The 57671-nt window shown below is 35.7% G+C and carries 50 protein-coding genes (1 of these 50 running past the window's edge); 34 read left to right on the top strand and 16 right to left on the bottom strand.

Going from position 1 to position 57671, the window contains the following annotated elements; genetic code table 11:
* Positions 1-568: the 5' portion of a glycosyltransferase gene (locus B3C16_RS04500; protein WP_291129238.1), read on the bottom strand. Its footprint begins 521 nt before the window's first position; the window shows 568 of its 1089 coding nt (coding positions 1-568); its start codon is at positions 566-568; its stop codon lies off the left edge, out of view.
* A gap of 145 nt (positions 569-713) precedes the next feature.
* Here B3C16_RS04500 and B3C16_RS04495 point away from each other — a divergent pair, with 145 nt between their 5' ends.
* Positions 714-1847, top strand: coding sequence for a glycosyltransferase (locus B3C16_RS04495; RefSeq protein WP_121314560.1), 1134 nt, complete (start codon positions 714-716; stop codon positions 1845-1847).
* Here the strand turns inward: B3C16_RS04495 and B3C16_RS04490 are convergent, their stop codons facing one another.
* The 4 genes from B3C16_RS04490 to B3C16_RS04475 all read right to left on the bottom strand — a co-directional run bounded on the left by B3C16_RS04490 (position 1848) and on the right by B3C16_RS04475 (position 6154).
* Complete coding sequence (locus tag B3C16_RS04490) at positions 1848-2480, bottom strand: acyltransferase (RefSeq protein ID WP_233549852.1); 633 nt, start codon at positions 2478-2480, stop codon at positions 1848-1850. It abuts the gene before it with no gap.
* A 101-nt stretch (positions 2481-2581) separates the two neighbouring features.
* Complete coding sequence (locus B3C16_RS04485; RefSeq protein ID WP_121314562.1) at positions 2582-4051, bottom strand: oligosaccharide flippase family protein; 1470 nt, start codon at positions 4049-4051, stop codon at positions 2582-2584.
* A 4-nt stretch (positions 4052-4055) separates the two neighbouring features.
* Positions 4056-5180 (bottom strand): DegT/DnrJ/EryC1/StrS family aminotransferase, encoded by a 1125-nt coding sequence (locus B3C16_RS04480; protein WP_291129234.1) that lies wholly within the window; start codon positions 5178-5180, stop codon positions 4056-4058.
* Positions 5177-6154 carry a GNAT family N-acetyltransferase gene (locus B3C16_RS04475; RefSeq protein ID WP_121314564.1) on the bottom strand — a complete coding sequence of 326 codons (978 nt, stop codon included), beginning with the start codon at positions 6152-6154 and terminating at the stop codon, positions 5177-5179. Before B3C16_RS04475 ends, B3C16_RS04480 begins: the two co-directional genes overlap by 4 nt.
* Positions 6155-6327: 173 nt before the next feature.
* On the opposite strand from B3C16_RS04475, the gene B3C16_RS04470 reads away from it, so the two are divergent.
* From B3C16_RS04470 to B3C16_RS04415, 12 genes are all read left to right on the top strand, one after another.
* Entirely contained in the window at positions 6328-8061 is a 1734-nt protein-coding gene (locus tag B3C16_RS04470; RefSeq protein ID WP_291129231.1) for a gliding motility-associated C-terminal domain-containing protein, read from the top strand.
* Between the two features lie 51 nt (positions 8062-8112).
* Complete coding sequence (locus tag B3C16_RS04465) at positions 8113-8901, top strand: TrmH family RNA methyltransferase (protein WP_291129229.1); 789 nt, start codon at positions 8113-8115, stop codon at positions 8899-8901.
* 82 nt (positions 8902-8983) lie between these two features.
* Positions 8984-10528: a serine hydrolase gene (locus B3C16_RS04460; RefSeq protein ID WP_121314567.1), complete on the top strand. Its 1545-nt coding sequence runs from the start codon at positions 8984-8986 to the stop codon at positions 10526-10528.
* A 129-nt stretch (positions 10529-10657) separates the two neighbouring features.
* Positions 10658-12877, top strand: a complete 2220-nt coding sequence (locus tag B3C16_RS04455) for a RelA/SpoT family protein (RefSeq protein ID WP_291129226.1) — start codon at positions 10658-10660, stop codon at positions 12875-12877.
* A 2-nt stretch (positions 12878-12879) separates the two neighbouring features.
* The gene (locus tag B3C16_RS04450; RefSeq protein WP_291129224.1) at positions 12880-13386 is read left to right on the top strand and encodes a hypothetical protein; all 507 of its coding nucleotides are present in this window, start codon (positions 12880-12882) and stop codon (positions 13384-13386) included.
* A 44-nt stretch (positions 13387-13430) separates the two neighbouring features.
* A complete protein-coding gene (locus B3C16_RS04445) occupies positions 13431-13883 on the top strand; it encodes a Fur family transcriptional regulator (protein ID WP_121314570.1) in 453 nt (150 codons plus the stop codon).
* 80 nt (positions 13884-13963) lie between these two features.
* A complete protein-coding gene (locus B3C16_RS04440) occupies positions 13964-15235 on the top strand; it encodes an adenylosuccinate synthase (protein WP_291129222.1) in 1272 nt (423 codons plus the stop codon).
* Between the two features lie 287 nt (positions 15236-15522).
* Positions 15523-15699 carry a hypothetical protein gene (locus tag B3C16_RS04435; RefSeq protein ID WP_291129221.1) on the top strand — a complete coding sequence of 59 codons (177 nt, stop codon included), beginning with the start codon at positions 15523-15525 and terminating at the stop codon, positions 15697-15699.
* 778 nt (positions 15700-16477) lie between these two features.
* Positions 16478-17005 (top strand): hypothetical protein, encoded by a 528-nt coding sequence (locus B3C16_RS04430; RefSeq protein ID WP_291129219.1) that lies wholly within the window; start codon positions 16478-16480, stop codon positions 17003-17005.
* A 59-nt stretch (positions 17006-17064) separates the two neighbouring features.
* Positions 17065-17565 (top strand): hypothetical protein, encoded by a 501-nt coding sequence (locus B3C16_RS04425; RefSeq protein WP_291129217.1) that lies wholly within the window; start codon positions 17065-17067, stop codon positions 17563-17565.
* A gap of 433 nt (positions 17566-17998) precedes the next feature.
* On the top strand, positions 17999-18688 hold the full coding sequence (locus tag B3C16_RS04420; RefSeq protein ID WP_291129215.1) for a hypothetical protein: 690 nt from the start codon (positions 17999-18001) through the stop codon (positions 18686-18688).
* 124 nt (positions 18689-18812) lie between these two features.
* Positions 18813-19163 carry a DUF2200 domain-containing protein gene (locus tag B3C16_RS04415; protein ID WP_291129213.1) on the top strand — a complete coding sequence of 117 codons (351 nt, stop codon included), beginning with the start codon at positions 18813-18815 and terminating at the stop codon, positions 19161-19163.
* Between the two features lie 74 nt (positions 19164-19237).
* Here the strand turns inward: B3C16_RS04415 and B3C16_RS04410 are convergent, their stop codons facing one another.
* Complete coding sequence (locus B3C16_RS04410) at positions 19238-21112, bottom strand: alpha-amylase family protein (protein WP_414655252.1); 1875 nt, start codon at positions 21110-21112, stop codon at positions 19238-19240.
* A 237-nt stretch (positions 21113-21349) separates the two neighbouring features.
* On the opposite strand from B3C16_RS04410, the gene B3C16_RS04405 reads away from it, so the two are divergent.
* The 9 genes from B3C16_RS04405 (at position 21350) to rlmH (ending at position 34158) form a co-directional block, all read left to right on the top strand.
* Entirely contained in the window at positions 21350-23284 is a 1935-nt protein-coding gene (locus B3C16_RS04405) for a tetratricopeptide repeat-containing sensor histidine kinase (RefSeq protein ID WP_291129211.1), read from the top strand.
* Between the two features lie 44 nt (positions 23285-23328).
* Entirely contained in the window at positions 23329-24090 is a 762-nt protein-coding gene (locus B3C16_RS04400) for a LytR/AlgR family response regulator transcription factor (RefSeq protein ID WP_291129209.1), read from the top strand.
* Positions 24091-24129: 39 nt separating this feature from the next.
* Entirely contained in the window at positions 24130-28053 is a 3924-nt protein-coding gene (locus B3C16_RS04395; protein WP_291129207.1) for a DUF7619 domain-containing protein, read from the top strand.
* A 213-nt stretch (positions 28054-28266) separates the two neighbouring features.
* Positions 28267-29949: an OstA-like protein gene (locus B3C16_RS04390; protein ID WP_291129206.1), complete on the top strand. Its 1683-nt coding sequence runs from the start codon at positions 28267-28269 to the stop codon at positions 29947-29949.
* Entirely contained in the window at positions 29949-30194 is a 246-nt protein-coding gene (locus tag B3C16_RS04385) for a hypothetical protein (protein WP_121314586.1), read from the top strand. Before B3C16_RS04390 ends, B3C16_RS04385 begins: the two co-directional genes overlap by 1 nt.
* An 11-nt stretch (positions 30195-30205) precedes the next feature.
* Positions 30206-31399: an aspartate aminotransferase family protein gene (locus B3C16_RS04380; protein WP_121314588.1), complete on the top strand. Its 1194-nt coding sequence runs from the start codon at positions 30206-30208 to the stop codon at positions 31397-31399.
* Between the two features lie 137 nt (positions 31400-31536).
* A complete protein-coding gene (locus tag B3C16_RS04375; protein ID WP_121314589.1) occupies positions 31537-32937 on the top strand; it encodes a tetratricopeptide repeat protein in 1401 nt (466 codons plus the stop codon).
* On the top strand, positions 32938-33678 hold the full coding sequence (locus B3C16_RS04370) for a shikimate dehydrogenase family protein (RefSeq protein WP_291129198.1): 741 nt from the start codon (positions 32938-32940) through the stop codon (positions 33676-33678).
* Between the two features lie 6 nt (positions 33679-33684).
* Positions 33685-34158, top strand: coding sequence for a 23S rRNA (pseudouridine(1915)-N(3))-methyltransferase RlmH (rlmH, locus tag B3C16_RS04365; RefSeq protein WP_291129195.1), 474 nt, complete (start codon positions 33685-33687; stop codon positions 34156-34158).
* Between the two features lie 11 nt (positions 34159-34169).
* Here rlmH and B3C16_RS04360 read toward each other — a convergent pair whose 3' ends face one another.
* The 3 genes from B3C16_RS04360 to folP form a co-directional block, all read right to left on the bottom strand.
* The gene (locus B3C16_RS04360) at positions 34170-34799 is read right to left on the bottom strand and encodes a hypothetical protein (RefSeq protein ID WP_291129192.1); all 630 of its coding nucleotides are present in this window, start codon (positions 34797-34799) and stop codon (positions 34170-34172) included.
* Positions 34800-34893: 94 nt separating this feature from the next.
* Positions 34894-37113: a T9SS type A sorting domain-containing protein gene (locus B3C16_RS04355; RefSeq protein WP_291129189.1), complete on the bottom strand. Its 2220-nt coding sequence runs from the start codon at positions 37111-37113 to the stop codon at positions 34894-34896.
* A gap of 142 nt (positions 37114-37255) precedes the next feature.
* Entirely contained in the window at positions 37256-38080 is an 825-nt protein-coding gene (folP, locus tag B3C16_RS04350; protein ID WP_291129186.1) for a dihydropteroate synthase, read from the bottom strand.
* Between the two features lie 91 nt (positions 38081-38171).
* Between folP and B3C16_RS04345 the strand changes: the two genes are divergently transcribed.
* The 8 genes from B3C16_RS04345 to B3C16_RS04310 all read left to right on the top strand — a co-directional run bounded on the left by B3C16_RS04345 (position 38172) and on the right by B3C16_RS04310 (position 43369).
* Entirely contained in the window at positions 38172-38714 is a 543-nt protein-coding gene (locus B3C16_RS04345; protein ID WP_121314598.1) for a DUF1599 domain-containing protein, read from the top strand.
* A gap of 41 nt (positions 38715-38755) precedes the next feature.
* Positions 38756-39844, top strand: a complete 1089-nt coding sequence (locus B3C16_RS04340; protein WP_291129183.1) for a MauE/DoxX family redox-associated membrane protein — start codon at positions 38756-38758, stop codon at positions 39842-39844.
* Positions 39845-39898: 54 nt separating this feature from the next.
* Entirely contained in the window at positions 39899-40216 is a 318-nt protein-coding gene (locus tag B3C16_RS04335) for a hypothetical protein (protein WP_147406879.1), read from the top strand.
* 61 nt (positions 40217-40277) lie between these two features.
* Entirely contained in the window at positions 40278-40781 is a 504-nt protein-coding gene (locus B3C16_RS04330) for a TlpA family protein disulfide reductase (RefSeq protein ID WP_291129180.1), read from the top strand.
* Positions 40781-41533: a triose-phosphate isomerase gene (gene tpiA / locus B3C16_RS04325; RefSeq protein ID WP_121314604.1), complete on the top strand. Its 753-nt coding sequence runs from the start codon at positions 40781-40783 to the stop codon at positions 41531-41533. Before B3C16_RS04330 ends, tpiA begins: the two co-directional genes overlap by 1 nt.
* Before the next feature lie 154 nt (positions 41534-41687).
* Positions 41688-42158 (top strand): hypothetical protein, encoded by a 471-nt coding sequence (locus tag B3C16_RS04320; RefSeq protein WP_147406880.1) that lies wholly within the window; start codon positions 41688-41690, stop codon positions 42156-42158.
* 64 nt (positions 42159-42222) lie between these two features.
* On the top strand, positions 42223-43056 hold the full coding sequence (gene prmA, locus B3C16_RS04315) for a 50S ribosomal protein L11 methyltransferase (RefSeq protein WP_121314608.1): 834 nt from the start codon (positions 42223-42225) through the stop codon (positions 43054-43056).
* 37 nt (positions 43057-43093) lie between these two features.
* A complete protein-coding gene (locus B3C16_RS04310; protein WP_121314610.1) occupies positions 43094-43369 on the top strand; it encodes an ATP-dependent Clp protease adaptor ClpS in 276 nt (91 codons plus the stop codon).
* Between the two features lie 49 nt (positions 43370-43418).
* On the opposite strand, the gene B3C16_RS04305 is transcribed toward B3C16_RS04310, so the two are convergent.
* The gene (locus B3C16_RS04305; RefSeq protein WP_291129171.1) at positions 43419-43847 is read right to left on the bottom strand and encodes a hypothetical protein; all 429 of its coding nucleotides are present in this window, start codon (positions 43845-43847) and stop codon (positions 43419-43421) included.
* A gap of 144 nt (positions 43848-43991) precedes the next feature.
* Between B3C16_RS04305 and B3C16_RS04300 the strand changes: the two genes are divergently transcribed.
* On the top strand, positions 43992-44369 hold the full coding sequence (locus B3C16_RS04300) for a PH domain-containing protein (protein ID WP_121314613.1): 378 nt from the start codon (positions 43992-43994) through the stop codon (positions 44367-44369).
* A gap of 8 nt (positions 44370-44377) precedes the next feature.
* Here the strand turns inward: B3C16_RS04300 and B3C16_RS04295 are convergent, their stop codons facing one another.
* From B3C16_RS04295 to B3C16_RS04280, 4 genes are all read right to left on the bottom strand, one after another.
* Positions 44378-45556, bottom strand: coding sequence for an AIR synthase related protein (locus tag B3C16_RS04295; protein WP_291129168.1), 1179 nt, complete (start codon positions 45554-45556; stop codon positions 44378-44380).
* Positions 45557-45633: 77 nt separating this feature from the next.
* On the bottom strand, positions 45634-46404 hold the full coding sequence (locus B3C16_RS04290; protein WP_121314617.1) for an OmpA family protein: 771 nt from the start codon (positions 46402-46404) through the stop codon (positions 45634-45636).
* A complete protein-coding gene (locus B3C16_RS04285) occupies positions 46404-47234 on the bottom strand; it encodes an OmpA family protein (protein ID WP_291129163.1) in 831 nt (276 codons plus the stop codon). Before B3C16_RS04285 ends, B3C16_RS04290 begins: the two co-directional genes overlap by 1 nt.
* A 1-nt stretch (position 47235) precedes the next feature.
* Positions 47236-48156: an OmpA family protein gene (locus B3C16_RS04280; protein ID WP_291129160.1), complete on the bottom strand. Its 921-nt coding sequence runs from the start codon at positions 48154-48156 to the stop codon at positions 47236-47238.
* Positions 48157-48268: 112 nt separating this feature from the next.
* On the opposite strand from B3C16_RS04280, the gene B3C16_RS04275 reads away from it, so the two are divergent.
* Complete coding sequence (locus tag B3C16_RS04275; protein WP_158592588.1) at positions 48269-48721, top strand: T9SS type A sorting domain-containing protein; 453 nt, start codon at positions 48269-48271, stop codon at positions 48719-48721.
* Positions 48722-48735: 14 nt separating this feature from the next.
* On the top strand, positions 48736-49839 hold the full coding sequence (locus tag B3C16_RS04270) for a hypothetical protein (protein WP_291129149.1): 1104 nt from the start codon (positions 48736-48738) through the stop codon (positions 49837-49839).
* Positions 49840-49898: 59 nt separating this feature from the next.
* On the opposite strand, the gene B3C16_RS04265 is transcribed toward B3C16_RS04270, so the two are convergent.
* Positions 49899-52088, bottom strand: a complete 2190-nt coding sequence (locus B3C16_RS04265; RefSeq protein WP_121314625.1) for a glutamine synthetase III — start codon at positions 52086-52088, stop codon at positions 49899-49901.
* A 205-nt stretch (positions 52089-52293) separates the two neighbouring features.
* On the opposite strand from B3C16_RS04265, the gene B3C16_RS04260 reads away from it, so the two are divergent.
* Entirely contained in the window at positions 52294-53235 is a 942-nt protein-coding gene (locus tag B3C16_RS04260; protein WP_291129145.1) for a TerC family protein, read from the top strand.
* 358 nt (positions 53236-53593) lie between these two features.
* Here B3C16_RS04260 and B3C16_RS04255 read toward each other — a convergent pair.
* A partial coding sequence (locus tag B3C16_RS04255; protein WP_291129142.1) for a T9SS type A sorting domain-containing protein occupies positions 53594-57671 on the bottom strand: 4078 nt, incomplete at its 5' end.

Genomic DNA, 57671 nt, shown 5'->3' with positions numbered 1-57671 from the left:
ATATAAAATAGCTTTGCGGAACATTGTTTGGTTTGTCAAAAACGGTTTCGGTAAAAACTACCGGATTGTAAATGGTTGTTGTATTGTTAAAGCCATATTTGGCGTTGACTTTTTCTTCGATTTCATTGGAAACAAATACCAATTGCGTCGCCTTTTGATAAAGATATTTGGCCCAAAAAACAGATTTCGGCAAATACATTTCAATATCTGAACTGTGAATCATGAAATAGGTTTTTCGATTGCCGTAAATCCATTTGGTGAAAATTTCACGCAATAACATTGGTCGAGACCGTATGTCGATTATGGTTTCGATTTGGTTTTCGTGCAAGTATTGGGCAATATATTTTCCCTTTTTAATCGCTCTAAAAACACCTTTTTCTTGGGCAAACAATTGTCCTAAATTGACCAATTTGCCTTGATATTCATAATCTACGAAATCCAAAATGATGATATGATGTACTTCATACCCTAAATTGTGCAACATCAATCCTAACAAACTGGCAAAACGCTCAGCGCCGCCAACACCAAGTGAAGCGGAAACTATAGCGATTTTATTGTTGTTTTTCATTTCTTACTTATATTGCAGAGATATTTTTTCAAAACGACATCAATTTTTGTCAGCGTAAATATAGGTAAACACGTTTAAAAATTGATATGGAGTTTACCTCTGACCTTAGAAACAATAACAAAAACAGAAGAAATATAGGAACATAATGAAGATTTTACTCATTGGAGAATACAGTCGGCTACACAATTCTTTAAAAGAAGGTTTGCTCGAGTTGGGAAACGAAGTTACTATCTTGGGATTCAAAGATGGCTTCAAGGATTTTCCCGTTGATTTTCCTTTGGTTAAAAAATGGGATTACGGTTTTTTGAAAAAAGTGAAATTGGGGGTTTTAAAACTGACCGGATTTGACATTTCTTCTTATTTAACGTATAAACAATTTCAGCAAAACCAACAGTATTTTCAAGGATTTGATGTGGTACAACTCATTAATGAAAACAGTTTTTTTTGCGACTTCCAATACGAGAAAAAGATTTTAAACTATCTTTTCAAAAACAATAAAAAGGTCTTTTTACTTTCTGCCGGAGATGATTATGAATATGTGAATTACAATTTTAACCATCCGGAAAACCCTTCGATCGTACAACCTTATTTGGACGGAAAAATTGCAGATAAAGCCTTTTCAAATGTTTTAAAATTCAGAAGAAAATCGTTTGAAAAACTACATGACTTTATTTATCAAAACATTCAAGGTGTGATTGCCACCGACATTGATTATCACATTCCATTACAAAATCATCCCAAATATTTAGGTTTGATTCCGAGTCCGATTAATTTAACAAAATTTCCTGAAAGCGAATTAAAAATCGGTGACAGAATTATTATTTTTCATGGGATTAACCGTGAAAGTTATTTCAAAAAAGGCAATGATTATTTTGAAAAAGCACTGGAAATAGTTCAGCAAAAATACAACGCCAAAATTGATGTTTTTGTAACCGAAAATGTGCCTTACAACGATTACATCAACCGCTACAATCAAGCGCATATCGTTTTAGATCAATTATACGGTCACGACCAAGGCAGCAACGCATTGGAAGCGATGGCAAAAGGCAAAGTGGTTTTTACCAACGCGAGTAAAACTTTTGAAAATCATTACAATCTAAAGGATAAAGTAGCTGTCAATGCACTTCCTGAGGTAGATTATTTGGTTACCCAATTGTCATTCTTAATTGAAAATCCGGAAGCGATAAAAAATATGGGGCAACGAGCTCGAAAATTTATTAAAAAAGAGCATGATTATCTGACTGTTGCCGGGAAATTTTTAGCCGTTTGGCACCGATAATTACACTTTCAACCATTGTTCTAATTGACTCATCTCACCTTGCCAATCTCTGGCTATATTACTTTTTAACAATTTTGCAGGAATACCGCCGATAAGTACATTTTGTCCAAAAGAAGTATAATCTTTAGTACACAAACTGTTTGAAGCAATTGTACAAAAATCAGGTGTATTGGTATTGGACAAAATGGTCACTCTGTTGCTAATATAATTGTAGTTCCCTAATTTTATTGGCGCAGTAAACGGATATTTTTCACCCGAAACAGTATCAATCATTTGGTGAACAGTCGTGTCGGAAAGTTGGGATTCGTAACCTATTCTCGCAAAGTCACCCAAAGTGATTTTATCAAAACAAATGATTTTTCCGCTATGGCCTAAAGACGACATATTGCCCATTGCTAAAATGGCATTTGGACCAACATGAACCAAATAATCTTTCCCGAATTGGACATGTCCATTAAAAATCATTTTGCCTTCTAAATTAAATTCCGCAATACCTTTGGAACGGGAAATAATTTCGTAAGGCTGACCAAAGCCAATCATTCCTGATTTTATGGGTGCATTGAGAATTATTTCGCCGGAAATGTTTTTGAGTTTTACACTACCGTAAAAGTAAATCGGAAGTTTTTTAGCCAAGGAAAAAGGAAACTTTTTAAAATTAAAATACAGCGTTTTTGTCCAATTGATGGAGCAATAAAATTGTATTTTCTGATATAAGTTTCTTAACATTCCCATATTTATTCTTTCTTTCCGGAAAATAAATCTTTAAAATTCAGCCTTTTATTCAATTGGACAAATGAAAATCCCAACGAAATCAGGATTAAAACTGACAGCAATATATACTTTAAAATAATCGATTCAATATTTAAAGATAAAAAAGTTCCCAAACAGATAAAAGTACAATACGAAAATAACCGGTAAAATTCCTTATCAAATTCAAAATCATATCGCTTTGCGGTAATTAATTTCAATCCGAAAAAATGAATAATATAATTAACCAAAAAAGTAATCCCTAATCCTTCCAATCCATAGAAATAAAATCCTAAAATATTGATTATTAAAAATAAGGAATTAAAAAAAACAGACGTTTTAATAAATATTCCGGAATCTCCTTTGGCAATCAAAACATAACCCATCGACCAAGAAACCGCTTTGACAATCATGCCCAAAATACCCCAACAAACCAAAGGCACAATCGGTAAAAACTCTTTAGAATAAAGCAATCGAATAACTGTTGGTGCAAATACCAAAAACACTACAACGATTGGAGTCAACAATAAAACAGCAATGATAGATTGTTCTGTAACTAACTTTTTTACCTTAAGGTTATCGTGACAAACTTTAGCTAATCTTGGATAATAATCGGTTGCCATCGCAGTAAAAATCACACCAACATAAGTATTCAAAATCGTAAAACCGGCGCTGTAAAACCCAACTTCGGAAACACTTTTATAATGGCTGATAAAAACCTGAAGTAAATAGGAAGACAAAGTAGTTAGTAAACCAATTAAACTAAGCGAAAAACCAAGTATAATGAGTTGTTTTCCTTCAACAAAAACTTCTTTATTGGTCAACTTGACATTCTCAATTTTGATTTTTGCCCTAAAATAAAAAGCAACCATCATCGCTATCAAAGAAGAAATGACAATCGATGGCACAATTCCGTTTATTTTAAACCAATAGTACAAAGGAAGTGAAACCAGCAATCCCAATAAATTACCCAATAAATTGGCTTTTGCCAAATATTGAATCTTGCTTAATCCCTGAAGAACAACTAAACTTCCGTTGGTTAATTGCTTAAATAACAAGGTAGAAGCAATTAAAACAAAGGCTAAAGTATATTGATCATTTCCAAAAGTCAGTCGGCTTAAAAATGGAGATAAAACAGCTACCGAAATCGCTCCCAAAATACCTGTAATCCAAATCAGTCTTTTAAGAATTGACACTTCTTTGGCTAATGATTCGGGATTATTCTCAGCGGCTGAGATGGCTTTAACACCACTGGTTTCTATACCTGCGTTGGTGAAACTTCCAATTAAATTGATTGCCGAATTGAATAATCCGATAAGCCCAATTCCAGCCGGACCGATTAGTATTGCAATAATTTTGGAACGGACTAAAGAAATTACAATACTAAAAACCTGTACACTTCCAAAAATAGAGGTTGATTTGATGATTTGTCGGTATGAAGATTGGGCATCCGTCATGAAATCAATACTGATTTAAAATTTGAATCACACTCGTTACTTCTTCCTCAGTCATCACCGGACTCAAAGGCAAACTCAATACTTCGCGATGAATTTTTTCTGTGATGGGAAATGAAAGCGAATTCCATTGTGCTAACGCTTTTTGTTGGTGTGACGGAATCGGATAATGAATTAGTGTTTCTATATTTTTTTGTTTCAAATAATCTTGTAAATCTTCTCTGTTTTGGGTTCGAATCACAAACAAATGAAAAACATGATTATTACTTCCATTCCAATAGGGCAAAGTGATTTTATCGTTTTTGATTTCGGCTACATAGCGTTTGACAATAGCCTTTCTTTTCTGATTTTCAGTGTCTAAATGAGGTAATTTAACATTTAAAAAAGCGGCTTGCAATTCGTCTAAACGAGAATTAATTCCTATAAATTCGTTGTAATATTTTTGTTCCGAACCATAATTCCGCAAAGCGAAAATTACTTTGGCCAAATCGGCATCATTGGTTGTAATTCCACCGGCATCGCCTAAAGAACCAAGATTCTTCGCGGGATAAAAACTAAATGCCGCTGCATTAGAGAGATTTCCGGATTTTCGCAATTCGTAATTCGTAATTTGTGATTCGTAATTCATTGCTGCGCCATGAGCTTGCGCCGCATCTTCAACAACCAATAAATTATGTTGCTTGGCGATACTATTTATTTTATCCATTTCGGCCAGTTGTCCATAAAGATGAACTGCTAAAATAGCTTTTGTTTTTGACGTTATTCTTTCTGCAATTAAATCGGGATTGAGATTGTAGGTTTCCAACTTTGGTTCCACCAATACCGGAACCAAATCCGCTTGCAAAATGGCTAAAATACTGGCAATATAAGTATTCGCAGGAACGATAACTTCATCGTCTTTTTGCAGTTTTCCGAGTTGGATATACCCTTTAAAAATTAAAACCATCGCATCCAATCCGTTGCCTACGCCGATGCAATATTTAGCACCACAATATTGGGCAAAATCACGTTCGAAAGTTTTGACTTCGTCGCCTAAAACAAACCAACCTTTATCCAAAAACTGTTGCATTTTTTCTTGAAATGCGGTTTGATAAGGCAAATTGATTTTATGTAAGTCGAGGAATTTTATCATATCAAAACATTTTCTAATAACCCATAATTGCTTGTTTTCACTTCATAAAAATCTTGAACAACGGTTTTAGCGCCAAAACTTTCTTTCCAAAACAAAATACCTTCATTGATTTTCTTGCCGTTTTCTTCGTGTGACGGACCAAAATCAAAATAGATTTTATCTTTAAAAACTTCGGTTATCAAATGGTTGTAAAGAAAATCTAAACTTCCCAATTCGTTCTTTTTTTCATTGCCTGAAATGTATTGTGGATGTGCCACATTATCGGTAATAAAAACCGTTGTTCCTGCCACAATTTTATCTTCGTGATAGACATTAAAATGCCAAATATTATTTGGGAATTTTTGTTGTAATTTTATTATTTCTTCTACTGAATGCACTGGTTTGGCTTGGTGCTTTTTGTCTAAATTCGGAATCAAAATTTCGTTCCAAAAAAGGTCAAACTTCAATTCTTTCTTGATGACTAAATCGTTTTTTATACCACGTCGCAAACTCTCTTTTCGGGTTTTTGTAAAAGAAAATGGTTTCTTAAGGTCAATTACCGACAAACAATCTCTTCGGATTAATTGGGCTTTCGCCAAAAACAAAGCATATTCAATCTCCTCAGAAAAGAAACAATTATAAATACTTGGAACTAATTTCAACTGAAAACTTTCGAACTGATTTAGGCTTAAAAAAGCCAAAACTGATTTGACTACAGTAATGACTTCACCTAATTTTACCTTTTCTCCAAAAACAAAACCGCCGTAAGTCAGGCCTTGGTGAGAAAAAAGCGTATTATCTTTAACATTCGCCGGAAGTACCGAAACCAATTTTTGTCCTTCAAAAACCATTAAAGAATAGTCTTCAAACCGATCAGCATGGTATTCCATAAAATCGCGATGAAACAAAAAAGTAGCATTTTTGGCCGTGCCGATAAAAGCATTCCAAAGCAAAAAATCGTCCGAATGATAACGTCTAACAGTATAGTTTTTCACAAGTGTGGTTTAAACTTTGGAAAATTAAACATTTATTTTTTAATAGCATTCATTGGGCAAAAAATATGAAATCCAAAATAATTACTTAATTTTAGCCTACTAAATTTAAAATTGCCTTGAATTTAAAACGTATATTACTCTGTTTTATTGCCTTACACTTCAATATTTACGGCGTGAGCGGACAAGATATTTCCCTTTATGAACAATTCAACGGAAGGTATGATTTTACCTTTTTGGGCAACACTTTAAATACTCAGGAAAACAACAGTACTTTGAACTCTGTGACCGTTACTTCTTCTGCGGCTAACTTGAATCTTAGCCCGACTGATGTCATCGAAAAAGCATATCTATATTGGGCCGGATGTGGTGATGGGGATTTTGAAGTAACCTTAAATACAACAACTATTACACCCGATAGGACTTTTAGTTACAGTAGGAATTTTGACGGCACCATTTTTACTTACTTTAGTGCTTTTAAAGATGTTACTACACAAGTACAAAACACCGGAAACGGCACTTATACTTTGTCTAATCTTGATATTTCCCCTTTTGAAGACTTGCATTTACAAAGAAGAACCAATTTTGCCGGATGGGCTATTGTGATTATTTACAAAAACCCAAATTTACCTTTAAATCAAATCAATGTTTATGACGGTTTAGAAGGCGTTCCCGATGAGCTATCAATAACCTTAACCAATTTAAATGTCATTGACAACCTCAATTCTAAAGTTGGTTTTTTAGCTTGGGAAGGCGATGCGGCATTGGCCACAGAAGAATTTAGGATCAATGGTGATTTGCTGAGCAATCCCTTAAATCCGGCCACTAATGTTTTTAACGGAACCAATTCTGTTACCGGGAACACCACTATGTTTAATATGGATTTAGATATTTATAACATACAAAATCTTATTGCTGTTGGAGATACAGCTGCTGAAATATCGCTTACTTCCTTTCAGGATTTTGTGATGATAAACTCGGTTGTAACCAAGCTAAACAACCAGTTACCCGATGCCAGTGTGACTATAAATTCAGTCAACAAAGAATGCAATTCGAGAACCATAGTAGTGACTTATACGGTTTCTAATTTGAATTGTACCGGTCCGCTACCGGCTGAAACACCGATTTCAATTTACATCAACGGACAATTAGTCGATGTTACTGAAACCACTACATCCATTCCGATTGACGGATTTATCACAGCACAAGTAACTATTGTTTTACCCATTTGGGTTCCCAATAATTTTGAAATCAAATTCGTAGCAGATGACAAAGGCGACGGAACAGGTATCGTTAATGAGTTAGTGGAAAATAACAATATTTTTTTAGCCAATGAAGCGCTTTACACTTCGCCCACTTTTAATGATTTAGGAAACTTAGTTTCTTGTAACGAAGGCTTTACGCAAGCCACTTTTGATTTCTCAGCTTATGAAGTATTGGTCAAAACTGATCCCGAAGACAGTGTCGCTTTTTACGAAACTGAAGAAGATGCTATTAACGGCGTTAGCCCTATTTTAAATACTTCCAATCATGTTGCTACCGCTACGCCAAAAGAAATTTATGTTAGAATAGACAACCAAAATTGTTATGCAATAACCTCATTTTTCTTGACCAGTCGAAATTGTCCGCCAACCGTTTACAACTTTGTTTCTGTTAATAATGACACGCTAAACGAATCTTTCACCATTGGAGGTTTACAAAATATCTTCTTGAATTATAAAATAGAAATTTATAATCGTTGGGGAAAATTAGTTTGGACCGGTAATCAGAACACTCAAAATTGGGATGGCTATATCAAAGATGGATTAGGAACCAAAAATGCTCCTGATGGAACCTATTTCTATTTATTGTATCTAAATGACCCTGATTATCCAAAACCTTTAAGCGGTTATGTGTATTTAGTTCATTAATAAGAAAAACTTAGTAATTTTGTCCTGTAACTTCAAGATTACAACTGCCTAATGAAACAAATCACCAGCGCTCAAAATCCTTTTATCAAATCTTTGGTTCTGCTACAAGACAAAGCCAAAGCCAGAAAACAATCCGGCACTTTCTTAATTGAAGGTGTTCGCGAAATTGAATTGGCTATCAAAGGAAATTACGAATTGGAAACGATACTAATTTGCACGGAATTAGTTGATTTATCTAACCATCTAATAATACAAAAATCGAATAGTCCAATAATAGAAATTTCCAAAGAAGTCTATCAAAAACTCGCTTACAGAGATACAACAGAAGGTATTTTAGCGGTCGCCAAAATCAAATCTTTACAACTTTCTGATTTAAAATTACCCGAAAACCCGTTAATTGTAGTGATGGAAGCCATTGAAAAACCGGGAAACATTGGCGCTATGTTGCGCACTTGTGATGCCGCCAAAGTGGATGCCGTAATCATCGCCAATCCAAAAACGGATTTATACAACCCCAATATAGTTCGCTCCAGCGTTGGATGTTTGTTTACCAACCAAATAGCAACTGCCACCACAGAAGAAACGATCAATTTTTTAATCAAAAACAACATCAATTTTTATAGCGCAACGTTACAAAATTCAACGGCATACCATACCCAAAACTATAATTTACCTACCGCATTGGTCGTTGGCACAGAAGCCACAGGACTATCCCAACTTTGGCGCGATAAAGCCACTCAAAACATCATTATCCCTATGCAAGGCGAAATCGACAGCATGAATGTTTCTGTTGCCGCAGCGATTTTGATTTTTGAAGCCAAACGCCAACGAGGATTTTAAATTAAGATAACCAATTTTAGAATTTTAACGCTAAATTGTCTCTCTGAGCGCAGTCGAAGGGTTTTGTCAATAAAAAATAACCATGAAAAAAGTACTATTAATTGCGGTTTCCATTTTAACTTTTGGAACCAATACAGCCCAAATTACAGAAAAAGAAGTAGATGTTCTGGTTGAAAATACCTTAAAAACCTTTAATGTTCCGGGCATCGCTGTTGGAATTGTCAAGGATGGAAAATTGGTTTTCGCCAAAGGTTATGGCGTAACCAACATCAAAACCCAACAAAAAGTGGATGCCAATACGTTATTCGGAATCGCTTCGAATAGTAAAGCATTTACCGCATCGGCTTTGGCGATTTTAGTAGATGAAGGCAAAATCAATTGGGATGATAAAGTCCAAAAATATTTGCCGGAGTTTAAAATGTATAATGAATATGTAACCAATGAATTCACCATTCGTGACTTATTAACGCACAGAAGCGGACTCGGTTTAGGCGCCGGAGATTTAATGATTTGGCCTGACGGACATGATTTCACCCCTAAGGATATTGTCAAAAATATTCAATATTTAAAACCGGTTTCAGGCTTCAGAACCAAATATGATTACGATAATTTGCTTTATGTTATTGCCGGTGAAGTCATTGAAAAAGTATCCGGAAAAACCTGGTGTGAATATGTTGAAGAACGTTTGATGAAACCTATTGGCATGAACAAAAGTGCGGCTTCATGGTCAAGATTAAAAGATACTACTAATACCATCGTTCCGCATGTGCCAACCAACGGAAAACTGGAAATTGTACCGAGGTATACCAATCACATTTTTGACGCTGCTGCCGGTTTGTATGCTTCTGTGAATGATTTAAGCCAATGGCTGATTGTGCAAATGAACAAAGGAAAATATGGGGAAAACCAACAACTTTTCAGTGAAAAACAATGGAAAGAAATGTGGACACCACAAACTATTTTACCGATGGGAAAGACTTATCCTTATATTTCTAACTTCAGAAATTACGGTTTAGGCTGGCGTTTGGAAGACATCAATAGCCATTTACAAGTTTCTCACACCGGCGGTTTGGACGGAATTGTAACGCAAACCATCATGATTCCGGATGTTAATTTAGGAATTATTGTTTTAACCAATCAACAAAGTGGCACAGCTTTTATGGTCATTTCCAATACTATTAAAGACAGTTATTTAGGCTTGCCCAAGTTTGACCATTTGGCTTATTTGGGTCAGGAAAGAAAAGCCAAAGAAGACGATGCCGATAAAATAACTGACCAAATTTGGGCAAAAGTAGCTCAAAACGCTAAAGATAAAATCAAAATCGATTTCAAAAAATACATTGGCATTTACAACGATAAGTGGTTCGGCGAAGTCAGCATTTTCGAAAAGAAAGGCAAATTATACTTTGCTTCTAAACGTTCGAAAAGATTAATTGGGGAAATTTTCTTTTACAAAGACCAAAATTTTGTCGTAAAATGGGATGTTAGAAGTTTTAATGCCGATTCGCATATTTTCTTTGATTTAGACACAAATGGACAAGTCAATCACTTCAAAATGGAAGCCATTTCGCCTTTAACAGATTTTAGTTATGACTTCCATGATTTGGATTTTAGTCGCGCAAAATAAACTTTCTTACTGAAATTCAATCCATTGCATTTTTGTTCTCGAAGTTTCGGAATTCTCTCTTGAATTTGCCTTATAAGAGTTGCACATCTCGCTAGTTATTCCTAATTTTAAGAATTGAATGAACATGTTATGATTGAAATTGATTTAGAAGAAGAAAAAAAAGCTATTGCCCGAGAATACAAAGAACTACTTCGCATAAGTTACCAAACGCTTACCGATTCAGATAAAAAATTGATTCGGAAAGCCTTTGATGTAGCGGTTGACGCTCACAAAGACCAACGCCGTAAATCTGGTGAAGCCTATATCTTCCATCCTATTGGCGTGGCCAAAATTGTCGCTTCCGAAATTGGTTTAGGCGCTACCAGTATCGCCGCAGCATTAATGCATGATGTAGTGGAAGACACTAATATTACAGTTGAGGATATTGAAAAAATGTTCAATCCTAAGATTGCGCATTTGGTAGAAGGCCTGACTAAAATCTCCCAAGTCAAAAAAGACATGAACATCTCCATGCAAGCGGAAAACTTCCGTAAAATGCTATTGACTTTAAATGACGATGTTCGGGTGATCTTAATCAAAATCGCCGACCGCTTGCACAACATGCAAACTATGGATTCGATGCCCGATTATAAACAGGTGAAAATCGCTTCTGAGACTCTATACATTTATGCACCACTCGCCCATCGTTTGGGATTGTACAACATCAAAACCAAGTTAGAAGACTTAGGTTTAAAATACACTGAGCCTGATGTTTTTGCCGATATCGTCAGCAAAATAAAAGAAACCAAAGAAGAACAAGACGAATATATCTCTACGATTTCTAATGTTTTAAAAAAATCATTAGATGATGAAGGTGTGGAATACACCATGAAAGGACGACCAAAATCCATCTACTCCATTCGCCGAAAAATGGCGGCACAAAACGTCACCTTTGATGAAGTATATGACAAGTTTGCACTCCGAATTATCTACAAATCCAACTTACATGACGAAAAATTCCTGGCTTGGAAAATCTATTCGATAGTCACCGATCATTATCGTCCGAGTCCGAGTCGTTTGCGCGATTGGATTTCATCACCAAAATCAACCGGTTACGAAGCTTTGCACATCACGGTTATGGGACCAAAAGGCCGTTGGGTAGAAATTCAGGTGCGAAGCGAACGCATGGATGAAATTGCTGAAAAAGGATATGCTGCGCATTACAAATACAAACAAGGCGCCACGGAAGAAAGCGGTTTAGACACTTGGCTAAATCTTTTGAAAGAAGCTTTGGAAAGTTCCGAAACCAATGCGGTCGACTTTGTAGAAGATTTCAAAATGAACTTGTATGCTAAAGAAATCTTTGTGTTTACCCCAAAAGGAGAAATTAAATCTTTACCCAAAGGCGCCACTTCCTTAGATTTTGCCTTCAGTATTCACTCTGAAATCGGGATTAGAACCCGTGGAACCCGTGTCAATGGGAAATTAGTACCGTTAAATCACGAGTTAAAAAGTGGTGACCAAATAGAAGTCATCACGTCTGTTCATCAAAAACCTACCATTAACTGGTTAGACTATGTAACGACTTCTCGAGCTAAAAATAAAATCAGAAACGTTCTTAACGAAAATACCAAGAAAATTGCCGAAGATGGAAAAGAATTATTGACTCGAAAAATGAAACACTTAAAGATCACTTTAAGTGAAACTGTAGTCAATGAATTGGTGAATTTCTTCAATCTCAAAACCAGTTTAGACTTGTTTTATCGTGTTGGAATAGGCTCTATTGAAAACCAACAACTGAAAGATTTCGCAGCCCAAAAAAGCAATACTTTAATGAATTTCTTCAAGAGCAAAATGAAGCGTTCACCAAGCTCAAGACCTGATGAAATCAATAAGCAAGAATTGAGCAAGAATTTTGACATGCTGGTTTTTGGTTCGGAACAAGACAAATTAGACTATAAACTGTCTTCTTGTTGTAACCCAATTCCGGGCGACGAAGTATTCGGTTTTATCACCATCAATGAAGGCATCAAAGTACATAAAAAAGATTGTCCGAACGCAATAACACTGCAATCGAACTATGCTTACCGCATCATGCAAGCCAAATGGATTGACTCTACGCAACAAGAATTCAAAGCCATTTTGAAAATTACCGGCATGGACAGTTTGGGCTTAACCAATGAATTGACCAAAGTAATTTCAAACAACATGCACGTCAACATTCAAAGTATTTCCCTTAGTGGTGAAGCCGGAATTTTTAACGGACAAGTAGCGGTAATTGTACAGAACAATAGCATTTTAAAGAAACTAATCGACAATATCAAAAAGATAGACGGCGTAGATAAAGTAACCCGAGTTTATACCAATTAGCCATGAGAAAAATCATCTTGTTCTTGTTTCTAATTGCGTTCACCACGGTATTTTCACAAGACAAATTCAAGTTCAAGTCAATGGATTATGGCATTGGAACCTATAAAATCAGCAATCGAAATTCCGTTTTTGTTTTAAATGCTTCATTAGACGTAACGACTTCTTATCAATCAAACCTATTCACCTTGTCCAACGCAATTGGATTTGGATTTGGACAAAATGAAGATTCCAACACCGATTTAGAAGGGTATTACGAAGTTGATTTGCTTTACGGTAGAGAATTCAAACTTGCGAACAAATTTTATTTGGAAACCCATACAGGTGTAGGATTCATAAGCCAAAACAACACAACCATTAGTGATGAAAAACAATCATGGGCCATTCCTGTAAAAGCAAAATTCTTGTATTATACCGGCAAAAGGTTTGCTATTGGTTTGAATCCAAATGTCAGCTTTAATAAAGTAAACTCCATTTACAGTTTAAATTTTCTTTTACACCTAAACTTTTAGACTTTAAACTTTTAAACTTTTAAACTAAAAACTATCTTTGTCCCATGACATTAATTGCTACCGATAATATCAAAAATCAAGAGACCGTAAAAAACGTTTTTACGCTTTACTTGGAGAACAAAGGACATCGCAAAACCCCTGAGCGTTACGCTATTCTACAGGAAATTTACGATAGTGAAGAGCATTTTGACATCGAGAATTTGTATATCAAAATGAAAAACAAAAACTACCGTGTGTCTCGTGCCACTTTATACAATACTATCGAGCTTTTATTAGATTGTGGTTTGGTTCGCAAGCACCAATTTGGGCAAAACCAAGCGCATTACGAGAAGTCCTATTTCGACAAGCAACACGATCATATTATCATGACCGATACCGGTGAAGTGATTGAGTTCTGCGACCCAAGAATACAAACCATCAAAAAAACCATCGAAGAAATATTCGGCATCGAGATTCACAACCATTCGTTGTATTTCTACGCGAATAAGAAAGAATAAAGAATCACTAAATCGTGAAGACGTAGCCATGCTGCGTCTTTATTTTTTATAATAAATACAAACTACAAACACACAACACAATGACCGTAGATTTACTACTCGGATTACAATGGGGAGACGAAGGAAAAGGAAAAATAGTTGACGTTCTTACTTCAAAATATGACATCATCGCAAGATTTCAAGGCGGACCCAACGCCGGACACACTTTAGAATTTGACGGAATCAAACACGTCTTGAGAACCATTCCTTCCGGAATTTTTCACAGCAACAATATCAATATCATTGGAAACGGTGTCGTGATTGACCCGGTAGTTTTCAAAAGTGAAATCGATGGCTTGGCAAAGTTCAACCTCGATTTAAAATCAAAACTCATCATTTCGCGCAAAGCGCATTTAATATTACCAACACACCGTTTGCTTGATGCGGCTTCTGAAGCGGCAAAAGGCAAAGCGAAAATCGGCTCGACCTTAAAAGGAATTGGCCCAACGTATATGGACAAAACCGGTCGTAATGGCTTGCGTGTTGGCGACATCGAATTGGCTGATTTCAAAGAAAGATACCGCGCTTTGGCCGACAAACATGAAGCCATGATTGCGTTCTATGACGTAAACATTCAATACAATTTGCCTGAGTTAGAGAAAGAATTCTTTGAAGCGGTGGCCGATTTACAAAAACTGAATTTCATTGACAGCGAAGAATATTTGGCACAAGCCCAAAAAGCAGGTAAATCTATTCTTTGTGAAGGCGCTCAAGGTTCGTTACTCGATGTTGATTTCGGGACGTATCCTTTTGTAACTTCTTCTAATACTACCGCTGCCGGTGCTTGTACCGGTTTAGGCATTGCGCCTAACAAAATCAAAGAAGTGTACGGCATTTTCAAAGCGTATACCACTCGTGTAGGTTCAGGACCATTTCCTACGGAGGATTTTGGCGATGCCGGCGATGTGATGGCAAAAGTGGGTAACGAATTTGGCTCGGTAACCGGAAGAAAAAGACGTTGCGGCTGGTTGGATTTAGTGGCGTTGAAATATGCTATCCAAATCAACGGTGTCACCCAATTGATGATGATGAAAGGCGATGTACTTTCGGGCTTTGATACTTTGAAAGTAGCTACAGCTTACAACTATAAAGACGAAGTGATACACCATTTGCCTTATAATATCGAAGAAGAAAACGTAACGCCAATTTATACCGAATTCAAAGGTTGGCAAGCCGATTTAACCGGAATGACGACTTACGATGCGTTACCAAAAGAACTCAAAGACTACATCGAATTCATAGAACGCGAAGTCGAAGTGCCGATAAAAATTGTTTCTGTGGGTCCGGATAGGAAGCAGACGATAACGAGATAAATTAGAAACCCTTTCAGTGATGAGAGGGTTTTGTTTTTTTACACTATTTGCAGTACTTTTTTGTATGTAAGCTGAAGCGATTGTATGGTTAGCATGCTTATTGATTTGTTAGTTGTAATGATTCCAATAGTATATCAATAGAAACGCATAATCAAAACAGTATAGCTAAAACTTATAATAAACATATACATGTATCAACATAAAGTATTGTTACAGATTCAATATATAGAAGTTAATATACTAATTTTGCATTGTTGAAATATGAAAAGACACATATTAAACAATATATGAAAAAGATTTTTAAAATACAGAAAACCAAGAAAGTGAAACCTGTTGTTAATCGCCCGATTAATGATATTGATGTATCTGTAAAAATAATTCATACTGGACGTATTTTGACAGTTGACGATGTTAATAAAAATAGGTCAAGTAAATATTCTTATCTAGTATTTGATTTTTCATAGGTGGTTGCTTATGAATTTACAGACAATGGCTCTAGAATCGATTCAGATGGAGTTAGGATTGATGTGTTTGCGTTTCACGCTACATTAATAAATCAAAGATATATAGTCGAAGTTCTTCATATGGAACATGATATCTATATTATTCAATTTTTCTTGAAAAATCATAGACTTTCTGGAAACAGATTTAATATGCTTCTCAATGCTCATAATAAAACTCATGTGTTTTATGTTCTAAATACAATTGTTAACATTGTCAAAACAATCATTAAAAGGAATAACCAAGCTTCTTTTGGATTTATGGGTGCACCAATCCGAAGAGAAAGTAATAGAAAATACAATTCGAAAAATATAAATCCTGACGGCACAATTAAAAACACTAAACGTTTTAGTAGTTATTCTCTATACGTCAAAAGGTATTTTCCTCCTACATTATTTACACACATCGATTACGAAGATACTAGTTGTTATCTTTTGAAAAATAATAAAAATATAAATCTAACAAAAGAAGTATCGGACAATTATTTAAACGAGATAATCTCTGCTAAATATAATTGAAGTAGAACGGACTACGACTTACAGGCGTGTGTTACAATAGCTCCATAATCTTTCCTATAATATTATAACAAACCCTTTCAGAGATGAGAGGGTTTTGTTTTTTAATAACACCTAAACTGCTTTGCACTCCTTTTTTGTATATTCGCTGAAATGATGGTTGGATTATCGTACTTATTCGTTAGCATTCCAACATTTTAACAACCTCTGTAAATTCAAAATTGAAATGAAGAAAAGCCTATTAATTATTATATCGATTTTATCGTTAAGCTGTAGCGATGATAATACAAATAATCTAGGAAATACCGACATGAATTTAGTTACCGGAATTAACCTAAGGCAAACCGCGGAAGATATTCCGTTTGAATTTGGAAATCCGAATATTTTAGTCAATAATAAGTTTGTAGCTTATCCTAATCCCGTAAATGATGTGGTTAACATTGCAGCCCAAGAAAATATAACAGATATCTGGTTGGTGCGTGGAACTCCGAAAAAAATATATCAAAATATAAACTTCAGCAGTATATTAAACAACAATTTATACCCCGAAACTTCAATTATCACCAATTCTGATTTCGCTCTTAACGGACAATCTTCAGAGATTATTAGTTTAAATATTAGTACTCTTGAAAAGGGTTATTATAAGGTCTTTGTTAAGATTGGAGGTCAAATTTATTGGGATAATTTATACAAATATGAAGAAGGAGCGACTAACGAAGAGCAATTTAATGCCCTATTTAATTTTTGGGATTAACCATAATAAATTGTAGTCCCGAAGCACCGAAGACCTTATAGGTAAAGTTTAAAAAAGCTATGAAAGGAACAAAATTGAATGAAACGGAATCAACTCTTGGTCTTTTCGATTTCAAAGAGAAATTAAAAAGTTCAACTAAATTTGGACATCCAAAATTAAGATTAAGCCCATTAGCAGCGTTTACCATATTTGGACAATCCTCAAAAACGTTTTACGGACTATTTGATGACAAAGCTTTTTCCTTAACTACAAATTCTCTAGCTTTTCTAACTCCATTTATATTAAGAGGCAATTATAACAATGTTAATGGAAAAATTAAAGTTAAATATATAATTGAACCAAGATATAAATATCAAAATATTTGGTCGATTCTGCTAGTTGTTTTTCCTTTTGTATTTTTTAATTTCACATTCTTTTCAAATAAAAACGCCTTAAAAATAGAATATATATTTATTTATAATTCATTTTTAATCTTTATGGTCTGTTTTGCGATTTGGAATATGTCTACGGCTAAGAGAAAATTAGAAAAAGACTTTATCGAGATCTTTAAAATACGATAAGAAAAAACACAGTCTATAACAGCAGTTTGCTAAGACTGTAGCTCGTCTTTTTAGAAAACCCCCGATACCGTAAATCTAAAATCCACACTTTCCCCAAAACCCTCAAAAAACCAACTTTCCAGCATTTCCAAGCCTTCCCAGCCGGATAACGAGCTTCGGACTCCCGCAAACGAGCTTCGGACTCACACCCGAATGCTTCGGACTTACGCCACCAAGCTTCGGACAATCATTTCTTTAGTTCGGACACTCAAAACCACTTAACGGACAACTTCCGATGAATTTCGGACAAACACTAACCTGCTTCGGAGCCTGAAAAATGGGCTACTGAGCGGTAATTGTCTGATTTTTAGCATTTATTTAACTTTTTTGTAGTATTTGTTGGCATCTTTCTTGGTTGCCCCTAAAACATTATTAATCAATAAACCCATTTTTTATGAAAAAGCAGGAAGTAATTCGATTGTATAATTTTTCGGATGCCACATTGGTCACGAAAGGTTTAGAAAAAGCAGCTTATATGCTGAGAGACAAAACAGAGTTTGAATCCTTCGGGATTACCATACCGCTCATTGAAGCACTACAAGAAAAGCTGACTACCTTTGCCACGAGAATCACCGACATTGAAGCCCTAGGCGATCAAACACAAGTAACCCTTAACAAAGATGCGAAAGCCGAAGAAATCCGAACCGCCATTAGAGCTGTAATGGCTAGAGCAGAATTAAAGTTGGGTGTCGGTAGTCCAAAGTACAAAAAGTTTGGAACGGAAGAATTATCCAAACAAACCGATGCTGAGCTAAACATCACCGCCAAAAGAGTAGTACGAGTTGCAACAGAGTTCTTAGACGAACTGTCTGATACCGGGCTCACTACATCACAGTTGGATAACATAACTGATCTTGATAATGAATTTACGACTCTTTTGATTGATTTAAAAATAGAAATCGCTGTCCGCGATATTGAACAAGAAGACCGTGTAGAAGCCGGTAATGCCGTTTACGATACCTTAGTAAAGTATGCAGCCATAGGTCGAAACATTTGGGAAACCAATGATGTCGCCAAGTTTAATGATTATGTGTTATACAACACCATCAGCGGAGAAGAGGAAGAAACCACTCCGGCCGCTTAAAGGAACAAACCCATTAGTTCATTTTAAAACCCCTTTCCCACTGAGAGGGGTTTTTCTTTTATTACTCGCTTAATTTAATTGTAATCTTTTTATAAATTAGCCATTAAAAAAATCCCTGTTGACAATGGAAAACCACAGAATATTCAAAACGACCTTTGCCAGTGTCTATCCGCATTATATTAACAAAGTAGAGAAAAAAGGCCGTACCAAAACTGAACTGGACACCATTATTTGTTGGCTAACCGGTTATACTCAAGAAGCTTTACAGCATCAAATTGACAACAAAAAAGACTTTGAAACTTTTTTCGCAGAAGCACCACAACTAAACGAACATGTTTCAAAAATTACCGGCGTCATTTGTGGTTATCGCGTGGAAGATATCGAAAACCCGCTCATGCAAAAGATTCGCTATTTAGACAAACTGGTTGATGAATTGGCGAAAGGAAAAAAAATGGAAAAGATTTTAAGAAGTTAGATATAGTATAAAAAGAAACCCCTTTCATCCGAAGTACCGAGAGAAAGGGGTTTTTTAATATCAATCAAATGGGTTTATAACTTAAAAATAAACGATTCACTTGGTTTCACTTTTAGTTTCATGGTTCCGACGCCATTAACCACATTCAAGACTGCGCTGCTTCCATACAATTGGTCTTTTACGGTATAACTTCCGTCGAGTAAATTCCATTTTGAGATAACGTCTTTTGGCAGTTTTAAGTCGAATTCACTTGTTGTTACCCAAGAGAAATTGGCTACCACAATTAATTTTTCATGGTTAGTAAAACGTACATAAGAATACAATCCCGGATCGTAGTTTGCAGTTTCCTTGCGGTTAACCTCCTGAATAGACTGGAATTTACCCACCATGGCTTCGCTGTTTAAAGTGAAGTTCAACAAACGGGAATAAAAATCACGCAACTCTTTTTCTTTAGGAGTCAATTGTCCGCCATCAAACTTACCGCCGTTCATCCAACGTTGGTGGCTGGGAACACCTACATAATCAAAGATTGAAGTACGGGAACGCGTACCAAAACCACCGTTTTCATGGCCGGCCTCGCCTACTTCTTGTCCGAAATAAACCATCGTTGGCGATGAACTAATCGTGGCTGAAACTACCATTAGGGGTTTCCCTTTTTCCGGCGTTCCGGCAAATTCAGGACTGGCTAATCTTTGCTCATCATGATTGTCTAAGAAATGTAGCATGTGGTGTTCAATATCACCCATGCTTTCTTGTATTTCGGTAAGCGGATCAGGTAAAGCATTCCCTTGAATCACCGCTTTTAAATGGTCGTAAGTTTCTACTTTGTCGTAGAGATAATCCATTTTACCCAACTTAATATAATTTCTATATTCCTTTGGATTGTATACTTCAGCCATTAAGAAAGCATTTGGATTTTTCATTTTGATAGCGGAGTTCATATAGCTCCAAAATTCAACCGGAACCATTTCGGCCATATCATAACGGAAACCATCAACACCTTTGGCTATCCAATATAACGCGATATCACGGAATTTCTTCCACGAACTCGGCACATCTTTTCCTTGCCAAAATTCATAATGTGTTTTGTAATCTTTGGTTTCAAATCCGGCAGGCAACTCCGGAAAATCTTTTGAACCATCCGGTCTGATGCCATAATTTACTTTTACTGTTTCATACCAATCGTTGATATCCGGTTTGGCCAAACGTGAACCATTACCGGTCCATTTCGCCGGAAACTCCTGAAACTTTCCGTCGTTTAAAGGATTCGCTTCACCATTTAAAGGTTTGTAATCCTTAGAGGTTGGCACTTCAAAACGCGTATTTGGAATATAATAAAAATTATTATCACGAGCATATTCTACTGACGTGTTATCATCAGCTCCAAAATCTTTAACCCCTTTCGGGTTGGTCAATCCGGTATAATTACGAGCAATGTGATTCGGAACTATATCAATGATGACTTTTAATTTATTCTTGTGTGTGCGCGAAATCAGGGCTTCAAACTCTTGCAATCTTTTAGCCGGATCAACCGCTAAATCGGGATTTACATTGTAATAATCTTTCACAGCATAAGGCGAACCGGCACGACCTTTTACCACATCGGGATCATCATTGGAAATTCCGTATTTGGTATAATCTCTAATCACGTCATGGTGTGGCACACCGGTGTACCAAATATAAGTTACGCCCAATTTCTTAATTTCCTGTAATGCTTTATCGGTGAAGTCATTGAACTTTCCGACGCCGTTTTCTTCTATCGTTCCCCATGGTTTGTTGGTGGTGTTTTTATTCCCGAATAATCGAGTGAAAACTTGGTAAACAACGGTTTTCTTGGGTTGTTCACCAACCTCAACTTTCTTCATCATAGGTACTTGTGTATTGTTTTGGGCAAAAGCCATACTTCCGGTACAACCTATTGCAATCAGTATTAATAGTTTTGTTTTCATATCATTTTTTCTCGTCCGTTATAGCGACAAGAGTAGACACAAATATAAATAAATCGCCGAATTTTGATAAGTATTACACCATTTCTTTTAGAATATTTAACTGCAAAAACAAATATCCATTTTGCGATAATAACCCAAACTTGGTAAATAATAAACGAAAACCGAGCTATAGGAGTTCACTGATTTTATAGCTAAAACTTCCTCTATATTTGCTTAAGAAATTTAATTACAGTCATTTTGAAAACAATTTTAAAATTAACGATACTCTTCAACTGCATTATTTACAGCTCGATAAGTCATTCACAAAATACTACTATCGATAGTCTGAAAAAAGTGATCCGCATCACTAAAATTGACACTTCGAAAGTGAACATATACAACCAATTGTCATTTGAATTCAAAGAAAGTAATCTAGATTCCGCTTTTTTTTACGCTCAAAAAGCAGTGAATTTATCCGAAAAAATAAAATACAACAATGGTTTGGCCAATGGCTACATTAATCAAGGAAATACTAATATTATTTTGGGGAATTATAAAGAAGCCCGAAACGCTTTTGAAAAAGCCAAAAACACTTTTGAAAAATTACTTAAAGACGATGAGAAAAACAAAAGCATCAAGAATGGTTTAGCCAGAAGTTACGCGAGTTTAGGTGTTATTTTTTCCCAAGAAAGCAATTACTATGCTGCGCTGGAAAATTATCAAAAAGCACTGCATATTTACCAAGAAATTGACCAAGAAAGCAGCGTTTCTAAAGCATACAATAACATTGGCGTAGTTTACAAATCCCAAGGCAATAAGATAAAAGCATTAGAATATTTTGAAAAAGCCTTAAAAATTCAGAAGGAAATTGGGGAACCAACTGTACCGGTTACACTGACCAATATTGGCGTGATTCATTTTGAACAAAACAACTTGACCAAAGCTATTTCCTATTACAATCAAGCTGAAAAAATATTCAAGTATTCCGATAATCTTCGCGGATATGCCTTGTTAAACAATTATTTAGGTGATTATTACAAAAAGCAAAACAATTTAGCCAAAGCGATTGTCTATTACAATCAAGCGTTGACGATGTATGAATCGTTGCAAAATAAATTTGGCGCATCGTTGGCTTTATACAATTTAGGTCAATTATATTATGAGCAAAACCAATATGATGAATCAATGAACTTTGCCACAAAATCATTGGCTTATGCTAAAGAAATAGGCGTTTTAGACCAAATATTTCATTCAGAAAAACTAGTTAGTGAATTGTATGACAAAATGAACAATCCGGCGGAATCATTGGCGCATTACAAAAATTATATTGTGGCTCGCGACAGCATTACCAATTTGGAAAACAATAAAAAGTTTGTTCAAGCAGAAATGGATTTCGAGTATAAAAAACGGGAAGCTCTTTTGGCAGAAGAAAGCAAAAGACAAACACAGTTTCTAATTTTTTCAGCTCTTGGCATCGTCTTTTTAATTGGATTTATCTTCTTAATCTACAATCGTGGTCAAGTTAAAAAACGATTGACATTACAAAAAGAAGTCGCTGAGTACGAACAAAAAGCACTGCATTTGCAAATGAATCCGCATTTTGTTTTCAACTGTTTAGGCTCAATATCAAGTTTTATTGTGCAAAACGGAACTGATTCTGCTTTGAAATATTTATCGAAATTTTCTAAACTAATGCGATTAACATTAGAATATTCAAAAGGCTCACTAATTCCAATTGACAAAGAAATTGAGAGTTTACAGAATTACCTAGAACTTGAGCAACTTCGCTTTCACAATAAGTTTGATTTTGACATTCGTTCTAGTGAAAAAGTAGAATTTAACATGGGATTGCCACCGTTATTAATTCAACCCTTTGTTGAAAATGCTATCTTGCACGGTTTGGTTCCAAAGGAAAACAAAGGAAAAATTGAAGTCGCTTTTGATGTCGAAAATGGTCAACTAATTTGTACGATTACTGATGACGGCATTGGCATTTCTAAATCGAAACAGATGAAAGAAAACTCCATGCAAGCCCACAAATCGATGGCATTGGAGATTACCAAAAAACGCCTGGAAATTATGGAAGCTACCATTTTAAAATCGGCTCAAATAGACATTCGAGAAATAGAAAAAAACAACGAAATCACAGGAACTAAAGTCACTTTGCGATTACCGGTTCAGTATATACAATAGTAAAAGTCATAAAGATTAAATCCTTTTGACATTAAAACAAAAATATGATTACAGCAGTATTAATAGACGATGACAAGCATTTACGCACCGGTTTAAAAGCGCTTTTAGAGCGGTACACCAATGAAATTCATATTATCAGCGAAGCCGAAAGTGTAAAAACCGGAGTAGCACTTTTGGAGAAAATACAACCGCAAGTTATCTTCCTAGATATTCACTTATCTGACGGAACCGGATTTGACATTTTGGAACAATTGGCTAAAACCAAAGGCAAAACCACAGCGCATATTGTATTTATAACTGCTCACGAGCAATATGCAGTGAAAGCATTCAAATTTAGTGCGTTAGATTTTTTACTAAAACCGGTCGATCCGGAAGAATTGCAAAATACTATTGCCAAAATTAAAGAAGCCGTTGGCAAAAGTAACTCGTTTGAACATATCGATTTGTTGTTGGAAAACATTCGTAAGAAAGTGGATAATTTTAAGCGAATTGCCCTTTCTACAAGCGATGGCATTCATTTATTTGAAGTTTCGGATATTATTCGATGTGAAGCCAAAGCCAATTATACTGAGTTTTTTATCAAAAATCATAAGCCAGTCTTGATTTCAAAAACACTCAAAGAATACGAAGAATTATTAACAGAACACGGATTTGAACGCATACATCAATCGCATTTAATAAATCTTTCCTATCTGAAATCCTATATCAAATCGGATGGCGGTTATGTGATTATGGCTGATAATACTAAAATAAGCATTGCGCAAAGCAAAAAAGAACGATTACAAGAATTGATTAAGGCACTTTAAAACTTAGAAAACATGACAATATTATATAAATCAATAACGATGAAAAAACTAGTCCTACTACTACTGCTCTTTACCGGAATAATGGCAAATGCACAAATTGTAAACATTCCGGATACCAATTTTAAAACAACATTATTATCCGCAAGTCCAACCGTTCAGATAGCGCAAGACTTTAACGATCAATGGATAAAAATTGACGCCAACAATGATGGTGAAATTCAAGAAAGCGAAGCAGAAGCTGTAAAAGTTTTAGCTATTTCCGAATTGTTGATATTCAACGTTACCGGACTTAACAGCTTTAGTAATGTTGAGGATTTAAGACTCTCTACAAGTTTGATATCATCATTAGATGTAAGTGCTTTAAGCAATCTTAGGATAATGACATGCTCCAACATGCCTATTCTGAACACTATAACAGCGAACAATTTAACGGATTTAACTGATTTATCTTGTTATAATTTAAACAACCTCAACAACTTAAATATTAGTAACCTGAACAGCTTAACAAAACTAAACTGTCTTAGCACTTCTATTGATACTTTAAATCTTAGTGGATTGACCAATCTTACAGAAATCCTTTTTTTAGGGAATACAACTACTTCTATAAATCTTACTGGACTTACTAACCTAACCAAACTAAACTGCTCATACAACCAGCTTACAACCTTAAATGTTAATGGACTTAGCAATCTTACCGATTTAAACTGTTCAGGTAATCAACTGACTAACTTGAATGGATTAACTGACCTTGTAAAATTAAATTGTAGCTATAATAAACTTACCGTTTTAAATGTAAACGGCATGGCAAGTTTAAGCGAATTGGATTGTTCTGGAAACGAGCTGACCAGCTTAACTGTTAACGGACTGACCAACCTTACAAAACTTTTTTGCAACAATACTAAAATAACCAATTTAAATATTAATGGGTTAACCAACTTAGTAACGTTAGAGACTAGTTATAATAACGAGCTTACAAGTGTAACTTTAGCCAACCTGACTAATCTACAGGAATTTAAAGTTATTGGTAATGTAGCCAGCAATTCAGAAACCTTAAGCCAACTAACTAGTTTGAACATTAATGGTTTACCAAATCTATCCAAATTAAATTGTAGCTATGGAAAGCTAACAACCTTAAATTTAAGTGGTCTTAATAATTTAACTGAATTGGATTGCTCTAGTAATCTAATCACTAGCTTAAATTTAACTAACCTGCCAAACATCCTAAAAGTAAACTGTTCCAGAAATTATATCTCCAATTTAGATGCTTCCAATTTGCCAAGTTTAGTAGAATTAACATGTGCTGGTGTCTATATAATAGGTGGTCAATATAGTGGTCAGTTGACCAATCTTAATGTAGTTGGTTTGGCTAATTTGAAAAAATTATCTTGTAGCGGAAATTTATTAACCAATCTTGATTTAACCGGATTAACTAGCTTAGAAGAATTGTACTGCGATGGTCTAAACAATATAGGACAACTTACTTCCCTAAATGTAAACAATTTAGCCAATCTAAGAATACTAAGTTGTATCAATCAACAACTTACCAACCTAAATGTGAGCAATTTGGTTAATCTAACGAATTTAAATTGTTCGTACAATGCCATTAGTAGTTTAGACTTAACAGGTTTGATTAACCTTGAAGTATTGGAATATGCTTACAATCAATTAGCCAACTTAAACTTAATTAATTTGCCTAATCTTAGAACTTTAAATTGTTCTTATAATCAATTACAAACTCTGAATGTGCTTAATTTAACCTCACTTGAAGATTTAATTTGTTCAAATAACCAATTAACTACTCTAAATTTAAGCGGCTTAACCAATCTAATAACTTTAAATTTTTCAAACAACAACCTCACCCTTACAAATGTTAGTGGCTTATCAACCAATCTTAAAACTCTAATTTGTATATCAAACAATTTAACGAATTTAGATGTGAGTAATCTACCAAATCTTGAAACTTTAAACTGTTATGCTAATGAACTTACCAGTTTAGAGGTAAGTAGTTTGACCAGTTTGAAATATTTAGATTTCGCTCAAAACCAAATCACAGCTATAGAAGTTAGTAACTTATCCTTACTTGAAACCTTAAATTGTGCCCGTAATCAACTGACCGATTTAAATATAAACGGTCTTAACAATCTAGTGACATTATATTGTGGTGAAAATCAATTGACAAGTTTAGATTTAACTAACCATCAAAATCTAAAATTTCTAGATTATTCTAATAATACAATCCCTGATTTGGATGTGAATTTTTTAACCAACCTAAATTCATTGGGATGTGCCGAAACTCAAAGTACAGTTTTGAATGTAAGCAATTTAACTAATCTTCAATCTTTATATTGTGACAACAATCAACTGACTACACTGGATATTAACAATTCACCTTATCTAAATGTATTAAGATGTAACGACAATCTGTTAACTACTTTATTTTTAAAAAATGGAAAAGCTGAACAAAGCTTAAATTTTAGTAATAACCCAAATTTGGAATATATCTGCGCCGATGATTCACAAATTCAAAGCATTCAAACAACGCTTAATGGTTTAGGAATGAATGCAACAGTTTCGAACTCTTACTGTACTTTCTCGCCAGGTGGAAATCACAACACTATAACAGGAATCGCCATTTTTGACGACAATAATGATGGTTGCGATGTAACCGATGTTGTAAATCCATTTGTTAGACTTAATGTAAGTGATGGAAATGAAAATGGTGCTACTGTTACTAATATTAATGGTACGTATAACTTTTACACCGGTGCCGGAAATTATACAATAGCACCAAATACAGAAAACCCAACTTGGTTCACTTTTTCGCCAAACTCAGCTGAATTTGAGTTTTTAAATGATAACAACAACATTTCAACCCAAAACTTTTGTATCACTGCTGTTGGTTTACACAAGGATATCGAAGTTGTTTTCACACAGTTAGAACCTGCAAGACCGGGCTTTGATGCAAAATACAAAGTAGTCTATAAAAATAAAGGAAATCAAATGTTATCTGGAACTGTTAATTTGCAATTTGATGATACTAAAACCGATTTTGTTTCGGCTACGCCAGCTGTTGATGTAACTGCAACTAACTCACTTTCATGGAACTTTACCAATCTGATGCCTTTTGAAAATAGAAGTATTGAATTGATGCTTAACATCAACTCACCTATGGAAACACCGGCGGTTAACAATGGAGACATCTTAAATTTCACTGCTTCCATAACACCAGTTGTTGATGATGAGCTTCCATCAGACAATCAATTTGTATTCAACCAAATTGTCTTGGGATCTTTTGACCCTAACGATATTATTTGTCTTGAAGGCGATACGGTTTCACCTACCGAAATTGGCAACTACCTACATTATGTTGTGAATTTTGAAAACACAGGAACCTTTTATGCCGAAAATGTAGTAGTTCGACTTGAAGTTGACAGTAACAAATACGACATGAATTCATTGCAATTACTGAACAGTTCTAATCCTTCTTCAACCAGAATTAGTGGTAATATAGTTGAGTTTGTAATGCAAAACATCAACCTTGCAGCAGCCACTGGAACGCCTCCTGTTGGCGGACACGGAGATGTATTGTTCAAAATAAAAACCAAAGACAACTTAGTTACAAATGATACCGTTTTACAAAGAGCAGGCATTTATTTCGACTATAATTTCCCAGTGATAACAAACAATGCAGAAACCACTTTTGCGGAACTAAGCAACCCTATTTTTGAACCAGATAATAGCGTTAAAATCTATCCAAATCCAACAAACGCTATCATCAACATCAATTGTAGCACAACAATTAAATCTATTGAATTATATGACATTCAAGGTCGATTATTGGAAACGCGTTTAGAGAATTCTAATACTGTGGTATTTGACATTAGCCCAAAACAAAATGGCGTTTATTTCTTGAAAATAACTTCTGAAATTGGTAGTAAAGTTGAAAAAATAATGAAAGAGTAAAAGGAAAAAGTTGATAAGTGATAAAGCGCAAATCTGAAAATGGTTTGTGCTTTTTCTATTTAAAAAACGGTCAAAATCAACTTTGATAAATAATTCTTAATTACCACTATCATTGGCGCTAATTTCATAAATTTGCTCACTCAAGACCTTTGGGTCGAACTGTATGTACCCGAGCGAAGCGAACGGAACGAAGTTAAATAAAAATTCAACCTATTGAAAAAGTTACTTTTTTGCCTCGGATTATGTTTGTTGGTGGCAAATGTTGCTTCTGCACAAAAAAAAACAACACCTATAAACATCGAGTACTCCGAATTTGCCGATAGAAATCAAGCCGAAATACCTGATGCATTGCTGTTACGCGGCAATGTCAGAATTAGCCATGACGGTGTGATTTTTACTTGCAATAAAGCCTATTTTTTTGAAAAAGAAAACTACCTGAAAGCTTTTGGCGATGTCCAAATGGTACAAGGCGATACACTTTTCCTCAATAGTAAATACGCCGAATATAATGGCGAAGTCAAACAAGCTTATGCCACGGGAAATGTAGTAATGCGTTCCCCGGAATCGACGTTGGTCACCGATACGATTAACTTTGACCGAAACAGTCAGGAAGCTTTCTACAATTCACACGCAACGATTACCAACAAAGACAACACTTTGAAAAGCAAATCGGGTCGTTATTATGCCAATGAAAAGAAGTTTAAATTCTTAACTGCGGTTACGATTACCAATCCGAAATACACCATCAAGTCGAATCATTTGGATTATTACACCAACTCGGGTCACTCCTATTTATTTGGTCCGTCGACCATTACCAGTAAAGAAAATTACATTTATACCGAAAAAGGATTTTATGATACCAAAAAGAATTTGGCCTATTTCAAACGAAAATCCTATATCAAATACAAAGACAGGCGCATTGAAGGCGACAGTTTGTATTATGACCGAAACCGAGAATATGCTTCGGCTACCAACAATGTAAAAATCACAGATTCTATTAATAAAGGTTTAATCAAAGGGCATTATGCCGAAATCTATCGCGATTTAAAAACGCAGAAAGATTCGATGATGATTACCAAAAAAGCGGTCGCAATTACTTTGGTAGAAAAAGATTCTATGTATGTTCATGGCAAAAAAATGATCATTACCGGAAAACCGGGCGAACGCATCGTAAGGGCTTTTAACAATGTGCGTTTCTATAAAACGGATATGAGTGGTAAATGTGATTCTATCCATTCCGATCAAAAAACCGGTTTGACCAAACTAATCAAAAATCCGATTCTTTGGAACTATGAAAACCAAATGACCGGTGATATTATGCATCTTATTGGCAACAACCAAACCGAAAAATTAGACTCACTCAAAGTACTCAACAATGCTTTCATCATCTCGAAAGATACACTCAGTACTGGTTATAATCAGGTCAAGGGACAAAATCTCTATGGAAAATTTGCAGACAATAAACTCCGGGAAGTGGACATCATCAAAAACACCGAAGTCATTTACTATATGCGAAATGACCAGCAAGAATTGATTGGCATCAACAAAAGCGTTAGCAGCAAAATCAATATGATTTTGGACAAAAACACTATAGAGACTATAACCAATTTCAACCAAGTAGAAGGCGAAATTTTTCCGGAAGCAGAACTACCGGAAAATGCACGGAAATTGCGAGGATTTATTTGGCGTGGCGATGAACGAATAAAAACAAAAGACGAGATTTTTCCTCAAGAAGAACTCGATTTGGATGCCAAGATTCAAGCGGAAAGTAAGGTTGAAAAGGCCGAAGTAGACAAACCTTTGGAACCCAGTAAAGAAACTTTAGACTACGACAAGAACAACCCGAAGCCAAAGGCTGAAAGGAACGAAGCTAATCCAAAACCAGTCGTAAAATAATGATTACTCAAATTTGTCCAAAATGCCATCAAGATGCTTTTACTTGGTACGTTAGCGAGGTATTACCCAACATAACAGTTTGGAGTTGTAATAATTGTCCATTGCAAATATTTGAAGAAGACCATGACGAAGAAATTTGTGAAAATTGTGATGAAAAAACCAAAACACTTTTAAGAAGCCAAGAAGAACAATTTAATTGGTGTTCCAATTGTAACACCGTCACGAATTACCAACTAAACGAATAAATCAACACCAGTTGAAACAAGATTTCCTAAAATACCAAGCGCAAACTTCACCGTATCCTTTGGGTATGGAAGTGTCGCATGCCATTGGCTCTTATATATACGACACCAATAATAAAAAATACTTAGACTTTGTAGCCGGAGTTTCCGCTTGCAGTTTGGGCCACCAACATCCGAGAGTCAATCAAGCGATTATTGACCAATTGAATAAATACTCCCATGTGATGGTTTATGGCGAATATGCCCAACATCCGGCGGTGGCTTATTGCAAATTGTTAGTCGAAAATTTACCGCCAAGTTTAAACAAAGTATATTTAGTCAATTCAGGAACCGAAGCTTGTGAAGGTGCTTTAAAGCTCGTTCGCAGAGTTACCGGCAGAAGTCAGTTGATTTCGTGTCACAATGCGTATCACGGAAACACTATGGGTTCGATGAGCGTTATGGGATTTGAAGAGCGAAAACAAATCTTCCGACCTTTGATACCCGACGTAGATTTCATTACCTTTAATAATGAAGCTGATTTAGAAAAAATCACCACCAAAACTGCCGGAATTATTCTGGAAAGCATTCAAGGTGGTGCCGGTTTTATCGAACCTAAAAATGATTTCTTAGCCAAAGTCAAAAAACGTTGCGAAGAAGTTGGAGCCTTAATGATTGTTGACGAAATCCAACCGGGTTTTGGCCGCACCGGAAAACTGTTCGGTTTTGAAAACTACAATGTCGTTCCCGACGTAGTTATCATAGGCAAAGGAATGGCCGGCGGAATGCCTGTTGGCGGATTTATAGCCAACTCTAACCACATGGACTTATTAAGTCATGATCCAAAATTGGGACACATCACCACTTTTGGCGGACATCCTGTCATAGCGGCAGCTTGCTTGGCTACTTTGGAAGAAATATTGGAAAAAGATTACGCCAAACAATCTTTAGCCAAAGAAAAGATTTTCCGCCAACTTTTGGTACATCCTTTGATAGAGGAAGTTAGAGGTCGAGGGCTAATGCTGGCGGCGATGACTAAAGATCCGGAAATTACCAATAAAGTGATTTTGAAATGTCAAGATAAAGGGTTGATTTTATTCTGGCTCTTATTTGAAGGTTGCGCCATCCGAATTACTCCTCCATTAACCCTCTCAGAAGACGAAATAAGAGAAGGTTGCGCCATCATCATCGAAGCGATGAATGAAGTGGCAGCAGAAATTAAAAACTAAACATTTAGTTTTCAATTCGATAAGAAATTTCAAGTGAACAAATTGTTAATTAAATTGTTTACAACAATACATCGCTTTCGCAAAAAACGAACAGCGTTTCCCTAATTTTATTAAGGATAATTTTAAAACCTACTAGTATGCACCTAGACCACGACGAAGAAGATTACAACTTATCCCTAGCGAAATTTGAGTCGATGTTGAAAACCAACAAAGTCTTGTTTTTCGATTCAGAGGAGTTCGAGGAAATTATACTGCATTATCTCGACATGGGGAAAGCCTCTTTAGCCAAGAAAGCTTTAAAATTAGGATTGGAACAACACCCAAAATCTACCGGATTAAAATTAGTTCAAGTAGAAATGTTGGTGTATGACGACAAATTGGATCAGGCAGAAAAGTTATTAAACGAATTGTACGCCATTGAACCAACCAACGAAGAAATTTTTATTCAAAAAGCCAACATATATTCTAAAAGAGACAATCACGAACAAGCCGTTGAGTTCTTGCAAACAGCACTTCTTTATACTGAAGATTACGCTGATGTATACAACTTAATCGGAATGGAATATCTTTTTATGGATAACCTTGAATTGGCGAAAGAAAACTTTATCAAATGTTTGGAAGAAGATTTCGAAGACCAATCGGCACTTTATAATGTAGTGTATTGCTTCGAGTTTTTGGACCAAAACCTTGATGCGATTGAATACCTAAAAACTTACATCGATAGAAATCCATATAGTGAAATCGCTTGGCATCAATCGGGTCGATTGTATTATGGCGTAAAAGATTATGAAAATGCGGTTCGTTCTTTCGAATTTGCTACTTATATAGATGATGAATTTCTTGGTGCTTATTTGGAAAAAGGGAAATCATTGGAACGTTTAAAAAGATATGAAGATGCCATTGAAAGCTACAATCGTACTATCGAATTAGACGACCCGACTTCTTATGCGTTATTGCGCATTGGGAAATGTTATGAAAAATTAGGCAACAAAGTTGAAGCTTTAAAATACTTTAACAAAACCGTACACGAAGATCCGCTTTTAGACAAAGGTTGGATTGCGATTACCGATTTTTATGTACGCCAAAAAAACTTCCAAAAAGCCTTATTCTATGTAAATAAAGCCTTGGCGATTGATGACCAAAATCGTTTGTATTGGAAGCGTTATGCGACCATCAACAAAGCGATGAGTATGTTTGAAGAAGCCGAATTTGGTTATAGAAAAGCGGTCGAACACGGCGATTACCAATTAGACACGTGGCTATTTTGGGTAGATATGATGCAAAATATGGGCGAATTCAACAATGCGATTCTGACCTTAATCCAAGCTGCAGAATATTTTCCGGAAGAATGCGAAATCGAATACCGTTTGGCCGGTTTGCATTTGTCTTTGCATGAAGAAGAAAAAGGAAACTTCCACTTGAACAATGGTTTGCGTTTGAATTCTAAACACAATACCATTTTGGAAGAATTGTTTCCAATGGTTTGGGAAAGACAATCGGTGCAAGACTACATATCGAAACACAAAAAATCGGAATAAATGTCGCGAAGACAATATGGTCTAATCGGGAAAAACATTTCCTATTCGTTTTCCAAAAAGTACTTTACCGAAAAGTTTGCTTTGGGCAAACTTGAAGATTGTTCTTATGAAAATTTCGACCTTCAATCTATTGAAGAATTCCCTAAACTAATAGCCAACAATCCTGATTTAAAAGGCTTAAACATTACTATTCCGTATAAAGAAGTTGTCATTCCGTATTTGGATAAATTATCTAAAACTGCGGCTCAAATTGGCGCTGTGAATGTTATTCGTTTCACCAAAAAAGGCAAGCTTAAAGGCTACAATTCCGATTATTACGGCTTTATGAAATCTTTGGAACCACTACTCCAACCACATCATAAAAAAGCTTTGATTTTAGGAACCGGAGGCGCAGCCAAAGCTGTAGCATTTGCACTCGACCAACTCGGAATTCTATACACTTTTGTTTCTCGTTCAGCCAAAGAAGGCATGATTGATTATGATAGAATCAACGCGACAACTTTCGATAATTATCATATCATCATCAATTGCACACCTTTAGGAACAAGTCCCGATATTAAAGCCTTCCCACCTATTCCGTATAACTTTTTCACTGAAAAACATATTGCTTTCGACCTAATCTACAATCCTTCAGCAACGCAGTTTTTGAAAAAGGCCAAGAAGAAAGGGACAATAACTAAAAACGGTTATGAAATGTTAGAGTTACAAGCAGAAAAAGCTTGGAAAATCTGGAATAAATAAATTGTTATGAATATCAAATTAATCGCCATTGGTAAAACTGATAACAAAGCATTGCAAACGCTCATTGACGATTACACCAAGCGTTTGTCTTTTTACATCAAGTTTGATTTGGAAATGATTCCCGACATCAAAAACGTCAAAAACCTTTCGGAAGCGCAACAAAAAGAAAAAGAAGGTGAATTGATTTTGTCCAAACTCACGCCAACCGACCAATTAATTTTATTGGACGAAAATGGTTCTACATTTTCAAGTGTTGGTTTTTCCGATTATTTACAGAAAAAAATGAATTCTGGCGTAAAAACTTTAGTATTTGTCATTGGCGGACCTTATGGCTTTAGCACCGAAATTTATAAAAAAGCTCGAGGCAAAGTGTCGCTTTCCGAGATGACTTTTTCGCATCAGATGGTTCGATTATTCTTTATCGAGCAGTTGTATCGTGGGTTCACGATTTTACGAAATGAACCTTACCACCATCAATAATAGTTTTCAGTTTAGTAGATGTATTCTTTGTTACTACTAACTGAAACGCCGAGTTGGGTAATCTTGAGATTTTTGATAAAGAGTTTGTATTCGATATATTTGCCGAAAGACATACCTTTATCGAAGGAGAAATATATCCTGAAAGGATTGGGTAACTTATTAATAAATTCCTGTAATTGATTTTTAGAGAAAACCAGTTCGTTGTAATGCACCAAATCATTTCGGTCTAAGTGGAAATACATTACCTCAAAATCGGGTTTTTCGAGTTTATAGGTTATTTGGGTGAATGGCATAAAAGCAAGATTCTTTTTAACCGTATCCGTATAAGTAAAGTAGTTTTCGGAAGTTTCCTTTTTATGAGAGCTTCCTTCTTTTTTAGCCTGTAGCTTTATCACTTCCAAAATCACCTTGCGCAAAGGCAATCGCTTGTCTACATTGAATAACCAATTGGTAGAACTGATGGAATTGTTTCGATTCACATCAACTATGGTATCATTTTCTTGCAACTTGAAAAAGAAATAAATCGGAGAATGATCTTTTACTTCTGCCACAATTGTTTCTTTAGCCACCGGTAATAAAACTTCTTTATCTTGGCAGGAAAACAGCAATAAACCAAACCCTAAAACGATTATTTTTTTCATATTTGCTCTCAAAATCTACAGCTTATTTTTAAGTAAAATTTTGTTCGCCAAATTACAAAAAGTTGGGCATGCTTTTCAAATAATCAAATAAAAATTAATGCTTAATTATGAGTTTTACATTTATTGATTGACCATCAACCGCTAATCTCAAAATATAAAAACCATTTGAAAATGTTGACACATTAAAATTTCCATCAACAATATTTATCGGAGAAACTTGACCCATCATATTGACCAATTCACCTGAAATACTTTGATTGGCAAAAGTGGAAACAGTCACTATATCATTGGCCGGATTCGGATAAACAACTATTTTTTCAATCTCCGGAACGGTATTTATATCTAAAAAATTGTCTTTCCCAAAATAGTAAATACCTTCTTGAACAAAATCGCGATTGACCAAATTAGACATCGCAATTGGAATATTATTAACACTGAAACTTAGGTTTTTGAACGATAAAACTTGTCCGCCAACCGAAGTAAACGGTACTTGTGTAAAAGCCGTTTCTGCAGCATTTGAAATATAAAAACCTTCTTCACTAAAAGGAATTGTAGTTGTTCGAACTAGCACATATATCTTGTTATTATAATCAAATTTCACTTCCACTACTTTGTTAGAAGAAGTCGTACCTAAATTGATATTATGTTGATTCCAAGTCTGATCTGTGGTATTCCAACTATAAAGTGCTGTATTGGTCACAGCATATAATTTATCAAACCTGTCCATAAAAATGTCTCTTATTGAACTTGGCAAACTTGGCAATTGCGTCCAAGAACTTCCTTCGTTACTCGAAAAAGCAATAATATTCTGTGCAGTTTGCATGGATGTTCCCAAAATATAATGATTTTGAAACCCGGAGCAAATTTTGTTAAAACTCAAAAAAGACGGAAACTGTCCCGAAACATTTTGGAACAAAATATTCCAAGACGAACCCATATTCGGACTATAATTCACGTTATCCTGAACGGCATGCTGAACCATCGAAATAGAACCATTATTCCCTAAAAACATTTTCTGTGGAAATAAAATATTATAAACCGGAGCCAATGGAGCCGTTGTATCATCGGCGATAACCGAAAGACTGTTGCCTTCATTGGCTGTTTTGGCAATAAAATGCATTCCGCCTATAACGCATTGTCCATCATTGGCTGTTCCCATTGCAATTGTTCGGGTAAAATCAAGATTTTCCATCAATGTTTGCGAAGACCAGGTTAGATTATTTAAATTTAATTTGGATAAAAATGAAGTCGAAGTCGATGCGCTATACAACTGATTGTCTGCTGAAACCGCCATTAAATCTGTTGGCATCAACAATCCATTATTTATAGGCGTAACTGAAAGATTGTCAGCATTTACTTTATGAATTCCGTTAACGCGAATACCAGAAAAAAGTGCCGATTGGTTACCGGTAACTATAATCTCGTGCGCTTTGTTGACATTGCTTATAATACTCCAAACGTTATTGGTAAAAGCCAATATACCTGAATTAGTGGTAGCCAATAACCTTTGGTTAACCGAATCATAAGCAATTTTAGAAACCGCTGCGTTGGTCGGAATCCCAATCAATTCATTCCACGTTTGTCCCGAATCTATACTTTTATAAACCTTTCCGTTTCCGGAATCTTTAACCGATGCAAAAACAGTTGAGCCATCAACAGCCAAATCAGTCACTTCTAAACCGGCAAAACCAATTGACGTCCAAACGCCATTATTGAGGTTTGTTGACTTAAAAATTCCATCTGAAGTGTTTGACAAAACCTCATTATCATTCAGAAAATGAAAACCTGTCGGATAGAAGTTTAGAGTTGGTAACGCACTAAAATTGTTTCCATTATCGATAGAAATAAATAAGTTATTCTGAATTTCTCCCGAAGCCGGACCAATAGTTGAAACCAAAACGGTAAAATCGTTCAATCCATAGGCCAATAATAAAGGCCCAAAACCAGAATTTCCGCCACCGCCGTTCAGATTGTTGCTTTGCCAACTCGCACCAAAATTATCTGTATAAATAATTCCACTCGACGAAGTCAGACAAAATATGCGATTACTAACTTTAGAAGCTTTTATACTTCCGACACCATAAAAAGCAGGAACATTTACAAACGGCGTCCAAACATCAGATTGATTATCGCTGTAATAAATCCATCGATCGGCAGTGATGGCATAATTTAATGTTGCTCCGGCTGACATCCAAACAGCAGCATTGGCATCATTAAAATTAGTTAGTTTTTGCCAAGTGCTTTGCGCATTTATCGCTTGATTTAAAAAAAAGAATGAAATAAAAATCCCAAAAATCGCTTTAGTGCTTTTCATGTTTCGTTATTAAATAAAAATCAAAATAAGGAATTATCAACGAAACATCAAGCGTTTTGGAGGTAGACAAAAGGTGAACTGAGAAAACAAAAAACTCATTTACAACAACTTAAACAAAAAGAAGTAAGATTATGACAAATCCTTAAGAAGATAAATGCTGTACCAATTTGATGCTTTCAAGGGCTTCCTTTACATCATGAACTCGGAGAATATTAGCGCCTTTTTGTAAAGCGATTGTATTCAAAACGCTCGTACCATTCAACGCAAACTCAGCGGAAGTGTCGAGCGTCTTATAAATCATTGATTTTCTCGAAACTCCAACTAGAATTGGCAATTCCAACATTCGAAACAACTCTAAGTTGTTCATGACTTCAAAATTTTGTTCTAAAGTTTTAGCAAAGCCAAATCCCGGATCGATAATCAAATCGTTGATGCCCATACTTCTTGCCTGAGCCACTTTTTCAGAAAAGTAAAACAATACTTCTTTGGTAACATTTTGATATTGAGCCAAACTTTGCATCGTCTGCGGATTGCCTTTCATGTGCATCATAATATAAGGCACTTGTAATTCGGTAACGGTTGGCATCATGTTTTCGTCTAAACTTCCTGCGGAAATGTCATTGATGATACACGCTCCGTTTTCAATTGCGATTTTGGCGACATTCGCACGAAAAGTATCAACTGAAATTAAAGTTTCCGGAAAATGTTGCAGCACCGATTTCACTATGGGAATCAATCGTTCTATTTCCTCATTTTCCGTAACAAATTCGGCACTCGGTTTACTTGAATACGCTCCGATATCGATAAAAGTTGCGCCTTCGGTCAGCATTTTTTCTACTTGAGTAAGCAGGCTTTTTTCATCGGCATATTTTCCACCGTCAAAAAAGGAATTGGGTGTAACATTCAATATTCCCATGACTTTGGGAGAAGACAAATCGATTAGTTTTCCGAGGCAGTTAATGGTCATTTGCATTTTAAGTTAGTTCTAAGATTTTGTCCTTTGTACTTCAATCTTTATTCTTTACTTTTGGGGAAATTTGACACAAAGATACATTGAAATGAGTAATACTTCTCAAGAATATGACAAGGTTATCGCCATTTGCCGACAACTTTATATTAACAAAATGAAAGACTACGGTAGTGCTTGGAGAATCTTGAGATTGCCTTCTTTAACCGATCAAATATTCATCAAAGCACAACGCATCCGCAGTTTGCAACAAAACGACGTTCGCAAAGTAGACGAAGACGAAACAGGTGAATTTATCGGAATCATCAACTACTCGATTATGGCTTTAATTCAATTGGATTTAGGCGTAGTAGAACAACCCGATTTGGAGGTAGCGAAAGCGACTGAACTTTACGATGCCAAAGTTGCATTGACCAAATCGTTGATGGAAAATAAAAACCACGATTATGGCGAAGCTTGGCGCGAAATGCGTGTAAGTTCACTAACCGATTTAATCCTACAAAAGTTACTTCGCGTAAAGCAAATAGAAGACAATCAAGGAAAAACAATCGTTTCTGAAGGCATTGATGCCAATTATCAGGACATGATTAATTATTCGGTTTTTGCTTTAATTCTGATGAAATTCGGACAATAAAATTGAAGCTCCAAAATTTAAATCAATAACAAAACACCAATATGGCAATCTCTAAAAACAATATCGCTTGGGGAATTCGAATCGTAATTTCATTCCTGTTTTTACTTTCGGCTGTGGCCAAATTATATCCTTCGCCTTACTTCGCGATTTCAACTTTTGAAGTAAAACAATTGTACCCAATGGGATTCTCGGAAGGATTTGCTCCCTATTTTTCGAGAGTGTTGATTGGAATCGAATTGGCTTTAGGCTTTTTGATTTTGCAAAAGAACTTTTTACGAAGCATTGTTATTCCGGCGACCATTTTATTATTGGCCGTTTTTACAACACATTTATTGATTGAAACGATCCAAAATGGTGGAAATTCAGGAAACTGTGGTTGTTTTGGAAGTTTGTTGCCAATGACACCAATAGAAGCGATTCTGAAAAATGTTGCTGCGATGGCTTTACTGATTTGGCTATTTATCATTATGCCAAAGTCAAATGAAAAGCATGATAATTTTTGGCTTCTGACCACGGTTACTTTGGCTTCTATTTTGGCTTTATTTATGCTGGCTCCAATCCAACCTATTGAAAGAAGTTTTACGGTTTCAACTCCGGAAGAAACAACCACAGATACAATTCCTGAGACTATTGTGGACACTACAAAAACTGTGATTATAAAAGACACGGTTAAAAAAGTAGCAGAAATAAAAGAAATTGTAAAAGCAATACCAACAGAGCCTGCCAAACACAAATCGGGTTACGCACAGTATTTTTCGACTATAGATAAAGGGAGAAAGACACTTTGTTTTTTTGTTCCTGGCTGCGACCACTGTCGCGTTGCCGCTAAAGAATTGACCGAAATGAGAAAGAATACTAAAGATTTCCCTGAAATTTCGATTATTTTTATGAATGAGGAAGCTGATTTAATTCCGGCCTTTTTCAAATATGCCGGAGCTGAATATCCTTATAAAATCATCGAAGTAATTCCTTTTTGGAAAGTACTTGGCTCAGGAAAAGATACGCCTGGTGTCAAGTATTTATGGAATGGAAATGATTATAAATACTATTGGGGAATTGGTGATAACAAATTTGACGCTGCTGATTTCCAAAATTTAATCAGCAAACCTTATTCAGAGTTGAAAAAATAAATGCAACTTACACATCTTTTTGTTATTTTTAGAAGTTAAAAAAATAGATTTCTCATGATCAACTATATAATGTCTAAGAGAACCAACGAAAGATGCCTAATTGGGATTATTCTTTGTATCGTTGTTTTTATACTAGGTTACTTTATTTTGAATCACATTTCTACCATGGAAGATCCTCCATTGGGAAATACCATTTACATACTTATAGGCAGCACATTAACTTTTTTATCAATACTTGGCGTTGTACTGATTTTAAAATACATGTATGACAGCAAAAAGAAAGCGGAAAGAAGGGAGCGAAAAAGAAAAAAACACAGATTATTTTATCTAAAAGATTCCCAACGAAAAAAAAAATCTAAAACTCCGGAATAGAATTATAGAAATTTTAGGAATTCGAAAAAGTCGGATTACTTATCTTTATACAAAAAAGAAAATGAAAAAAATTGCTTTAAGTTTTATGTTGGCCATCATAGGTTTTGGTTGTTCTAATGCACAGAAAACCGAATTTAACAAAGAGAGTTTAGACAAAAAATTAACTACCACAGACAGCACTGAAGTTTCTTTTGAAACGGTTCTTAAAAATCAAAAAGGGAAAGTAACCGTAATTGAAATATGGGCATCATGGTGTAGTGATTGTGTCAAAGCAATGCCGAAAGTAAAAGAGATGCAAGTGAATAACCCAAAGGTGGATTATGTATTCATTTCTATGGATAAAGCCTTTGACAAATGGAAAGCCGGTATTGAAAAACACGAATTAACAGGAAAACAATATTGGGTAAATGACCCTAAAATGATGAAAGGAGAATTTGGAAAATCTATTGATTTAGATTGGATTCCGAGATATATCATCTTAGACAAAAACGGTAAAATTGTTACCTACAGAGCCATAGAAACTGATTTTGAACAAATTAACGCTACTTTAAAAACTTTACAATAATGAGACAAAAGATTGTTGCCGGTAATTGGAAAATGCACAAGAATGCCGAAGAAACAGAAGATTTATTAAACGAATTGATTGATAAATTACCCAATGATATTGAAGCACAAATCATAGTTGCCCCAACTTTTGTCAACCTTGCGTCTGCAGTTGATCATTTAGAATTTACCAATATTGGTGTAGCCGCGCAAAATATGCATCAAAACGAAAGCGGTGCTTATACCGGTGAAATCTCTGCCGACATGTTGAAAAGCATAGGTGTAAATATCGTTATTCTGGGTCATTCTGAACGTCGCGCCTATTTTCATGAAACCGATACACTTTTAGCACAAAAAGTAACAACAGCATTAAAACATGATATGACAGTCATTTTTTGCTTCGGCGAAGAATTAAAAGACAGACAAAACAACCAACATTTCAATGTAGTAGAAAACCAACTGCGTGATGGCTTATTCCATATAGAAAACAAAGATTGGGAACAAATTATTTTGGCGTATGAACCGGTTTGGGCTATTGGAACAGGTGAAACTGCTTCACCGGAACAAGCACAAGAAATGCACGAATTCATTAGAGAAACTGTTCGCAAAAGATTCGGAAGCGACATTGCGGAAGATGTTTCCATTTTATACGGCGGAAGCGTAAAACCTGAAAATGCCAAAGAAATTTTCTCAAAACCGGATGTGGACGGCGGATTGATTGGTGGTGCCGCTTTAAAAGCGTCTGATTTTGCGGCCATTGCAAACGCGATTTAAGTTTAAATATAATTCTAAAATCAGAAGCCTTTCATTTATTTGAAAGGTTTTTTTTATATTTAAAATTAATTTAATGTATTTCATCGATTTTATTTGCTTTTTATCGATTATTATTTATACTTTTACGGCTGTCACAAATCAAATAAAGTTAGTAATGAAAGCAAAATTTATTTTATTCTTCCTTTTTGTAAGCTTAACCCACTTACAAGCACAAACCGATACGCAAAAACGTTTTCAATCGGATTCAAGAAAATACTATGTATGGAGTACAGATTTTGAAAAGTATGAATTAATTGAAACCGAGTATGAACATTCGGTGATTGATATCAGAGAAATTGGTTCCAAATCCAATGGTTATGTCATCATCAGCATGATTGACAATGGGCAAACCAGATTACATCATGGTTCAATCTATAACTTCACTAAAGATTCTGATAATGAAGGTTCTTGGTCGTTACAATCTAAATTCATGCGTGCCAAACTGACTTATAATCCAAAAGACAACACTATGACTTATTTGTATGATGGTGATAACAAACGCTACAAAAGATTGATGATATTCACAGTTGCTCCGGATGAACTTCCAAATGCCAGTTTGAAAACCACTATTGTAAAAGCAGATTAAATTTCTTTTTGCAAAACACTTTTTAGTAACTCTTTCGATTGTTACCTTTGCAAAAAAATAGTCCATGTCAAATATATATTTAGGGTATCATTTCTCGGTTGAACCCAAAGAACTAGGTTCTGAAATTCTCATTGCAGAATTGGGAGAAAAACCGTTTGAAAGCTTCATTGAAACCGACAATGGTTTTAGTGCTTACATTCAAAAAGACCTTTGGACCGAAGACATTCTAAATGACATTTACCTATTAACTTCTCCCGAATTTTCTATTTCTTATACCATAGAAGAAATCGACCAAGTCAATTGGAATGAAGAATGGGAAAAGAATTTTGAGCCAATTGATGTAGACGGAAAATGCCATGTCCGCGCACCATTTCACCCAAAAACCGATGCTGAATTTGACATTATCATCGAACCAAAAATGAGCTTTGGAACCGGTCATCACGAAACTACACACATGATGATTCAGCATTTATTGGAAACTGATGTGACTAATATGAAAACATTAGACATGGGTTGCGGTACCGCTATTTTAGCTATTTTGGCAGAAATGAAAGGAGCCAAACCTATAGATGCGATTGATATTGACAATTGGTGTTATTTGAATTCTATTGAAAATGCGGAACGCAATAATTGTCACGAAATCACTGTTTACGAAGGTGACGCCGAATTATTAAAAGACAAAAAATACGATTTAATTATTGCCAACATCAACCGCAATATCTTATTGAACGATATGCAACAATATGTAAATTGTTTGAACAAAAACGGCATTCTATTATTAAGCGGATTTTACACCGAAGACATTCCTTTTATTGATGCTTCCTGCACGGAGAAAGGTTTGACTTATGTGAAAAAATTTGAGCGAAACAATTGGGTTTCCCTAAAATACATCAATTAGCAATAGAAAATTTTACACTTTGTAAAACGAAATGAAAATGAGCACTATAGAAAAAGTACAAGAAGACGTTTTAGTCGAAGAGCAAGTTGGAGTTAACAACGAAATCGTATTGTATAACGACGATGTCAATACCTTTGACCATGTAATTGATACGCTAATTCGTGTTTGCCAACACAGTGCGGAGCAAGCGGAACAATGTGCTATTTTAGTTCATTATAAAGGAAAATGCACGGTAAAAACAGGTCATTATGATGAACTGAAACCCCAATGTACGCAGTTGTTAGAAGCCGGTTTAAGTGCGGAAATTATTTAGTTTTTACTTTACGTCCTTCGCGCCTTCTTTGTGAACTTTGCGGTTAATTTTACCCTTTAAATTTCCAGTCAAACTCGTCAGTATCTTTTATAATAGCGCCAACTTCTACTCGAATTATAGCATCATATTCTGATTGCAGAATTAACCAATTGCTTTCGTTAAAGTGGTTTTCGGTGGAATCAAAATCTTCGACTTCCCAAGTTTTGAATGGCAAATCATTTTTGATTTCGGCAACATTTTTACCGATAACAGCTTTACCTAATAACGTCGCTTCCATATTTGAAGTAATGATATATCCTAAACGAAAGGCTTCATCTTCATAGAATGTTAAACGGAACTTTTTATCATTATACAGATAAATCACATTATCGTCATCGTCTTTGAATTGCTTTGATGGCTTACCATAAATAGCTTCTACGTGATTTTGCTTCATGCCGAATAACAATTGGTCTACGCCGTTTTTTGGATTGATTATCATTTGAATTACGAATTATAATTTATGAGTTATGAATTGACAGCCAAACATTAGCGAATCCTAAGCGACTATTTGACAAAGGTCGCAAAGTTTTTGGGTTGTTGAAAACCAATTTGCTATTTTTACATTCAAAATATAAAAAAAGCTATGGGACTATTTTCTGCACTAATGGGCAATGCCGGGCAAGCCAGCCAGGAAGATTTAATCAAACAATACGGTCAATTATTAATCGATAATGAAACTATAGAAATGGGTTTCAAACTCATTCGAGATGTGTTTATTTTTACCAACAAACGGTTGATTTTAGTCGAAAAACAAGGCATCACAGGAAGTAAAATCGAATACAAATCGATAGCGTACAAAGCCATTAGCCGCTTTAGTGTGGAAACTGCGGGTACTTTTGACTTAGAAGCGGAATTGAAGATTTGGGTTTCCAGCGAACAAAATCCAAGCATTACGAAACAGTTTACCAAATCGGTTAATGTTTACGAAGTTCAAAAGGTACTCGCGTATTACGTATTGTAAAAAATTATCTAATATTCAAACCTACCAAACTCACTTTCAATAGTGAGTTTTTTGGTTGCAGAAGCTTCTACGCTACCGACAATTTGTGCCGCTACACCGAAAGATTCTGAGATGGCAATAATGTCTTGTGCAATTGCTTGTGGCACGTACAATTCCATTCGGTGACCACAATTAAAGACTTGGTACATTTCTTTCCAATCGGTTTTGGAGTTTTCTTGTATGAGTTTGAATAATGGTGGTACCGGAAATAAATTGTCTTTAATAACATGAACATCATCTACAAAATGCAACACTTTAGTTTGTGCACCACCGGAACAATGCACCATGCCGTGAACTTCGTTTGGCGTATATTTATCTAAAATCGATTTGATAATCGGAGCATAAGTTCTAGTTGGTGACAACACTAATTTTCCTGCGTCAATTGGAGAATCTTCAACTGAATCTGTTAATTTGGTGCTTCCGGAATAGACTAATTCATTTGGCACCGCTGCGTCAAAGCTTTCCGGATATTTCTCGGCTAAATATTTGGCAAAAACATCATGACGAGCCGAAGTCAAGCCATTGCTTCCCATGCCGCCGTTATAACTTTTTTCATATTTGGCCTGACCGAAAGAAGCCAAACCAACAATGACATCGCCTGGTTGAATATTGGCATTATCAATAACATCACTACGTTTCATTCGAGCCGTAACCGTAGAATCTACAATGATTGTTCGCACCAAATCACCAACATCGGCAGTTTCGCCACCGGTAGAATGAATGGTTACGCCAAAGGTTTTCAACTCGGCTATTAGTTCTTCAGTTCCGTTGATGATTGCAGAAATCACTTCCGCCGGAATGAGATTTTTGTTTCTTCCGATAGTAGAAGACAACAAAATATTATCGGTTGCTCCAACACACAGTAAATCGTCAATATTCATAATCAACGCATCTTGTGCAATGCCTTTCCACACCGAGATATCGCCGGTTTCTTTCCAATACATATAGGCCAAAGACGATTTAGTTCCGGCGCCATCAGCATGCATGATCAAACAATAATTTTCGTCATTGGTTAAATAATCAGGCACAATTTTGCAAAAAGCTTTTGGGAATAATCCTTTATCGATGTTTTTGATGGCGTTGTGCACATCTTCTTTGGAAGCCGAAACTCCACGTAGATTGTAGCGTTGACTGTTATCAGAGCTCATTTTGTAGTGTGTGTTGTTGTGGCGCAAAGATAACTAAAGATTGCAGATTTTTGAAGACAGAACGCAGATTTTTGAACTTAGTTTTCCACGATTAAAATTTCTACGCGACGGTTTTCGTTGGCTTCCGTTTCATTGCGCTCCGGAATTTTGTGAATTGGTTTTGAAACGCCAAAACCTTTATAAGACATCCTTTTTCTATCAATTTTATTTCGCAATAAATAATTATAAATGGCTTTAGCGCGAGCGGTAGAAACGTCTCCAACATCAACTTTTGATTGACAACAGATATGTCCTTGAATTTCAATTTTAAGTTTGGGATTTTCTTCTAATGCGCAAAGCACATCATAGAGTGTTGTTTCTGAACCGGGAACAACACGAGCAGAATTATTGAAAAAATAAATATTGGGCAATTTAATGGTTTCGCCTACTTTTGAATTTCTGATTTGTTTGGTGAGTTCACTTTCGATGGGTTTTAACTCAGTTTCTGTATAAAAAATAGTTACTCTTCTATTTTCAGCTTGGATTTTGGATTGTTTAAATTCTTTACCAAAGGCAATTTTTTCTAATCCTTTGCTGAATTTCAAACCACTTTTCTCCAATAAATCACGAACGTTGGCGATACGCCTTTCGGCTAAATGCTTATTGTAATCCTTAGTATCAATGCTGTCACAAAAACCTAGTAATCTGGTAATTTCTATCTCTTTATTATTGGCAATCCATTCGTTTAATGTTAGGATCGAGCTTTGATTTGGAAAGTCTTTATTGAAATCAAAAAAAACTTCAAACTGCTTTTGTGCTAAACAATTTAGAGAAAACAAAAATAGCAATATGAATATTTTAAATCTCATTATTTATCTACGATTAAAATTTCGACCCTGCGATTGGCTTTGCGTTCGGCTTCGTTTCGCTCCGGTACTTTATAAATCGGATCATTGCTACCAAAACCTTTATAAGACAAACGGTTTACTTCTATCTCAAACTTGGTCAAATACTTAAAAATAACTAAGGCTCTTCGATAAGACAATTTAGTGTCCATTCCGTTTGGATTGCAGCAAATATGACCGTGTATGGCGATTCTCAACTTTGGGTTATCGTATAAAATTTGTAATAATTCGAGTAAAAGCGGTTCAGACTGGTCCATCATTTTTTCAGAATTAAAGTGAAAATTGATGTTATTTATCCGAATCAAATCTCCTTTTTTGGCTTTTTCAAACTTTTGTGCCAATTCAGATTTCTCTTTGGCTACCAATTCAGAAAGTGAACTAAACGAGATCTCCTCTTCTTCATTTGTTGGATTTATCTTTTTCTCTTCTTTTAGAATGAAAAAGAGTTTTACTTTTCTATTTTCTTCTTGATTTTTTGAAAGTTTAAAATCTTTTCCAAAGGGCTTTAACTCTACTTTATCACTAATTTTTATTGTATCTTTTTTAAGTAAGTCCAAAACAGAATTAATTCTCCTTACCGCTAAATCTATATTATATTGACTGTCATCGACACTATCACAATAGCCCAAAACCTTTGTGATTTCTGCTGACTTATTTGCCTTTATCCATTGGTTCAATTTAGTCAATGAGGCTTGATTTGGGACAGCTGCATTAAAATCAAAGAACACTTCAAACGACTGTTGAGAGAATCCAAAAAAAGGCAAGAATAATAAAACAATATAAATTTTCTTCATGCTAATTCTCAACAATTAAAATTTCAACCCTACGATTGGCAGCTCTTTCCGCTTCGTTTTTTTCCGGTATAGGATAAATCGGTTGCGTGCTTCCGAAACCTTTATAGGACAATCGGGCGCGATAGACATCGTTTTTGATTAAGAAATTGTATATTGCTTTGGCCCTTTGAGTTGATAAGTCAGTTCGATCGACCGGCATACAGCACAAATGACCTTGGATTTCAATTTTTAAATAAGGATTACTTTGCAATACCAATAAGAGTTCGTAAAGTTTTCCACGAGATTCGTTGACTACAGCAAAGGTGTTGATGATAAAATTAAGGTTTTCAATGGTCAATTTTTCGCCGGTTTTGGCATTGCCCACTTTCTTCATAAATTCTCTATCAAGCTTGAATTCTGATTTGGTTCCGTTTGGATTTTCGAATACTAATTTTTCAGGATATTCTATTTCGGGTTTAGCTTCGCTCGATTCGGCTACGCCTCGGATTGGTAATGCTTCAATAGCTACTTCCGGTTTGATTCCGAGGATTTCGTTTTCGCGCGGAATGTCTTTTTCAAGTATATAATAAATGGTAACCTTTCTGTTTTCGGCTTTAACTTCAGATTGCTTAAAGCTTTCTCCAAAACTTATGGTTTTAAAATCTTCGCGGATTTTGATTTGGTCTTTGACTATTTGAAAAATGAAATTGACTCGTTTTTGGGCTAAAGTATCATTGGAATCCGTTGTACCGTCTTCATCTGTAAAGCCGTGAATGGCGACTATTTTATTGTTATTGTTGGACAAAATCCATTGGTTTATTTTATTCTGTTCTTTTTTATTCAATTCGAATTTGTTGCTCTCAAAAAAAACAGAAAATTGTTCTTGTGCCAATGCATTAGCAGTCATAAACAGAATCAATACAGTAAATATTTTGCGCACCATTGGTTAGGTTTATTATTATAACGAAAGTTACGTAAAAATAGTATGGTGAAACAGAAAATATCATCTTATGCGTAAAAATTATTATTTACATTTGCCGTCAAACTTTTTAATTATGAAACAATTATTTTTACTCGCACTCCTAATGCTGGGTTTTTCCGGAAACTCACAATCAGTAGTTCAATCAGTGAATTCCGGAAGTCTTATCACTCCGGGTTCCACAATTTCAGTAGGTGAAATAGTAGTCGTACCACAAAATCAAAATCAATCCAATAGTGGCATCATAGGCTTATTGGCACAAACCCAACAAACGCTTGAAGTACCGCAGTTGGAACTCGGCGGAAAAATTACTGTTTTTCCAAATCCAACGACAGCTTCAGTTTCCTTTAAAACCGACACTGATCTTTTGAATGAGAAAGTGTCGATTTATAATTTATCGGGGCAATTGATTTCAAAAAAACAAATTGGCACAAACAATTCTTTAGATTTAACAGAATTGCAAGCCGGAGTTTATTTGATTCAGTTCAATAATAAAAAAATAAAATCCTTTAAAATAATCAAACGATAAGAACAAAATTAATCATGAAAAAACTATTACTATTATCAGCCCTTTTTATTTCTTTTTTAACTTTTGCGCAAGTACCACAAGGCATTTCTTATCAAGCTATTGCATTGAACGGTTCCGGAAATCCAGTTGCAAGTTCTAACGTAAGAGTTAAATTGTCTATCTTAGACCAAACTGCAACAGGAACAATTTTATATTCAGAGACACAATTAAAAACTACTACTGCACAAGGTTTGTTTAACTTAACCATTGGCCAAGGAACAGTGGTTTCGGGAACTTTCAATACCATCAACTGGGGAACCAATTCCAAATTCTTAAAAGTAGAAATGGACGTTACCGGCGGAACGACTTATGTTTTGGTTGGGACAACCCAATTGCTTTCGGTTCCTTATGCTATGGCGGCTGATAGCTTGGTGACTTCACCGGGAGAAGGAATCACTTTGGTTTCGCCTAACGGAACGCCTTATCAATTGACAGTTGACAATAGTGGAAATTTATCTCTACCAACTTCCAACACAACCGGATCTAATCCAAGTCAATTGTATTTGTATGGAACTTTTAATACTTTTAATCCAAGCACTTCATTGTTATTCAACAATAACGGAACTACTTTTTATGGATATAAATACTTAACATCCGGTGGTCAGTTAAAATTTTTAGCCGATAATAATGCAAGCGCAACAGTCTATGGATTAAATGCTTCGCAAGAAGTGACTGTTGGTGGCAGCGCTTACTCAGTTACTTCAAACGGTTTTTATTATATAACAATTGATCATTATGCAGATAATCCGATGCAATTTGGATTACAATCTTTTGCTCCTGAATTAATTATTCAAGCGACTTGCTCAGGTATTAACCCAACCTACAATACTTCAACAAATACTTTTTCGTTTATTGTTAATGGAATTACTACCAGCAATAATCAGTTTTTATTTAATATACCTAATACTTCAGGAGCATCAAGCTGTGGAATATTTGGTGATTTCTTGTCTGATGGCACTATTGATTTTAACGGACCAGCAATATCTTTTACAACCGCAACTACAACACCTAAGAATTATAGAGTTGATTTAATCATTAACTTTAACGGTTCTGCTTCTTACACTATTACTCAAATATAATTGTACTTTAAATTAAAAAAACCGCTCAATGAGCGGTTTTTTTTTGTTTGATATCAAAATTATCTTGTAAACAACAACTCTCTGTATTTAGTTAAGGTCCAAATTTCGTCGTCTACTAACAACTCTAATTTATCACAATGTTCTCTAATTACTTCGAAGTATGGTTTTACTTTGTCGCAGTAAGCTTCGGCCATTTTTTGTGCATCGGTTAAAGCGTTCGCTTTTTTACGGGCTTCGGTCATGGCTTCTACATTAGTATTGATGCCTTCAATATGAGCTGAAATTTCTTTGATTAAAGAGATTTGTTCTTTGGCAATTTTCTCAAAGTCTTTGCCGAAAATTTCTTTTAATCCGCGTACGTTTTCGATTAAAGTATTTTGGTAACGAATCGCCGTTGGAATCACATGATTGCGAGCAATATCGCCTAAAACTCTACCCTCGATTTGGATTTTCTTAGTGTATTCTTCCAATTCTATTTCGTAGCGCGCTTCCACTTCAATGTGGTTCATTACATTCAAATCTTCAAATAAGTCTAGTGCTTTTTTAGAGACTTTAGCTTTCAACGCTAGAGGAGTAGTTTTGTGATTACTCAAGCCGCGTTTTTTAGCTTCTTTTTCCCAAGCTTCGCTGTAACCATCACCTTCAAAAAGGATGTTTTTAGTTTCTTTGATGTATTCTCTTAAGACGTTGAAAATCGCTTCGTCTTTCTTTAAATCTTTTTTCTCGATTAAAGCATCAACTTCTTTTTTGAAATCTTTCAATTGTTTGGCCACGATAGAATTCAAAGTCGTCATCGCATTAGCACAATTGGCAGAAGAGCCAACAGCACGGAATTCAAATTTATTTCCTGTGAAGGCAAACGGAGAAGTTCTGTTTCTGTCGGTGTTGTCCAATAATACATCCGGAATTTTACCCACGACGTTTAATTTCAAATCGGTTTTTTCTTCAGGAGATAATTTTCCTTTGGTTACACCTTCTAATTCCTCTAAAACTTTAGTCAATTGTTGCCCAATGAAAACCGAAATGATTGCCGGTGGCGCTTCGTTGGCACCTAATCTGTGGTCATTACTGGCTGTTGCGATGGCTGCACGAAGTAATTCTTCGTATTCATTTACCGCTTTAATGGTATTGATAAAGAAAGATAAGAATTGTAAGTTACTCATCGGTGTTTTACCCGGAGATAATAAATTTACTCCGGTATCTGTAGCCAATGACCAGTTGTTGTGTTTTCCAGAACCGTTTACACCTTTAAAAGGTTTTTCATGGAACAATATTTTGAAATCATGACGCTCACCTACTTTTGACATTACATCCATTAACAATGAATTGTGGTCAACGGCTAGGTTTGTTTCTTCAAAAATTGGTGCTAATTCGAATTGGTTTGGCGCTACTTCGTTGTGACGCGTTTTTACCGGAATACCTAAGTACATGCATTCTTCTTCTAATTCTCTCATGTAATTCAAAGCGCGAGAAGGAATTGACCCGAAGTAATGATCGTCTAATTGTTGTCCTTTGGCAGAAGTATGTCCAAGCAAAGTTCTTCCCGTCAATAATAAGTCAGGTCTTGAGTTCGCTAATGAACTATCCACTAAGAAATATTCTTGTTCCCAACCCAAAGTGGCCGTTACTTTTTTTACGTTTTTATCGAAATATTTACATACTTCAGTTGCCGCTTCATCCACGGCATTTAAAGCACGTAATAAAGGTGTTTTATAATCTAAAGCTTCACCGGTATAAGAGATAAATACTGTGGGAATACACAAAGTAGTTCCGAAAATAAATGCCGGAGAAGTTGGATCCCAAGCAGTATAGCCACGGGCTTCAAATGTATTTCTGATTCCACCATTAGGGAAAGAAGAAGCATCCGGTTCTTGTTGTACCAATTGACCGCCACCAAATTTTTCAACCGGATCTGACCCATCGTAAGAAGTTTCAAAAAAGGCATCGTGCTTTTCAGCGGTAGTTCCTGTTAAGGGTTGGAACCAGTGAGTATAATGAGTTACGCCTTTAGACAAAGCCCATTCTTTCATTCCCATTGCGATATAATCAGCAAGTTTTCTGTCAATTTTAGTTCCGTGCTGTACTGCATCTTTCACTCCTTTATAAGCATCTGAAGTCAAATATTGCTTCATTGCTTTATCATTAAACACATTGGCACCGAAAATGGCTGATTTTCTATCCGCTTCTTCAAATTTTACAGGTTTTCTACCTGATGCATCTTTTAATGCTTGAAAACGTAAAGTTGACATAAAGTTTATTTTTTAAGTTACACCCTATTAATTTGATGCAAATATAGCAATATTTTTATTTTAAAATAAACAGACCCTGTTTTTTTAGGGGTTAATTTATTAAATTATTAAAAAATGATTGTTTAAAACTTTTGTTGTGTAATCGTTAATAATTGCATTCAAATAACTCAAACCACTATATTTGTATCAACTAAAAGAGAACGTCATGACAGTTTGGATTATTTTTCTGGCCTTAATTTTTCTATTTCTCGCCCTTGATTTGGGTGTTTTCAACAAAAACCCACATATCATCAAGCCAAAAGAGGCAGGAATTTGGACTGGGATTTGGGTTTCACTATCCTTTATTTTTAGTTTTGTTATAGGATGGATATACAAAAATGAACTTATAGCAAATCCAACCGGTATAGCACCGGCAGTAGCAACAATGAAATTTATCACTGGTTATCTTATAGAATTATCACTGAGTGTTGATAATATTTTTGTGATTGCCGTAATCTTTGCTTCATTTAAAATTCCTCAAAAATACCAGCACAGGGTTTTGTTTTGGGGTATCCTTGGCGCTATTGTTTTCAGAGGATTGATGATTTTCTTTGGTGTAATTTTGATTAACAAATTCAGTTGGATGACATACCTGTTTGGTGCTTTCTTAATCTTTACAGCAGTAAAGATGCTGTTTAAGGGCGATGAAGAAGAATTTAACCCTAAGAAATCTTTTGTTTACCGAAACTTGCGTAAAATAATTCCAATAACAAGTCACGCTGAAGGAGAACACTTTTTTGTAAAGAGAAGACACATTACTGCTGCCACGCCTCTTTTTGTTGCTTTAATCGTAATTGAAGTAATGGATATGCTGTTTGCTTTGGATAGTGTTCCGGCAATTTTAGCTATTACTTCAGATCCGTTTTTAGTATTTAGCTCTAATATTTTTGCTATTCTTGGGTTGCGTTCTATGTATTTCTTTTTGGCTAACATGTTAGAAAAATTCAGTTATCTGGAGTACAGTTTGATTGCTATTTTAACTTTTGTTGGGATTAAGATGCTGATTGTTCATTATTTTAAATTCCCGGAATGGGTTTCATTAGGATTTATTGCCCTTTCTTTATTTGCTGGCATTATCATTTCTATTCAAAAGAGCAAAGCTAAATAATAATCATTTTAAGATGAAAATCGATTAAATTGTAAAAAACAAGCCCAATCAAATAATTCTGATTGGGCTTGTTTTTATTATTCTCTCAATTTTTCAAAAAAGCAGTATAACGACTAAAGAAATTGTTATTCAGTTTAAACAATAATCTTGCAAAAAAACCAAAGACTTTAAAACTAATTATATCCTTTAAAAGCGAATAACAGCTGTCAAAATTCTATCTTACGCTTTAGAGACTTTGCCACGAACAATTGAAGCTTACAAGAGAATTAAAGGCAAGAATACTCATCATAGCTTCATACAAAGCATAAAAAAACCCTTCAAAATTAATCGAAGGGTTTTTATTTTAATCTGGAAACTATTATCGTTTAATTACACGTAGTGTTTTAACTTCTGTACCTTGAGTAACAATTACATTGTAAACTCCGGATGGGAAGCGTTCTCCTATTTGCAATTCAGACAATTGATCCTGGTTCACTTCACGTTGTTCAACTAATTTTCCGGCCATATCATAAATTGCAATTGCAACTTTCTCAACAGTAGGAGCAGTAACATTCAACTTGAATGTTTCTGTGAATGGATTAGGAGAAACTTTAGCCGTTAACTCAGTTCTAATATCCGTTTCTTGGACATCATCCATAGCTATAATTCTACAATTAGAATTATCAGCTAAGACAGTGAATTTAGCAGTAACGCTATCTGAGTTACATGTTCCATTAATACTATAGGTAACTGTAACTACACCACCAGTTGTTCTGTTTGGTGCAACTCTTGGACTACCGCTGAATACAGCAGTTACTCCTCCAGTTGGTCCACATACATTTCCTGATGTTGAACATCCAGAACTAATCGTTTTGAATTGAGACAACCAGTTAGCAAATGCATTGTTTAATGCATATTGACTATTAAAGTTTGTACCTACATAAGACACATTTGACGGACCAGTTACATCTACAGCGGCACCAGTGGCAACTGTAAATCTTCTAGTACAAGTGAATGAACCTTGTGTATTTGGCGCACATGTTGGTGCAATAGGCGCACAAGCATTAGCAGCAGTATACGTCCATGTTACATCCACATAACCTCCACATGCTGATGGCGGTGTTGATGGAGCATTATTTGTTAATGTTCCTCCACATCCTCCAGCAACTGTTGTGTTACATAAGAATGCATTCCAAGCTGAATTAATCTGCGACTGTGTACTACAAGCCGGTACTGTTACATTGTTTCCACATTTAAAGGTCACAGCTGGTGCAGTAGGAATAGTGAAACGTTTGGTTGTAGTCAATGTATTGGTGTTTCCACATCCACTTTGTTGACCACATGAACTAACCGTGTAAGTCCAAGTTACATCTACATATCCACCACATGCTGATGGCGGGTTAGCCGGAGCATTATTAGTCAATACGCCACCACACCCTCCACTAGCTGTAGTTGATGCTTTAAATGCAGCCCAAGCCGAATTAATTTGTGCTTGAGTACGACATGACTGTAATGTCACATTGTTTCCTGGAGTAAAGATTACTTGTGGTGGAGATGCTACTGTAAAACGTTTTGTAGTTGTCACAATATTTGAACTTCCACATCCACTTTGCTGACCACAAGAATTTACAGTATATTTCCAAGTAACATCTATATAACCACCACATAATGAAGGTGGATTAGACGGCGCATTGTTAGTCAATACGCCTCCACATCCGCCACTTGCACTTACTGATGATTTAAATGCTGTCCATGCTGCATTTACTTGTGATTGAGTACTACAAGATGGCACTGTTACATTGTTTGCTCCTGCAAATACTACCGGAGTTGGGTTGGCTACAGTGAAACGTTTTGTAATTGTTACTATATTAGAACTTCCACATCCGCTTTGCTGTCCACAAGAACTTACAGTATATTTCCAAGTAACATCCTTATAACCACCACATAATGAAGGTGGACTAGATGGTGCATTGTTAGTCAATACGCCTCCACATCCGCCACTTGCAGTAACTGATGATTTAAATGCCGCCCATGCCGCATTTAATTGTGATTGAGTACTACAAGATGGTACCGTTACATTGTTTGCTCCTGCAAATACTACCGGAGTTGGGTTGGCTACAGTGAAACGTTTTGTCGTTGTAACTATATTTGAACTTCCACATCCGCTTTGTTGACCACAAGAATTTACAGTATATTTCCAAGTAACATCTACATATCCACCACATAATGAAGGTGGATTGTACGGTGCATTGTTAGTCAATACACCTCCACATCCGCCAGTTGCAGTAACTGATGATTTAAATGCCGCCCATGCAGAATTTATTTGGTATTGAGTACTGCAAGCAGGTAATGTTACATTGTTTGCTCCTGCAAATACTACTTGTGATGGAGACGTTACAGTGAAACGTTTTGTCGTTGTCATTGTATTTCCGTTATCACATCCACTTTGTTGACCACATGAACCAACGGTGTAGGTCCAAGTCACATCTACATAACCACCACAGTTTGAAGGTGGGTTAGATGGTGCATTGTTAGTCAATACGCCTCCACATCCACCGGTTGCAGTAACTGATGATTTAAATGCCGCCCATGCAGAATTTACTTGGTATTGAGTACTACATGCCGGTAATGTTACATCATTTCCTGCATTAAATACTACTTGAGGTGGTGATGCTACCGTGAAACGTTTTGTTGTTGTCATTGTGTTATCATTACCACATCCGCTTTGTTGCCCACATGAGCCAACAGTGTAAGTCCAAGTCACATCTACATAACCACCACAGTTTGAAGGTGGGTTAGACGGTGCGTTGTTTGTCAATACACCTCCACATCCACCACTTGCAGTTGTTGAAGCTTTGAATGCTGCCCAAGCTGCATTTACTTGCGCTTGTGTACTACATGCCGGTAATGTTACATTATTTCCTGCATTGAATACAACTTGTGATGGCGCCAAAATAGTGAAACGTTTTGTACATGTCATTGTATTTTGGTTACCGCATCCACTTTGTTGACCGCATGAACCAACAGTATATGTCCAAGTCACGTCAACATAACCGCCACATAATGACGGCGCATTAGCCGGTGCGTTGTTTGTCAATACACCATTACATCCACCAGTTACAGTTGTTGATGCTTTGAACGCTTCCCAAGCTGCATTTACTTGCGCTTGAGTGCTACATGATGGTACTGTTACATTAGTTGCACAATTAAATACTACAGGAGCCGGAGCCGCTACAGTAAAACGTTTTGTACACGTCATTGTATTTTGATTACCACATCCACTTTGTTGACCACATGAACCAACGGTGTAGGTCCAAGTCACATCTACATAACCGCCACATAATGATGGTGCATTAGCTGGTGCGTTGTTTGTCAATACGCCATTACATCCACCGGTTACGGTTGTTGATGCTTTGAACGCTTCCCAAGCTGCATTTACTTGCGCTTGAGTGCTGCATGATGGTACTGTTACATTAGTTGCACAATTGAACACAACAGGAGCCGGAGATTCTACTGTGAAACGTTTTGTACATACTGTTGCACTTTGACTTCCATTTTGTCCACCACAGTTTAAGAATTGTTGATCAACAGTTCCATTATCAAAATTTTCATTAATAGCAGTTGCTACAGCATTGATTTCTGATAAAGAATATCCTGTTGTACAACCTCCAATAACATTATTGGCTAATTGTAAGAAGCTAGATACTGTCATTCCAGTAAATGTACCGGTCTTTATAGTTAATGAGCCTAAACTTGCATTACTCGCCGAGAAATTTGGATCGTATATATCAAATCCAGTTGATAATGTAAGTGCAATTAACTGAGAAGATAAAACACCTCTACTCGTAGTTGGATTTACAGCACTTGATGTAATAAGAGATGAATTCCCTCCTGCCGGTAGATAATTTTGAATTGCTGATGAAGAAGTAAAAGTAAGTTTGTTACTTCCACATCCTATAACTAGTCCATTTGGAAAGGCTCCAGCAAAATTTGCATCTCTGTAACATCCTGGATTGTTCCCATTACATGAAGTTCCATAACCTCCTTGAGTAAATGTTGTAAATTGCCCTTCACAATCATCAGATTGATCACACAAATCACTAACATTATATGTCCATGTCACATCTACATAACCTCCACATGAAGATGGTGCGGTTGACGGCGCATTATTAGTCAATACACCATTACATCCGCCGGTTGCAGTTGTTGAAGCTAAGAATGCAGCCCATGCAGTATTAACCTGCGTTTGAGTGCTACATGATGGGACTGTTACGTCAACTCCACAATTGAACTCTACTTGAGATGATGGCGTCACGGTGAAGCTAGCACTTACACTGTCTTGTGAACAGTTGTCTGAAATACTATAAGTCAACGATACGCTTCCTCCTTCACACAATCTTGGTGCTTGGAACTCGCTAATGTTGAATTGAGCTGTAGCATCACATCCGTCGTTTACA

The organism is Flavobacterium sp. UBA7682 (assembly GCF_002482945.1).
Classification (GTDB): domain Bacteria; phylum Bacteroidota; class Bacteroidia; order Flavobacteriales; family Flavobacteriaceae; genus Flavobacterium.
This window is presented reverse-complemented; position numbering and strand designations above follow the sequence as displayed.

Coding starts and splice junctions, on each gene's coding strand:
- B3C16_RS04495 (WP_121314560.1), top strand. CDS start 714: ATGAAGATTTTACTCATTGGAGAATACAGTCGGCTACACAATTCTTTA.
- B3C16_RS04485 (WP_121314562.1), bottom strand. CDS start 4,051: ATGACGGATGCCCAATCTTCATACCGACAAATCATCAAATCAACCTCT.
- B3C16_RS04480 (WP_291129234.1), bottom strand. CDS start 5,180: ATGATAAAATTCCTCGACTTACATAAAATCAATTTGCCTTATCAAACC.
- B3C16_RS04465 (WP_291129229.1), top strand. CDS start 8,113: ATGAAACAAATCACCAGCGCTCAAAATCCTTTTATCAAATCTTTGGTT.
- B3C16_RS04460 (WP_121314567.1), top strand. CDS start 8,984: ATGAAAAAAGTACTATTAATTGCGGTTTCCATTTTAACTTTTGGAACC.
- B3C16_RS04455 (WP_291129226.1), top strand. CDS start 10,658: ATGATTGAAATTGATTTAGAAGAAGAAAAAAAAGCTATTGCCCGAGAA.
- B3C16_RS04450 (WP_291129224.1), top strand. CDS start 12,880: ATGAGAAAAATCATCTTGTTCTTGTTTCTAATTGCGTTCACCACGGTA.
- B3C16_RS04445 (WP_121314570.1), top strand. CDS start 13,431: ATGACATTAATTGCTACCGATAATATCAAAAATCAAGAGACCGTAAAA.
- B3C16_RS04440 (WP_291129222.1), top strand. CDS start 13,964: ATGACCGTAGATTTACTACTCGGATTACAATGGGGAGACGAAGGAAAA.
- B3C16_RS04435 (WP_291129221.1), top strand. CDS start 15,523: ATGAAAAAGATTTTTAAAATACAGAAAACCAAGAAAGTGAAACCTGTT.
- B3C16_RS04430 (WP_291129219.1), top strand. CDS start 16,478: ATGAAGAAAAGCCTATTAATTATTATATCGATTTTATCGTTAAGCTGT.
- B3C16_RS04425 (WP_291129217.1), top strand. CDS start 17,065: ATGAAAGGAACAAAATTGAATGAAACGGAATCAACTCTTGGTCTTTTC.
- B3C16_RS04420 (WP_291129215.1), top strand. CDS start 17,999: ATGAAAAAGCAGGAAGTAATTCGATTGTATAATTTTTCGGATGCCACA.
- B3C16_RS04415 (WP_291129213.1), top strand. CDS start 18,813: ATGGAAAACCACAGAATATTCAAAACGACCTTTGCCAGTGTCTATCCG.
- B3C16_RS04410 (WP_414655252.1), bottom strand. CDS start 21,112: ATGAAAACAAAACTATTAATACTGATTGCAATAGGTTGTACCGGAAGT.
- B3C16_RS04400 (WP_291129209.1), top strand. CDS start 23,329: ATGATTACAGCAGTATTAATAGACGATGACAAGCATTTACGCACCGGT.
- B3C16_RS04395 (WP_291129207.1), top strand. CDS start 24,130: ATGAAAAAACTAGTCCTACTACTACTGCTCTTTACCGGAATAATGGCA.
- B3C16_RS04385 (WP_121314586.1), top strand. CDS start 29,949: ATGATTACTCAAATTTGTCCAAAATGCCATCAAGATGCTTTTACTTGG.
- B3C16_RS04375 (WP_121314589.1), top strand. CDS start 31,537: ATGCACCTAGACCACGACGAAGAAGATTACAACTTATCCCTAGCGAAA.
- B3C16_RS04370 (WP_291129198.1), top strand. CDS start 32,938: ATGTCGCGAAGACAATATGGTCTAATCGGGAAAAACATTTCCTATTCG.
- rlmH (WP_291129195.1), top strand. CDS start 33,685: ATGAATATCAAATTAATCGCCATTGGTAAAACTGATAACAAAGCATTG.
- B3C16_RS04360 (WP_291129192.1), bottom strand. CDS start 34,799: ATGAAAAAAATAATCGTTTTAGGGTTTGGTTTATTGCTGTTTTCCTGC.
- B3C16_RS04355 (WP_291129189.1), bottom strand. CDS start 37,113: ATGAAAAGCACTAAAGCGATTTTTGGGATTTTTATTTCATTCTTTTTT.
- folP (WP_291129186.1), bottom strand. CDS start 38,080: ATGACCATTAACTGCCTCGGAAAACTAATCGATTTGTCTTCTCCCAAA.
- B3C16_RS04345 (WP_121314598.1), top strand. CDS start 38,172: ATGAGTAATACTTCTCAAGAATATGACAAGGTTATCGCCATTTGCCGA.
- B3C16_RS04340 (WP_291129183.1), top strand. CDS start 38,756: ATGGCAATCTCTAAAAACAATATCGCTTGGGGAATTCGAATCGTAATT.
- B3C16_RS04335 (WP_147406879.1), top strand. CDS start 39,899: ATGATCAACTATATAATGTCTAAGAGAACCAACGAAAGATGCCTAATT.
- B3C16_RS04330 (WP_291129180.1), top strand. CDS start 40,278: ATGAAAAAAATTGCTTTAAGTTTTATGTTGGCCATCATAGGTTTTGGT.
- tpiA (WP_121314604.1), top strand. CDS start 40,781: ATGAGACAAAAGATTGTTGCCGGTAATTGGAAAATGCACAAGAATGCC.
- B3C16_RS04320 (WP_147406880.1), top strand. CDS start 41,688: ATGAAAGCAAAATTTATTTTATTCTTCCTTTTTGTAAGCTTAACCCAC.
- prmA (WP_121314608.1), top strand. CDS start 42,223: ATGTCAAATATATATTTAGGGTATCATTTCTCGGTTGAACCCAAAGAA.
- B3C16_RS04310 (WP_121314610.1), top strand. CDS start 43,094: ATGAGCACTATAGAAAAAGTACAAGAAGACGTTTTAGTCGAAGAGCAA.
- B3C16_RS04305 (WP_291129171.1), bottom strand. CDS start 43,847: ATGATAATCAATCCAAAAAACGGCGTAGACCAATTGTTATTCGGCATG.
- B3C16_RS04300 (WP_121314613.1), top strand. CDS start 43,992: ATGGGACTATTTTCTGCACTAATGGGCAATGCCGGGCAAGCCAGCCAG.
- B3C16_RS04295 (WP_291129168.1), bottom strand. CDS start 45,556: ATGAGCTCTGATAACAGTCAACGCTACAATCTACGTGGAGTTTCGGCT.
- B3C16_RS04290 (WP_121314617.1), bottom strand. CDS start 46,404: ATGAGATTTAAAATATTCATATTGCTATTTTTGTTTTCTCTAAATTGT.
- B3C16_RS04285 (WP_291129163.1), bottom strand. CDS start 47,234: ATGAAGAAAATTTATATTGTTTTATTATTCTTGCCTTTTTTTGGATTC.
- B3C16_RS04280 (WP_291129160.1), bottom strand. CDS start 48,156: ATGGTGCGCAAAATATTTACTGTATTGATTCTGTTTATGACTGCTAAT.
- B3C16_RS04275 (WP_158592588.1), top strand. CDS start 48,269: ATGAAACAATTATTTTTACTCGCACTCCTAATGCTGGGTTTTTCCGGA.
- B3C16_RS04270 (WP_291129149.1), top strand. CDS start 48,736: ATGAAAAAACTATTACTATTATCAGCCCTTTTTATTTCTTTTTTAACT.
- B3C16_RS04265 (WP_121314625.1), bottom strand. CDS start 52,088: ATGTCAACTTTACGTTTTCAAGCATTAAAAGATGCATCAGGTAGAAAA.
- B3C16_RS04260 (WP_291129145.1), top strand. CDS start 52,294: ATGACAGTTTGGATTATTTTTCTGGCCTTAATTTTTCTATTTCTCGCC.